Annotated in this window: 46 protein-coding genes; 11 read left to right on the top strand and 35 right to left on the bottom strand. The window is 56.7% G+C overall.

Going from position 1 to position 46,261, the window contains the following annotated elements; all coding sequences use genetic code 11:
- From ACZ3HG_RS19195 to ACZ3HG_RS19150, 10 genes are all read right to left on the bottom strand, one after another.
- A partial coding sequence (locus ACZ3HG_RS19195; protein ID WP_465333914.1) for a hypothetical protein occupies positions 1–710 on the bottom strand: 710 nt, incomplete at its 3' end.
- A gap of 391 nt (positions 711–1,101) precedes the next feature.
- Positions 1,102–1,635, bottom strand: coding sequence for a fimbrial protein (locus ACZ3HG_RS19190; RefSeq protein ID WP_465333912.1), 534 nt, complete (start codon positions 1,633–1,635; stop codon positions 1,102–1,104).
- 1,363 nt (positions 1,636–2,998) lie between these two features.
- Positions 2,999–3,523, bottom strand: coding sequence for a fimbrial protein (locus ACZ3HG_RS19185; protein WP_465333910.1), 525 nt, complete (start codon positions 3,521–3,523; stop codon positions 2,999–3,001).
- Positions 3,520–4,008 (bottom strand): fimbrial protein, encoded by a 489-nt coding sequence (locus ACZ3HG_RS19180; protein ID WP_465333908.1) that lies wholly within the window; start codon positions 4,006–4,008, stop codon positions 3,520–3,522. Before ACZ3HG_RS19180 ends, ACZ3HG_RS19185 begins: the two co-directional genes overlap by 4 nt.
- Positions 4,005–4,520: a fimbrial protein gene (locus ACZ3HG_RS19175; RefSeq protein WP_465333906.1), complete on the bottom strand. Its 516-nt coding sequence runs from the start codon at positions 4,518–4,520 to the stop codon at positions 4,005–4,007. The genes ACZ3HG_RS19180 and ACZ3HG_RS19175 overlap by 4 nt, the downstream gene beginning before the upstream one ends.
- A 10-nt stretch (positions 4,521–4,530) precedes the next feature.
- Positions 4,531–5,157 (bottom strand): fimbrial protein, encoded by a 627-nt coding sequence (locus ACZ3HG_RS19170; protein WP_465333904.1) that lies wholly within the window; start codon positions 5,155–5,157, stop codon positions 4,531–4,533.
- 27 nt (positions 5,158–5,184) lie between these two features.
- Positions 5,185–5,928, bottom strand: a complete 744-nt coding sequence (locus ACZ3HG_RS19165) for a fimbria/pilus periplasmic chaperone (RefSeq protein WP_465333902.1) — start codon at positions 5,926–5,928, stop codon at positions 5,185–5,187.
- Between the two features lie 124 nt (positions 5,929–6,052).
- On the bottom strand, positions 6,053–8,587 hold the full coding sequence (locus ACZ3HG_RS19160; protein ID WP_465333900.1) for an outer membrane usher protein: 2,535 nt from the start codon (positions 8,585–8,587) through the stop codon (positions 6,053–6,055).
- A 123-nt stretch (positions 8,588–8,710) separates the two neighbouring features.
- Positions 8,711–9,244 (bottom strand): fimbrial protein, encoded by a 534-nt coding sequence (locus ACZ3HG_RS19155; protein WP_465333898.1) that lies wholly within the window; start codon positions 9,242–9,244, stop codon positions 8,711–8,713.
- Between the two features lie 86 nt (positions 9,245–9,330).
- A complete protein-coding gene (locus ACZ3HG_RS19150; protein WP_465333896.1) occupies positions 9,331–9,858 on the bottom strand; it encodes a fimbrial protein in 528 nt (175 codons plus the stop codon).
- A 452-nt stretch (positions 9,859–10,310) separates the two neighbouring features.
- On the opposite strand from ACZ3HG_RS19150, the gene ACZ3HG_RS19145 reads away from it, so the two are divergent.
- The 3 genes from ACZ3HG_RS19145 (at position 10,311) to ACZ3HG_RS19135 (ending at position 14,046) form a co-directional block, all read left to right on the top strand.
- Positions 10,311–11,111 (top strand): winged helix-turn-helix domain-containing protein, encoded by an 801-nt coding sequence (locus tag ACZ3HG_RS19145; RefSeq protein WP_465333894.1) that lies wholly within the window; start codon positions 10,311–10,313, stop codon positions 11,109–11,111.
- 6 nt (positions 11,112–11,117) lie between these two features.
- The gene (locus tag ACZ3HG_RS19140; RefSeq protein ID WP_465333892.1) at positions 11,118–11,603 is read left to right on the top strand and encodes a hypothetical protein; all 486 of its coding nucleotides are present in this window, start codon (positions 11,118–11,120) and stop codon (positions 11,601–11,603) included.
- Between the two features lie 664 nt (positions 11,604–12,267).
- The gene (locus ACZ3HG_RS19135) at positions 12,268–14,046 is read left to right on the top strand and encodes a sensor domain-containing diguanylate cyclase (protein ID WP_465333890.1); all 1,779 of its coding nucleotides are present in this window, start codon (positions 12,268–12,270) and stop codon (positions 14,044–14,046) included.
- Between the two features lie 3 nt (positions 14,047–14,049).
- Here ACZ3HG_RS19135 and ACZ3HG_RS19130 read toward each other — a convergent pair whose 3' ends face one another.
- Positions 14,050–15,435 (bottom strand): NAD-dependent succinate-semialdehyde dehydrogenase, encoded by a 1,386-nt coding sequence (locus tag ACZ3HG_RS19130; RefSeq protein WP_465333888.1) that lies wholly within the window; start codon positions 15,433–15,435, stop codon positions 14,050–14,052.
- 102 nt (positions 15,436–15,537) lie between these two features.
- On the opposite strand from ACZ3HG_RS19130, the gene ptrR reads away from it, so the two are divergent.
- Complete coding sequence (gene ptrR / locus ACZ3HG_RS19125) at positions 15,538–16,398, top strand: putrescine utilization regulator PtrR (protein ID WP_191935411.1); 861 nt, start codon at positions 15,538–15,540, stop codon at positions 16,396–16,398.
- Positions 16,399–16,402: 4 nt separating this feature from the next.
- Here ptrR and hpaC read toward each other — a convergent pair whose 3' ends face one another.
- On the bottom strand, positions 16,403–16,909 hold the full coding sequence (gene hpaC, locus ACZ3HG_RS19120; RefSeq protein WP_465333885.1) for a 4-hydroxyphenylacetate 3-monooxygenase, reductase component: 507 nt from the start codon (positions 16,907–16,909) through the stop codon (positions 16,403–16,405).
- Positions 16,902–18,482 carry a 4-hydroxyphenylacetate 3-monooxygenase, oxygenase component gene (gene hpaB / locus ACZ3HG_RS19115; protein WP_191937166.1) on the bottom strand — a complete coding sequence of 527 codons (1,581 nt, stop codon included), beginning with the start codon at positions 18,480–18,482 and terminating at the stop codon, positions 16,902–16,904. Before hpaB ends, hpaC begins: the two co-directional genes overlap by 8 nt.
- Before the next feature lie 218 nt (positions 18,483–18,700).
- Here hpaB and ACZ3HG_RS19110 point away from each other — a divergent pair, with 218 nt between their 5' ends.
- A complete protein-coding gene (locus ACZ3HG_RS19110; protein ID WP_191937165.1) occupies positions 18,701–19,465 on the top strand; it encodes a hypothetical protein in 765 nt (254 codons plus the stop codon).
- On the opposite strand, the gene hpaA is transcribed toward ACZ3HG_RS19110, so the two are convergent.
- The 7 genes from hpaA to ACZ3HG_RS19075 all read right to left on the bottom strand — a co-directional run bounded on the left by hpaA (position 19,462) and on the right by ACZ3HG_RS19075 (position 26,025).
- Entirely contained in the window at positions 19,462–20,331 is an 870-nt protein-coding gene (hpaA, locus tag ACZ3HG_RS19105; protein ID WP_191935415.1) for a 4-hydroxyphenylacetate catabolism regulatory protein HpaA, read from the bottom strand. The genes ACZ3HG_RS19110 and hpaA overlap by 4 nt on opposite strands.
- 78 nt (positions 20,332–20,409) lie before the next feature.
- Positions 20,410–21,204 (bottom strand): 4-hydroxy-2-oxoheptanedioate aldolase, encoded by a 795-nt coding sequence (gene hpaI, locus ACZ3HG_RS19100; protein ID WP_191935416.1) that lies wholly within the window; start codon positions 21,202–21,204, stop codon positions 20,410–20,412.
- A 9-nt stretch (positions 21,205–21,213) separates the two neighbouring features.
- Positions 21,214–22,017, bottom strand: coding sequence for a 2-oxo-hept-4-ene-1,7-dioate hydratase (gene hpaH / locus ACZ3HG_RS19095; RefSeq protein ID WP_191935417.1), 804 nt, complete (start codon positions 22,015–22,017; stop codon positions 21,214–21,216).
- 13 nt (positions 22,018–22,030) lie between these two features.
- Positions 22,031–22,414, bottom strand: a complete 384-nt coding sequence (locus ACZ3HG_RS19090; protein WP_191935418.1) for a 5-carboxymethyl-2-hydroxymuconate Delta-isomerase — start codon at positions 22,412–22,414, stop codon at positions 22,031–22,033.
- A gap of 15 nt (positions 22,415–22,429) precedes the next feature.
- The gene (hpaD, locus tag ACZ3HG_RS19085) at positions 22,430–23,281 is read right to left on the bottom strand and encodes a 3,4-dihydroxyphenylacetate 2,3-dioxygenase (RefSeq protein WP_191937163.1); all 852 of its coding nucleotides are present in this window, start codon (positions 23,279–23,281) and stop codon (positions 22,430–22,432) included.
- 9 nt (positions 23,282–23,290) lie between these two features.
- Complete coding sequence (gene hpaE / locus ACZ3HG_RS19080) at positions 23,291–24,745, bottom strand: 5-carboxymethyl-2-hydroxymuconate semialdehyde dehydrogenase (protein WP_465333881.1); 1,455 nt, start codon at positions 24,743–24,745, stop codon at positions 23,291–23,293.
- Positions 24,742–26,025: a fumarylacetoacetate hydrolase family protein gene (locus ACZ3HG_RS19075; protein WP_465333879.1), complete on the bottom strand. Its 1,284-nt coding sequence runs from the start codon at positions 26,023–26,025 to the stop codon at positions 24,742–24,744. The genes hpaE and ACZ3HG_RS19075 overlap by 4 nt, the downstream gene beginning before the upstream one ends.
- Positions 26,026–26,274: 249 nt before the next feature.
- On the opposite strand from ACZ3HG_RS19075, the gene hpaR reads away from it, so the two are divergent.
- A complete protein-coding gene (hpaR, locus tag ACZ3HG_RS19070; protein WP_191935422.1) occupies positions 26,275–26,685 on the top strand; it encodes a homoprotocatechuate degradation operon regulator HpaR in 411 nt (136 codons plus the stop codon).
- 6 nt (positions 26,686–26,691) lie between these two features.
- Here the strand turns inward: hpaR and ACZ3HG_RS19065 are convergent, their stop codons facing one another.
- Both ACZ3HG_RS19065 and ACZ3HG_RS19060 read right to left on the bottom strand, forming a co-directional pair.
- The gene (locus ACZ3HG_RS19065) at positions 26,692–27,237 is read right to left on the bottom strand and encodes a DUF3156 family protein (protein WP_465333876.1); all 546 of its coding nucleotides are present in this window, start codon (positions 27,235–27,237) and stop codon (positions 26,692–26,694) included.
- Positions 27,215–28,705 (bottom strand): APC family permease, encoded by a 1,491-nt coding sequence (locus ACZ3HG_RS19060; RefSeq protein WP_465333874.1) that lies wholly within the window; start codon positions 28,703–28,705, stop codon positions 27,215–27,217. The genes ACZ3HG_RS19065 and ACZ3HG_RS19060 overlap by 23 nt, the downstream gene beginning before the upstream one ends.
- 199 nt (positions 28,706–28,904) lie before the next feature.
- Here ACZ3HG_RS19060 and ACZ3HG_RS19055 point away from each other — a divergent pair, with 199 nt between their 5' ends.
- A complete protein-coding gene (locus ACZ3HG_RS19055) occupies positions 28,905–29,573 on the top strand; it encodes a helix-turn-helix transcriptional regulator (RefSeq protein ID WP_191935424.1) in 669 nt (222 codons plus the stop codon).
- Between the two features lie 36 nt (positions 29,574–29,609).
- Here ACZ3HG_RS19055 and ACZ3HG_RS19050 read toward each other — a convergent pair whose 3' ends face one another.
- From ACZ3HG_RS19050 to bhsA, 4 genes are all read right to left on the bottom strand, one after another.
- The gene (locus ACZ3HG_RS19050; protein WP_465333872.1) at positions 29,610–31,097 is read right to left on the bottom strand and encodes an aldehyde dehydrogenase family protein; all 1,488 of its coding nucleotides are present in this window, start codon (positions 31,095–31,097) and stop codon (positions 29,610–29,612) included.
- Positions 31,098–31,187: 90 nt separating this feature from the next.
- Positions 31,188–32,492, bottom strand: coding sequence for an NAD(P)/FAD-dependent oxidoreductase (locus ACZ3HG_RS19045; RefSeq protein WP_191935426.1), 1,305 nt, complete (start codon positions 32,490–32,492; stop codon positions 31,188–31,190).
- 152 nt (positions 32,493–32,644) lie between these two features.
- Complete coding sequence (locus ACZ3HG_RS19040; RefSeq protein WP_191935427.1) at positions 32,645–32,902, bottom strand: hypothetical protein; 258 nt, start codon at positions 32,900–32,902, stop codon at positions 32,645–32,647.
- Between the two features lie 34 nt (positions 32,903–32,936).
- Positions 32,937–33,194 (bottom strand): multiple stress resistance protein BhsA, encoded by a 258-nt coding sequence (gene bhsA, locus ACZ3HG_RS19035; RefSeq protein ID WP_062748813.1) that lies wholly within the window; start codon positions 33,192–33,194, stop codon positions 32,937–32,939.
- A 282-nt stretch (positions 33,195–33,476) separates the two neighbouring features.
- Here bhsA and ACZ3HG_RS19030 point away from each other — a divergent pair, with 282 nt between their 5' ends.
- Positions 33,477–34,118, top strand: coding sequence for a TetR/AcrR family transcriptional regulator (locus ACZ3HG_RS19030; RefSeq protein WP_191935428.1), 642 nt, complete (start codon positions 33,477–33,479; stop codon positions 34,116–34,118).
- Between the two features lie 134 nt (positions 34,119–34,252).
- On the opposite strand, the gene ACZ3HG_RS19025 is transcribed toward ACZ3HG_RS19030, so the two are convergent.
- From ACZ3HG_RS19025 to ACZ3HG_RS19015, 3 genes are read right to left on the bottom strand one after another with little or no spacing between them, the layout of a single operon-like run.
- Entirely contained in the window at positions 34,253–35,065 is an 813-nt protein-coding gene (locus ACZ3HG_RS19025) for a MetQ/NlpA family ABC transporter substrate-binding protein (protein ID WP_062748809.1), read from the bottom strand.
- A gap of 16 nt (positions 35,066–35,081) precedes the next feature.
- Positions 35,082–35,750 carry a methionine ABC transporter permease gene (locus ACZ3HG_RS19020; protein ID WP_191935429.1) on the bottom strand — a complete coding sequence of 223 codons (669 nt, stop codon included), beginning with the start codon at positions 35,748–35,750 and terminating at the stop codon, positions 35,082–35,084.
- Positions 35,743–36,768 carry a methionine ABC transporter ATP-binding protein gene (locus ACZ3HG_RS19015; RefSeq protein ID WP_191935430.1) on the bottom strand — a complete coding sequence of 342 codons (1,026 nt, stop codon included), beginning with the start codon at positions 36,766–36,768 and terminating at the stop codon, positions 35,743–35,745. The genes ACZ3HG_RS19020 and ACZ3HG_RS19015 overlap by 8 nt, the downstream gene beginning before the upstream one ends.
- A gap of 229 nt (positions 36,769–36,997) precedes the next feature.
- Here ACZ3HG_RS19015 and ACZ3HG_RS19010 point away from each other — a divergent pair, with 229 nt between their 5' ends.
- Complete coding sequence (locus ACZ3HG_RS19010) at positions 36,998–37,660, top strand: DUF1345 domain-containing protein (protein WP_465333867.1); 663 nt, start codon at positions 36,998–37,000, stop codon at positions 37,658–37,660.
- Positions 37,661–37,717: 57 nt separating this feature from the next.
- Here the strand turns inward: ACZ3HG_RS19010 and ACZ3HG_RS19005 are convergent, their stop codons facing one another.
- The 5 genes from ACZ3HG_RS19005 to ACZ3HG_RS18985 are packed head-to-tail and all read right to left on the bottom strand — an operon-like array spanning position 37,718 to position 42,962.
- Positions 37,718–38,479: an amino acid ABC transporter ATP-binding protein gene (locus ACZ3HG_RS19005; RefSeq protein WP_062748801.1), complete on the bottom strand. Its 762-nt coding sequence runs from the start codon at positions 38,477–38,479 to the stop codon at positions 37,718–37,720.
- A complete protein-coding gene (locus tag ACZ3HG_RS19000; protein ID WP_191937154.1) occupies positions 38,476–39,378 on the bottom strand; it encodes an amino acid ABC transporter permease in 903 nt (300 codons plus the stop codon). Before ACZ3HG_RS19000 ends, ACZ3HG_RS19005 begins: the two co-directional genes overlap by 4 nt.
- A complete protein-coding gene (locus ACZ3HG_RS18995; protein ID WP_465333864.1) occupies positions 39,375–40,271 on the bottom strand; it encodes an ABC transporter substrate-binding protein in 897 nt (298 codons plus the stop codon). Before ACZ3HG_RS18995 ends, ACZ3HG_RS19000 begins: the two co-directional genes overlap by 4 nt.
- Positions 40,272–40,274: 3 nt before the next feature.
- Positions 40,275–41,624: an LLM class flavin-dependent oxidoreductase gene (locus tag ACZ3HG_RS18990; RefSeq protein ID WP_465333862.1), complete on the bottom strand. Its 1,350-nt coding sequence runs from the start codon at positions 41,622–41,624 to the stop codon at positions 40,275–40,277.
- A 15-nt stretch (positions 41,625–41,639) separates the two neighbouring features.
- On the bottom strand, positions 41,640–42,962 hold the full coding sequence (locus ACZ3HG_RS18985) for an MmgE/PrpD family protein (protein ID WP_465333860.1): 1,323 nt from the start codon (positions 42,960–42,962) through the stop codon (positions 41,640–41,642).
- A 288-nt stretch (positions 42,963–43,250) separates the two neighbouring features.
- Between ACZ3HG_RS18985 and msrA the strand changes: the two genes are divergently transcribed.
- Positions 43,251–43,787: a peptide-methionine (S)-S-oxide reductase MsrA gene (gene msrA / locus ACZ3HG_RS18980; RefSeq protein ID WP_191937151.1), complete on the top strand. Its 537-nt coding sequence runs from the start codon at positions 43,251–43,253 to the stop codon at positions 43,785–43,787.
- On the opposite strand, the gene ACZ3HG_RS18975 is transcribed toward msrA, so the two are convergent.
- Positions 43,784–45,157: an MFS transporter gene (locus ACZ3HG_RS18975; protein WP_465333857.1), complete on the bottom strand. Its 1,374-nt coding sequence runs from the start codon at positions 45,155–45,157 to the stop codon at positions 43,784–43,786. The genes msrA and ACZ3HG_RS18975 overlap by 4 nt on opposite strands.
- Positions 45,158–45,268: 111 nt before the next feature.
- Here ACZ3HG_RS18975 and ACZ3HG_RS18970 point away from each other — a divergent pair, with 111 nt between their 5' ends.
- Positions 45,269–46,168: a LysR family transcriptional regulator gene (locus ACZ3HG_RS18970; RefSeq protein WP_465333855.1), complete on the top strand. Its 900-nt coding sequence runs from the start codon at positions 45,269–45,271 to the stop codon at positions 46,166–46,168.
- The last annotated feature ends 93 nt before the right edge of the window (positions 46,169–46,261 follow it).

Here is a 46,261-nt window from a genome sequence, read left to right as displayed (position 1 = left end):
TCCGACCCGGAGCGTAGTTTCACATCACTCGTTGTCGATAGAGTAACCGTCGACGTGCCAGAGCAACTCACGGTCCAGATGTCATGCACGGTACTCGATATACCGGTTGTTTGTTGTACCGGATGAGTCAGCACTGAAGGCCCGGTTACACTGCAATGAACGGTCTGAGGAGGAGTGGTGTTGGAGCAATTCGAATCGCGATATCCCCAGCGCCCCCCGCCCTTACCTGTGATTTCCAGGGATGCAAACAGATCGCAGCGGCCCGCAGCAATCACCGATCCGTTGTTATACAATTCCAGTCGGATCGGTGCTCGTTCGATATTAACTTTGACCGCATTGAGTATCGCGGTTTCGGTGGGCGGTGCGACTTCGCCAGAGTCGTTGACCTCGCTGACAAACACACCTCCGCATGTATATTCACGCCTGTCGATACTCCGAATGCAGGGAAAATCCAGGGTACGGTACGCGGCTTCAACTCCCGAATTGATGGCCGACGGCCGGGTCGTTGAAATTACAACCTCTATACGCATTGTGTCCGGATAGGGTTGCCACGCCTTGTACTGCGTGAATACAAAATTGGAGAGCTTGAGGGGAGACCATTCATCAATCGGTCGTGAGAGATCGACCTGTGGCGAATAGGAGAATGCGTGGGAAGGGATGGCAGTAAGTTGGAACAATAGAATTAGTGCGATAGAGTTAACGATGCGCATAGACGCCCTCGGGTATTGGTTGTTTTTCCAGAGAAGCGAATTAGCGCCGCAGCATCCCTTTCGCCCATATGTTCCACCGTGCCTCATACGCCTGCACCCGTTCGTCGATGGCTGTCTGTGATAGCCCCCGCCTTCGGGCTTGCTCGTGAAGCCGCATGCGTTGTGCACGATGATTTTCTAACGCGCGTGGCGCGATGGAGGTCCCCGTGGGGGTGAACCACAGGCCCAGCCAGTCAAATCCATGTTCAATCCTTCCCAATTGGGTTTTATCCGGGTGCGTTGCAAAACCACTCAGATTAAAAAATTCATGCCTACGCTTTACACTGCGCCGCAGTTGCCAACGCGTACGGGCAAGCAACACAAATAAGCTTTTAACCCGTCGCTTTCAGTCTTATTCATATTCCAGACTAAAGGTGGCAATGGCGCTGAACGGTCCGTGTTCAATGCTGCGTTTGGCAATCGCCTCCGGTTCACCCTGCACATAGGCCTGTACCGTCAGCGTGTTGCTGCCCCCGTCCAGCCGGTAGCCTGGCCCGATTTTATTGAGCGGCAGTTTCTGCCCCTCCGGAGTTTCCATACCGATGGCAATACCGGAAGCCTGGCTGCCGCCGTCAATCGCCAGCAGCCCCTTCAGGCGTGGGTTTTCCGTGCCGCTGAAGGTCACCTTTACCGTTTTTCCCAGGCTCAGATCGCACGCCGTCAACCGGATAGCAAACGCCTGGCCACGAGTGCGTTGGTTGGTGTACAGGTATTTGTCGATCATCGTGCCAAATTCCAACTTCACACTCTCATCACCCGGCGCAATCACACAGGGTTCCGCCACCAGTGCACCATGAAGGCGTATATTGTCGGCCTGCACCGTGCCACTAAATGCCATCAGCAAAGCGATCGGTGCCACATAAATCAGTCCGTTGCGCCCGTTCATTGATAGACCGCCTTTAAAGTTGCCGTGGCTTCAAACGGCCCCTCGGTTAACGTTGCACCCGTTCGTTGATGGCTGTCTGTAACTGCCCCAGCCTTCGGGCTTACTTATAAAGCCGGCGTTGTGCACGGTGATTTTCTTACGCGCGTGGCGCGATGAAGAACCGTGAGAGACTATGCATTTTCCCCACTGGAGATCCGATATATTCACTGGGATCGGCCGGGCCTGGGCTCATAATCCTGTCGAGGGTCAAACTTCCTGTAAGACCCAATCTGGTTAAGGCCATGAGATGGTTATGATGCCCGCCCCCTGGTAGCTCCCGGGTTGAGCTGTGGAGGATTTGAGTTTGGACAGGATCGCCACTGGGTGAGCGTAGTTACCGGTGGTGAAGTCCATCGCCGTTAACCCCTCCGCCTCTATATATAATCCGGAATCGATTTCATCCGACCCGGAGCGTAGTTTCACATCACTCGTTGTCGATAGAGTAACCGTCGACGTGCCAGAGCAACTCACGGTCCAGATGTCATGCACGGTACTCGACATACCGGTTGTTTTTTGTACCGAATGAGTCAGCTCTGAAGGCCCGGTTACACTGCAATGAACGGGCTCGGGCGGGCCTACGTTCCAGGTGGTGCTCGTCCACGCCATGATGGCACGCGACGGCGTTATACTCGCATGTACGGTACAAAATAGTCCGTTGTTCGTCTGGATCCTCCATCCAGTGGCTCCGATGACATACGCGACGGGGATATGCGCTCCAATAAGGGTAGCTATTATACGGCTTGGGTCGGTTCTGGTAGCAGTAGCGCTAGGGACCCTACAAGTGCTCGATTCAGTAGAGCATGAGTAGGATCTGGGCCCAATAATTGTTAAACCGCTGTGAACGGTGCTGCCGAAGCAGGATGCGCCCGGTTGGTAATAAGTCGAACTGATCCCACTTACGTCGATCCCGGTAACGATGTAATAATTTCCGGTAGGATCTATTTGTAGATCGAGGGAAGCACCGTAAGCAGCTATGGTAGAAAAGAATAAAAAAACAAGTAGAGTCAAACGCATAGTGACCTCAAAATGAAATGAAGCAGGAAGTGGTAAACGGGCGAGCACATACAAGACCCGGTGTCGTTAATCTGTTCCACCAGTAGTCCTCACTCATCGTTGCATCACCCAAATCTTTCACCGTTCTTCATACGCCTGCCCGCCGCTCATCGATAGCCGCCTGTAATAGACTTCGTCGTCGGGGCGTGCTCGTAAAGCCACCGGCGTTTTAGATGGCGATTTTCTAACGCACATGGTGCAATGGTGGTTCCAGTAGAAGTAAACCACCGGCCCAAGCCAGGCCTAAGCATTTAACCCGTCACTGGCCGCCTTATTCATATTCCAGATTAAAGGTGGCAATGGCGCTGAACGGTCCATGTTCAATGCTGCGTTTAGCAATCGCCTCCGGTTCACCCTGCACATAGGTCTGTACCGTCAGCGTGTTGCTGCCCTCGTCCAGCCGGTAGCCTGGGCCGATTTTATTGAGCGGCAATTTCTGCCCCTCCGGAGTTTCCATACCGATGGCAATACCGGAAGCCTGACTTCCACTGTCAATCGCCAGCAATCCCGTAAGGCTTGGGTTTTCCGTGCCGCTGAAGGTCACCTTTACCGTTTTTCCCAGGCTCAGATCGCACGCCGTCAACCGGATAGCAAACGCCTGGCCACGAGTGCGTTGGTTGGTGTACAGGTATTTGTCGATCATCGTGCCAAATTCCAACTTCACACTCTCATCACCCGGCGCGATCACACAGGGTTCCGCCACCAGTGCACCATGCAGGCGGACATTGTCGGCCTGCACCGCGCCGCTAACTGCCATCAGCAAGCCGATCGGTACCGCATAAATCAGTACTTTCATTGATAGACCGCCTTTAAGGTCGCGGTGGCTTCAAACGGCCCCTCGGTTAACGTTGCACCCGGCCGCTTTACCGGCACGGCCTCAAGCTGCGGTGGGTTGGTCAGGCTGATGGGGATCGGTTTATTCAGTTCAAAGGGCACGCCATTTTGCTTAATCTGGATAGCCAGATCGTTAACGCCGGTCACGACTACCGCCGCCCGGTCGTAATCCGCCGGGGTGCCGACGATTTCCAGCGTCATCGCGAAAGCATTGGCGTCAGGATCGCAGGTGATCCGGTAATTCATTGGCCGCAGGTATTGCACTCCATCCACTTTTTTCACCCCCACACGGTTGCCAAAATCGACATCGACCTCGCTGCCGTTGTTGATGGTGCAGGCGGGCGGCTCAACCAGGGTACCGTAGAGCCGCATATTTTCCGCAGCCAGCCCTGCCGGGCTCAGCACGCTGCCAATCAGCAGCAGGAGAGTGCATGAATAGCGCTTCATCGATATTCCACTTTCATCGTGGCTCCGGCAGAAAATGGCCCGCCGGTCAGGCTGGCGCCTGGGCGTTTAACCGGCACCGCCTCAAGCTTTGGCAAATCCGGATAGGTAAAATTCAGCCAGGTGTTGATCGGCATACGGTTACCGTTATTAAGCAAGGCAATGCCAAAGTCGGTTTTTGCCGTACCCAGGACGTCACCATCAAACGCCGCGCCATTGCCGTCTATCAACATCCTCACCGCATTTGACGTACCGCCCTGGCACTGCACCGAGTAGACGATCGGCATCTTTTTATAATCTCCCCCTACGCGGGTCGTCATCACGTCGTTACCGAACTTCACTTCGATCAGATCGTTGTGGTTGATCTCGCACGGCGTTGCCACCACCGTCACGTTGACCGTTACCGTAGCCGAGGAGGAATTCTCCATCGCCTGGGATCCCGCTCCCCAACAGGCCAGTGCCAGGCCTAGCGCATACAGCGCCGCTCTCTGCCCGCATAACATTCCCGTATCCATGTCACCCGCCTTAGTCATAGTTAAGCCTGAAGTCTACATGGGCCGAATACGCACCCGCCTGTAGCGGTGCACGCGTGCGTTCCGGTGTCACAACGTAGTCCAGCGAGTCTTGGCCTGCGGCCAGCAGCAAAGGTGCCCCACGGCTACCCAGGCGAATATCCCGGCCGAGCGAGTCTTGCATACGTAACGCCACCCCGGAGGCCCCACGCACGCTTATCAGCTGTGGGTTGTTCGCATCCGCCGGGGCAACAAAACTGACAGACACGGCAGGCTGTTGGAGGCTCCACAACAGATTTGCGTTACGGTCATCACGGTTGTTCGCCGTGCTGCGCAGGCAGTCCCGCAGGCGCAGCCTGACGGTTACCGGTGTGCCCTGTGCGCCAATTTTCGCCATGCGCCCAGTACCGGTTTCCCCCAGCCACACATCCTGGTAAGCCGAGGCCATTTCCAACCGGCACGCGCTCTCGGTCAGCGCACCGTGCACACGCAACACGCCATTGGCACCCTCAACATTCCCGTTATCCGCGGCGCGGGCTTCCGCCAGCAGTGCCATCATGCTGCCTAATACCATCAACACCGCTGCAGCCTGCTGTGCAGGGCAAGACCAGCCCCCCTTCCCTTGTCTTCGTTGTTGCATGTTCCGCTCCCTGTGTTACACCAGTCATCAGCTTTGTTTGACCGGCCTGGCCTTGCAGTCGGCCCCGCCACAACTGAACTGCAACCGCGGGCGGCCGCCGTAGTCGTTAACGTAAGTCAACACCGGCGCATTACCCAAAATGGATACGCCAAGATTCAACATCGCTTTATCTTGTGGCGGCACCATCAGCGGTTCAAACCCCTTAGCGCCAGCTCCGCCTTGCTTGCCGCTGGCCTCGACAATCGTCACGTAATATGGCGTCGGGTTATTGACCTGATACTTGTCACCCTGCCTGGTCAGCGTCAGCTGTTCCTGCCACGGGGCCGCACCTTCGGTATTGCTCAGCGCTTTGGGCCGGTAAAACAGCTTGATGCGCGTTTGCAACGCCAGTTGCAGCGTGTTGGGCTTTTCGCTCTTTGGCGGGATCTCGCGCAGGTTGAAATAAAACAGCGTCTCGCGATCCTGGGCCAAAAGGTTAGCGGCAGGTAAGGCCTGCACCTTGATCTGGCTTTTTGCACCTGGCTCCAGGCGCTGCAAAGGCGGCAACACCGTCAGCGGCGTGGTAATTTTATTGCCCTGCGCATCTTCCACCCAGCCCTGAGCCAGATAGGGCAGTTGTTTGTTCTCGTTGCTGATACTCAGGCTGACCGATTTGTCAGCACCGTTAAACACTACGCGAGTGCGATCCAGCGCAATCGCCGCCTGTGCCTGCTGCATGCACAACACACTTATCAGCAGACCGCCCGTTAGGGATAAGAAAGGTTTATTCATAGAGTTCATCGTTAATTACTCGCTATCTGATTTCTTTAAATTCAGTAAAAATTGGCCGGAGAAAGATGAAGCTATTTCACCCTGCCACAATGGCTAAAAATTCTTTTACTGTCGTATACATCACTCACTCTGCCTCTGCAGTTACCGGCAGTAGCCGACATGGCAACAGGAGGTCTGTGGTATCGGAGTGCGGTATTTGCGCCGGCAGCTTAAGCGCACATCGCGCCTGCCCGTTCCAGTGCACGGTCATTGCTTCTCCCGGATTAATCCCGCTCAGGTAAACGCTGCCACCGTCGTTAACGATACCCACGTCCTGCTTTTTGTGGTTTTGCACTGTGGCACCAAACGGTGGCGTAGAACCATCAGCCAGGCGGAGCACCGCCATGGCTTTCTCACCGGCTATCACCTCAAACCTGCGGTAGCCAATGGCCCCTTCGGTCAAGGTCGCCTGCACCACGGATCGCGTCGCCTCGGCGTTTTCAGGCAGTTTATTCAGATCGATGCTGACCTTGTTGCGGTAGTAACTGTTCACGTCGGTGATTACCGCTTTACCGAAGCCGTTGGTACGTGTCACGGCACCATAACCGCCGATCGGAATATCCGCTACGCCGTCGGTATCCAGCAGTATGCGCGTGCCGCCAATCATCCCGGCTCTGTGCAGCGCGGCGCCTTGAAGGGTGGCCGTTGCCCCCCCCTGTAACGATAACCCCGCCGATGAGTAACGCCCTTCCTGGTAACTGGCGTTGGCGTTCACCTGCGCCATATCGCCCTGATGGGTGTAATAACCGCTCGCCGTACCGCCGCTGCGGGTGATACCGCTGCTCAGTTGATAACTGTCACCATTTTCAAGTCGGTCGTAATAACCCACCTGATGAGTGTTGTCGCTGCGATCATAGCTACTGCTGTAGCTGAACGATTTGCTGCCACCCCAAGGTACCGACAGCGAGAGGTACATGCCGTCATCGTTGGTGCCGTTATACTTATTGCGGTACCCCGTCAACGACAGGCTCAGGTTTCTGTACTGACCGATGTCGAAATTGCGCGACAATGTCAGGGTATAGCGATCGTTGGCAGCACTGTTCCAGTAAGTCTGGTGGTTATAGTTCAGGTAGGCGCTTAATCCGAGATCGCGGAAGTGCTGGCTGAAACTGATGGTGTACATCTCTTTGCTGCTCTGGTTGCGGGTGCCATAGGTCAGCGCATCCAGGTACTCACTCATCGACATGTAGTCACGCTCAGAGAAGCGGTAACCGGCAAAAGTCACCTGACTGTCATACTCGTCGAAGTTTTTCGAATAGCTCAACCGGTAAGAGCCGCCGGTCAAGGTGCTATCCTCCCACTGTGGCAAGCTCACACGCGACTGGGTCACATCAAACGACAGCGCGCCGAACATCATCAGGTCACGCCCCACACCCACTGCCAGCGCGTTATAATCCCCGCCCGCCAAGCCGCCGCCGTACAGCGACCACCCGTTGCTAACCCCCCAGGAAAACTCCCCGGTGGCAAACAGCGCTCCGTTAATGTTGTGCTTCCAGTCAGAAGGTCGACCACTCGCGACTTTGTAACGCACGGTCCCCGGCCGTGTAAGGTACGGAATGCTGGCGGTATCGATGCGGAATTCTTGTACGCTACCGTCCTGCTCTTCGATCCGCACATCCAGTTGCCCGGAGACAGCGTCATTGATGTCCTGTATGCGAAACGGGCCCGAGGCGACCTGAGTCTCATACAGCACACGCCCCTGCTGGCTGATCACTACCTTGGCATTAGTACGCGCCACCCCGGTCACCTCTGGCGCGTAGCCACGCAGGTTCGGCGGCAGCATGCTGTCATCACTGACCAGGCTGGCACCGGTGAAGCGGAAGCTATCAAAGATGTCGGAATACAGGTAATCCTCTCCGACCGACAGCTTCGCCCCCAGACGGGAAATAGCCCGGTAAGCGTAAAAGCGGCTCCAGTCCCAGTTCTGACGCGTCCCTTCAGCGCTGCCGTTTTGATGATCCAGGCGAGTTTGCCAGTCCGCACGCAGCCGCCACGAACTCAGATTGGCGCCAACCGTGCCATTGCCACTGACGTTGTAGCTCTGCTGGCCACGTTGCTGCTGGCGCTGGGTCTGTGCATTCACGTAATAATCCATCAGTAGGCCCGGAACACCCTCATCCCAGCGTGAAGGCGGATCCCAGTTGTCTGCCGCATATTCCAGATAGGCCTGCGGCAGGTTTACGGTGAGGCTGGCGCTGCCCAGATCGGCACGCGCCGACATTCCCTGCAGACTATCCAGAGTCAGGCACTCACCCTGATGCCACCAGGTCAGTTTTTCTTTCATATCCGGCTTTAAGCCGAACTGTTCGACCATTGCAGGGCTGATACAGGCTGCACTGTCTTTGGCATCGCTCTCTGCGGGATAAAAAATTACGGATTGCTCAGGCAACTCCTGCCTGTTAATTCGTACCAGCATCATGTAACTGCCCGGCATGATATAGCCGCCGCGAGAGAACTGTCCCAAATCAATATTCTCTCGATCTTTTAAATCAAGCACATTGGTATTAAACTGCACCTCTTCCGCACTGGCATCCCACACGAAGAACCCCAGTGCACAGGCAATATAAAAACCCAAAGCACGGGGGCGAAAGGGTAATAAATTCCATTTAGGCATTATCATGCTAATAAATCCATTTTTATTCTTGTGCCAGCGATATCAATGAAAAACCCATGCACCGGAAAAATAGCATACACACCGATTCAATCAGTCTCCGCTCTTAAAGTCCGAGCCAGCAAGAACCGATCAGTAATAATCCATTTTAAATCTGATCGTTGAGGTATATTCCCCACTCCGTAACTTCTGTTGATTACTGACCAATCGCAGAAAGTAATTAAGCTCTCTATCGCTCACGACAACATCAGGCAAAAGTGTTGGATTCCCGGGCATGATTATATTGCCGTGACGGTCAGTAAGCTGCAGGGCTATACCTTCAGCCTGCCCATCGACACCGAATAGTCCATTATCCACCCGGCCATCAAATGTCACCTGAAAACGTTGCCATTGTGTTAAATTATCGTCAACTCTATTTAAAACACAGTTAACTAACCGAATAGTAAATGGATGAGTCAGCCCTTGTCCGTCACGTATTATTTTGGTTAATGGCATCACGGAAATATCAATAGTTTGATCGCGGCTGTCTGTATCAATAGCGCAGGCTGTTTCTATAACAGCGCCTTGCATGTTGACCCGCCCCCAACTCGCCACCGCCTGACTAGTTGGCAAAGGTAAAAGTATCAACAGGCAAAGCGTCGAATAAGGAATCATTAGATGTTTCATTGCTGACAAACCTTCCGTAGACAATACTCAAAAGAATGCATGCGGGATACACCCGCATGCATAATTAACTATGTCATTGGACCGGATTATTTGTAGTTCAGAATGAAATTTGCCACGCTCTGGAATTTACCAGGAATGATAGTCTCAGCCTCGCCACCATCACCTTTCAGATAAGCACTGAAGGAAAGTGTGGTTTCAGTAGAGCCGGCACTAATAGTATTTTCAGAAGTTGGCTGGCCCAGCTTTATCACATTGTTGCTGCCGTCGGTAATAGCAATACTGGCACCTTTAGCGTCGCCGGTCATACCCAGCAAGCCATCTTTACCTGGGGCACCATCAAAGGTCGTTGTTACCAACTTGGCCGTTTCCAGGCTGCATTTTTCCAGATGGATGTCAAAAGGTTTAGGCGCGGAATTACCACCTTTCAGCAGGGAAACGTTAGAAACTGCACCAAGATCTACCGTCTGGTCCACAGAATTCGGATCAATTGAACAAGGAGCATCGATAATAGAACCCGTAAATGTTACTTTACCGTGGCCCTGATCGGCAGCCTGTGCGCCAGAAATAGTACCGAAAGCGAATACTGCTGCCATCATGATTTTATTCAATTTCATTTTTTGCTTCGTCCTTAATAAAAAAGTTTATCCTATTTTCTTTTCGTCGCGGCAAGTTAATGCGATATCACACCCTGAGAGGCATAGCGGGTCGTCACCTATTTGCAACGTACCCACTGCCTAACTCCATGAACAGGGCTTCGGCGACTGAATAAATGCTACATAAAAAAATAAAAAAAAGACAAATAATCCAATTAATCGATCAAAATTAGCATTTAAAACCAGATTAACAAAAATCATGGCAAGCAAAGAGCATTAATACCCAGGTTCTTCTAAAGCATCTACAAGTTATATAGCGATAATTTTTATAAGTTTTTTGCTAAAAAATAATTACCAACTTTAGGGTTGACGAGGAGCGTCTAAAACCTCTAAATTCCGGGCAGCAAAAAAACAAGACTATTCTTATTGCGCAGTAAACAAAAAATTCGAGTTAAGGGACAAGTGAGATACCCATGAAATACATTATAAATTTAACAATAATTTTCGATCCCAAAGGCAGAGAGTTGGTACTGAAAAACGACAGTCAGTTATCATTGGGTTTATCGAAGCCCGCAACTCGCCTGTTAAATGAACTGGTTAACAACAGCAACATTGATTTATCCCGCGATCAGTTGATCAAGCGTGTATGGGAGGATTATGGGTTTTCGCCCTCTAATGCCACTCTGAATAATCACATTAGTGAATTAAGAAAAGCCTTCGAGAGTTTAGGGGCCAACAAGGACATTATCGTCACCCTGCCGCGTCTTGGGTTCAGGCTGCAAGCAGAAATCTATCCTATTGTTTTAACAGCATCTAACGTTAACAATCCGGTAGTACAGACAGAAAACACGCCTCTGTTAACAGAAGATGCAGCCATGGTGATAGACGCCAGTCCTGTAGAATCGTCAACAGATAACGGAATGAAAATCAGGGGAAAAAACGCTCTTTTGATAGTCGGTTTGATAGCAGTCGTTACCGTTGCAGGCCTGACACTAGCTAACTTTTTCAAGAAGGAGGCAAGACCCTCCAGCGCCATACAGAACAAATGCAACATTTATAATGTTGATGGTAGTCTTCCATCGTCCGGGTTGGCCCTAAAAGCAAGGAAAATGATAATTGCTGAAGGTATAGATTGCTCCCAGGAGGAGACTGATGTTTACTATGCGGAGACTCGCCCTAACAATGAATTCCTTAGGGTTTTCTTTATGGCAGTTTGTGTTAAAATTGACGATGACAGCTATAATAATTGCATCAACTATAAAATAATTAAGTGATACTTCATGAAAAGAACAATTTTTATAATGTCATTTTCCATTGTGATTATCACTTTAATAATCCTGACATTCCATAGCTATCTAACCAGGGGGAACTTTCGTTGTGATACTCAAGTGAAATCCAGGATCGCTATCGAGGGACAAGACGAATTACACCTCAACCTGCATATAGACATCGTTTTTACCACGCCTGAAAAAGGCGCAATGAAGTTAATAGGGACACTTAAAGGAAGTAATCATGATTATAAAATATCCAGAAGCTTGTCACTTAAAGTGAACGAGTCAAAATTAAGCTCTATGAATAGGGTGACTATAGTAAAACAAACCATTCACCCCATAGATAACGTCCCTGAGGAATTCTGGCAACGTTACATTACACCAGAAAAAAACGGTGTCGAATTTTATGTTGAAATAAAGGAAACTAAAAAAAACACATTTATTTTTAAAGGATTATCCAACCCATATTTTCTTTGTAACCGATACGGTGATTAGCAATAAAAACCCGCTAAAAAAACAAACAACAGCCTGGCAAAAAAACAGCGAATGTAAATAAATGCAATTGCGTTGATTTGTTTTAATCAATCAAACGACATCAGCCGGGCTATTTACTCTGCTTAAGACCGGATTTTTATGTATCAGAGAGCGGAGCCAGAATCATATCAAACAGAAGAAGGCGTGTTCAGCCATCCACTGACCTCCGGCTTCAGCAGAACAGACAAAATGCGTCCCTCACATTGATATTGAACGCAAATAAAAAACACCTACCGAGATCACCATTCTCAACAAACCTCATGATATCCCTAATCAATGATAACAATCCTTGCACATAAGGTTTAATTTTCATCTTAACTACTTTTTCGTCTGGCATGGAATATTATTCTTAACCATAAAAGTCCCCTGCCTGTCATAAAGATAAACAATCATCAGCTGGCACCACAACCACTCACTCTCCATGAACATGAAGTGTTGGTTTACCTCCTATACGATAAGTGCGCTCAGGCGTTCCGTGATGAGAAAGTTAAATTACGCACGTATTAGTGAATTGTTCTGCTGGATGTTGCAAGGTTGTTTATCTAAAGTTTGGCGGTGCGCGGCCGATACCGATCCTAGCCTGGCCCCGCTTTACGGCCGTTGAATCTGGAATGTGAAACTGAATATGAGCGGGACTTTCTGTAGCGACGAAGCAAAACGCCTGGCGGCGCTTGAGATGCTCAAAGCCGATGATGCGGATCGCGATGACATTCTTCAAAAATTTACCCTGCTGGCCAGCGAACTGCTGGGCATTCCCGGCAGCTTTGTCTCGGTTCTTGATGATGAAAACCAGTTTATTAAAGCTTCCTGTAATTTTGACCTGAAACAAACGTCGCTGCAGCATGCTTTTTGCCGTCATACGCTGGAGCTGGGCAAAGTACTGGTGTGCCACGACACCCATCTTGATAGCCGGTTCAGCCAGCATCCGCTGACCCTGGGTGAACCCTTTATCCGCTTTTACGTGGGTGCCCCGCTGCGCAACCGCGACGGCATCACCATCGGCACCCTGTGCGTCACCGATATTAAGCCGCAGGCGTTTTCTGCAGAGCAGATCCGCCTGCTGGAGCTGCTGGCCAGCCTGGTCATTGGTTATCTGGATGCCTGGTATATTGCCGGCTATCAGGATGTGGTGACCCGTCTGCCAAACCGTCAACGCCTGATGAAAGATATTGAACTGCTGCGGCAGGCCGGCAACAACGAACCTCATCATCTGACGCTGATCGACTGCATTGATATGCCGCGTGCCTATGAGATTGCCCGATCGGTCGGTATGAACGCCGTGGAAACCCTGCTGAGGGAGCTGACCGCTATTCTGCGCACCCGCCTCGGGCTGGAGAGTGATGACGTTCTGTATACCGTTGCGGTCGGGCGCTTTGCCCTCCTGAGCAACAGCCAGCAACGTGCGGGCGGGCGCGAAATGAGTCAGCAACTGGGAGAGATACGCGCCCATCTGTTCGACAACATTACCATTGATGCGAAACCGCATGTTGGTGAGGTGAACTTTGTACCCACCGGGTCGGAGGTACCTGAGGTACTGCGCCGTGCGGTCAGCGCACTGCACGAAGCCATCAGCCTGAAACAGAGTTATATGGCTTATAATGCCGACAGCGATGGCCGCAGAAGTCAGCATTTCCGGCTGCTGCACGACCTGGCCGCGGCGGTTCGCGGCGCACCGGGCCTGTATCTGGTTTATCAGCCACAGATGTCTCTGCGCCTGGGCAAGCCGGTCGGGCTGGAAACACTGCTGCGCTGGGATCATCCCGTGTACGGTAACATTCCCCCCGATGAATTTATCCCGCTGGCGGCACAAACCAGCCTGATGGAGGAACTGACGGAATGGGTGATTGACCATACCATCGCTCAGCTTCGCCTGTGGCGCAGCAAGGGGCTGGATCTACCGGTCTCGGTCAATATGTGCATCAGTGATTTTTCGCGTGTGGACTTTGCCGATAAGCTGGAAGCCAGAATGCTCAATGCCGGATTAAAACCGGGCGATTTGTGCATAGAGTGTCTGGAGAACGAGCAGGTGCTGGAAAATGCCGATGCCAGGCGGGGACTGAATAAGCTGAAGCAGCGCGGATTCCGCATTGCGCTGGATGATTTTGGCTCCGGGTACAGCAATATTAATACCCTGTGCCGCATTCCGGTGGATGTGATCAAGCTGGACCGTTCGCTGATCCAGCCGCTGTCCCACGACCCGGCCAGCGAAGTGATCGCCCGCCATATCATCACCATGCTGAAAGAGCTGCACTATGTGGTGCTGGCTGAAGGCGTGGAAGATCAAAAAACCCTGGCCTCACTGCAGCGTCTGGGCTGCGATGAAATCCAGGGTTTTTATTACTCCCGGCCGCTCATTCCTGAGGGCGTGGAGCGCTGGCTGCGTTCACATTATCCCCAGGCCTGACGGTCAGGACGCCACCCATACCGTCTGCGCATTGGTAAACTCACGCAGGCCGAAGTGTGACAGTTCGCGGCCAAAGCCGCTTTTTTTCACGCCGCCGATCGGTACGCGCGGATCGGAGAAGCTCGGGGAGTTGATAAACACACCGCCAGTTTCAATCTGTGACGCCAGCGTCTGCGCCCGGGCCAGATCCCGGCTCCACAGGCTGCCGCCGAGGCCAAACTCGGAGTCATTGGCCATTGCCACCGCGTGAGCGGCATCATCAGCCACAATCAGCGAGGCCACCGGGCCAAACAGCTCCTGATCGAAGCTGGTCATACCGGGTTTAACGTCACTCAGCACCGTGGGCGCATAGTAGTTACCCTCACCCGGCAGGGCATGACCGCCCACCAGCAGCGTGGCCCCCTCTTTCAGGGTGGCCTGCACCTGCGCGTCCAGTTCGTCACGCAGATCGTAGCGGGCCATCGGGCCAATCCAGGTACCCGGCTCGCGCGGGTCGCCGATCTTCATCGCCTTCACCGCGCTGACAAACTTCTCGCTGAACTGTTCAAAAACGGCGGCTTCCACAATGATACGTTTGGCAGAGATGCAAAGCTGGCCGTTATTCATAAACCGTCCGGCGATCGCCCCCTTCACCGCAGCATCAATATCCGCATCGGCCAGCACGATAAAGGCATCAGAACCACCCAGTTCCAGCACGCATTTCTTAATGGCGGCACCGGCCAGGGCAGCAATGGCTCCACCGGCACGTACGCTGCCGGTGACGGTGACGGCTGCAATACGTTTATCATTAATCGCCTGCGCCACGCCGTCGTTATCGGCATTGACCACCATAAACAGCCCCTCAGGCACGCCCGCTGCCGTCAGGATCTCCTGCAACAACAGCGCACAGCCCATCACGTTCGGCGCAGGCTTCAACAGATAGCTGTTCCCCGCCAGCATGATGGGAACAGCACCGCGCAGCACCTGCCACACTGGAAAATTCCATGGCATCACCGACAGTACCGGCCCCAGCGGCAGATAATCGACAAAGGCCTTATCGCCCTCTACCTGCGTCGGTTCACGCTCGAGGAAAGCCGGGCCGTGCTCGCCGTACCATTCGCACAGTCTGGCGCTTTTCTCGACTTCTGCCAGCCCCTGATCCACGGGTTTACCCATCTCACGGGTCATCATCTCCGCCAGGGGCTGCGCCTGCTGACGCAGGCCACCGGCGATGTTTTGCAGCAACCTGACACGATCAGTGATGGCGCTGTGCCGCCATGTACGAAAGGCCGTGTGGGTTAAGGCCAGCGCCTCATCCACCTCTGCTCCGCTGGCGAAAGGATATCGGGCAACGACCTCACCTGTGGTGGGGTTGCGTGAAATGGCTACCGCTGAAGAAATATGCGTCATGATGGCTCCCTTAGGTGATTCACAATGGCTCCATCCTAGTCTTGATGTATATTCTTTAATAATGAATAATAAAGAAAATAATTTACTCAATAAGAGAATGATGTGGATCTGACCCAGCTGGAAGTCTTTCGCGCCATTGCGGAAGAGGGCAGCGTGACGGCGGCGGCCGAGAGATTGCATCGAGTCCCCTCTAATATCTCCACCCGGCTGAAACAGCTGGAAGAGGAACTGGGCTGCTCGCTGTTTCGCCGCGAAAAGCTGCGCCTGCACATCACCGACAGCGGCAGGACCTTTCTCGATTATACCCGGCGCCTTCTGGCACTCGCTGCCGAAGCGAAACACAGCGTTTCCGGACAGCAGCCGGGGGGCATCTTCACCTTGGGCGCAATAGAGAGTTTTGCCGCTGTGCGCCTGCCTCCGCTGATTGCGCGCTACCACCAGAGCTGGCCGCAGGTTGAGCTCGACCTGAGCACCGGTCCGTCCGGGGATATGATCGACGGTGTCCTCGCCGGTCAGTACAGCGCTGCGTTTACCGACGGCCCGCCGAAGCATCCACAGCTGGAAGGTATGCCGGTCGTTAACGAAGAAATGGTGCTGATCTCAGCGCTGAATCACCCGCCCGTTCCTGACGCCACCAGCATCTCCGGCTCGACCGTCTATGCGTTTCGCGCTAACTGCTCTTATCGCCGGCTGTTTGAAGACTGGTTCTCACGCGAGAATGCGGCCCCGGGCAAAATTTTTGAGATGGAGTCGTATCACGGCATCCTCGCCTGCGTCAGCGCTGGTGCCGGGTTAGCGCTGATCCCGCGTAGCATGCTGGACAATATGCCGGGACGCGACAACGTTCACGCCTGGCCGCTGAGTGGGGGCATGGGGCAGATTGCTATCTGGCTGGTGTGGCGCAAGGGGATACAGTCAAATAATTTGCAGGCGATGGCACGCCTGCTGAAAGAAACGGCCTGAAACCTCAGCTTACGGGGCAAGGCAAAGAATGAAAACGCCGTTTAAAATAGATCAGCCCGTCGCCCTCCTCTTCCCACCAAATTGCCCGCACCGCCAGCAGGTAGACCTGATGCGTACCCAGACTCTGCACCTGGCTGATCTCCCCCTCCAGGCTGGCCAGCGCCCCGCCCAGCAGCGGCTGACCGTATTCGCCCTGCCGCCAGCCGTCCAGCAAAAAGCGATCCGCCATGGCCAGGTCAGTCATACCGGCAAAATGGCGCGCCATCGCCTCCTGCCGGTGGTTGAGCACATTGATACACATTCGTCCGTTCTGCTCAAAAACCGGATTCATGGCACTGCTGCGGTTAATGCAGACCAGTACGGTCGGCGGCGTATCGGTGACCGGGCACACGGCAGTCGCAGTGAGGCCACCGCGCCCTGCCGTCCCCTGTGTAGTGACGATACAGACCGCCGCAGGAAGACGGGCCATGGCATCGCGAAATGGCATACGGTGTGCACAGTCATCAGTCATGACCGTCCCCTCCGCTCAGCAGACGATCCAGCTGACTGATATCGTCATTGTTGTGCAGGTGCGATTTTTTCCAGCCGTGGCGGTCATAGTCGGCCAGACAGCGGTCAACCATCGCCATCATGTCGTCCATCGCCCCGGAGTGGTGCGCATCACGCAGGCACTGCATGCGCACTTCGTCCTGGCTGCCGGCATAGTTGATCTCATACAGCTCGTGGCGTCCCCCGAACTCACTGCCAGTGGCATCCCACATCAGCTTCAGAATTTTAATGCGCTGCTCGTGGTCCATTCCGTTGGAACCCCGTACGAACCGCGCCAGGTAGCGGTCGATTTCCGGATTCTGCAGATCACGTACGCTGGAAGGCAGATAAATCAGCCCGCTGGCCACGTTGCATTCGATAATATTCTTAATCTTTGTCCAGGCTATTGGGGCCATCACGCGGTAGGTGTTCATTGCCCGGGCATCGGGCAGATACGCTCCGTTGACCCAGGGGCTGGCCTCCGATGCCATCGCATCACTCAGCGACCAGAACAGGTTACGCCAGGCCACCACTTCCCCCAGCGCCGCCTGTACGCCCCGAAACTCAAGGGTACCGGTACACTCCAGGCTTTTATGCAGCAGGGCGGTAATAAAATCCAGCTTCACCGCCAGCCTGACGCAGGCCTGCATAGGATAGAGCCGGACGAATCCGCCCTCCGCATACCAGCGGCGGCAGCGCTCAAAATCGCGATAGATCAGCACGTTTTCCCAGGGGATCAGCACCTTATCCATCACCAGTATCGCGTCATTTTCATCAAAGCGGCTGGAGAGCGGATAGTCAAATGCGGACCCCACGGCACCCGCCGTCAGCTCATAGGAGGCACGGGAAATCAGCTTCACCCCGCGCGCATCCATCGGGGCGATAAACATCAGCGCAAAGTCCGGGTCGTTGCCCATCACCTGCGCGGAGCCAAACCCGATAAAATTGAAGTGCGTCAGCGCCGAGTTGGTGGCCACGACTTTCGCCCCGCTGACGATAATCCCGGCGTCCGTCTCCTTCTCTACCCGGATGTAGACATCTTTCACTTCATCGACGGGCTTGTGGCGGTCAACCGGCGGGTTGACGATGGCATGGTTGAAATAGAGCCCCGCCTCCTGAATACGGGTGTACCAGCGGCGCGCATTGTCTGCGTAAGGCCCGTAAAAATCGGGGTTGGCTCCCAGCGAGCTGGCAAAGGCGGCCTTATAATCCGGCGTACGGCCCATCCAGCCGTAGCTGAGTCGTGACCAGCCAGCTATCGCGTCGCGCTGCTGGCGGATCTCCTGCGCCGAGCGGGCATAGCGGAAAAAGCGGTGCGTATAGCCACCGCTGCCGGTATCCGTGTCGCGGCACAGAAGGTTGTGCTGCTGCGGATCGTGCAGGGCATCGTACAGCGCGGAAACGCTTCCGGCCGCATTGCGGAAGGCCGGATGGCGCGTGACATCCTCCACCCGCTGGCCATAGATATAGATTTCACGCCCGTCGCACAGGCTTTGCAGATATTCACTGCCGGTAAACGGACGCGTGGGCGAGGCTCGGTGATCTTCAGGTTTCATCGTATTTTCTCGGATTCAGAGTAGAGGAATGCGCGACCCGTGCGCAGGTTGTTATAATTTTGTTGTTATTTAAGCGTGGGAAACCGGACGCAGGAAGAGACGTTTCTGGCTATCTCAGGCACTTTTCAGTAGCCTGCCCGCTGGCGTCAACAGGCAGCATGAAAAAGCCGCCGGACGGAATCCGCTGGCCTCGCTGCCCTCTCCGGGGATCCACAGAAATGATGAAAGTAAAAACGCTTCTGGCATTCAGTGCCTTCTTTACCACCGCCGGCGCACACGCAGGATGGTACGTGGTGGATAACTATACCGGGACGCTCGGCGCCTGGCCGATACACCTGTCTGTGCAGCAGTACGACAGCTATGGCAGCGGGCTGAATATCAAGGGCAGCTACTACTACGATAAGCATCGCGCACCGATCCCGCTCTATGGCAGGCAAACCGCCACCACGTTCGAACTGTGCGAAATCCACAGCCCTGCGGAATTTGACAGGGTAATGAATCAGGGAACAGCGGAGGCGGTGGACACCCGCGACTGTCCTTTCCGCCTCACGCGCGAAGGCGATCGCCTGCAGGGTGAATGGCAACAGGGCACGCGGCGCTATCCGGTGACGCTGCAGCACACTGCATCGCTGGACAACACCGCAGCAGGCAGCATTACCGGGGACGGGATCGATATCCCCTTCTGGGGGCAGACCGCCAGCCACAGCTTCATCGGCCACTATCAGACTGGTCCCGACGGTATCGTCATCAACCGCGTCAGTGTGCTGAATAAAAAAACCGGGCGGGTCGATCAGATCCTCGACCCGCAGCAACACCAGTGTGACTTCGGTTTTTATATGACGGCCATCTATCAGAATATTGAGTCCCTTAATCAGGGGAAACGTGTGACGCTTAACTGCTACAGTCAGAAAGCCGATATCTCAGTAGATTATCGTTTCGATCCGACGCTGCAGCGCTACCGCACGGATGACACATCACCTTAGCGACGGCGGAACTCACTGGGTGAACACCCGGTCAGTCGGTGGAAAAAGCGGGCAAAATAGGCCGGATCTTTGTAGCCCAGCTGCCAGGCAATCTGGTGGACGCTGCCCGCACTAAACAGCAGCAGCCTTTTTGCCTCGCGCAGCATCCGTTCAAACACCAGACGCTTCGGCGGCTGGTTGGCCAGGCGGCGGCACAACTCATTCAGACGCGACTCGCTGATCCCCAGCTCCCGTGCGTAGTCCGGTACCGTCAGGTGCTCACGGTATTTTTCATCCACCATCCGCGTAAAGCGTTGAAACATGGTCATCTCTCCCCGCACGCTGACGTGCCCGGTTCCCCCTTCTTCCGGCGAAACCTCGCGCAGCAGCAGTAAAAACAGCGTCTGGGAAAGCAGACGCAGCTGCGTGTCCCGCCCCGGGCCCTGCTGAGAAAACTCCTGTGCCACCAGGGGCCAGAGGTGCGCCAGCGCCCCACGCGTCTGCACGCTGCCCGCCAGCGACAGGCAGAATCCGGGAATGGCCAGCGCATCACGACTGCCAGGCCACAGCGCCTGCAGCAGCGGCCAGATCAGCTCCTGCCTGACGGTTAATACATGACCGTCACTGTCCTCTTCCGTCATAAACGCATGGGGGACTGAGGGCGGTGTCAGAACGAACAGCGGAGCGCGGACGGAATAGTGGTGGTCGTCCAGCTGCAGCTCAATTTTACCGGTAGTCAGACAGTGAAGCTGAAAATAGCGGTCATGCCAGTGCGGACGCATATCGCGGCCAAAAAATGCCGCCATACGGGAAAAGACGGCATAGTGCACGTCATCGCTGCCGCTGTGTGCCTCACCGAACGCCTGGCTGATATTAATATTTTCCATTGCCCTCTCCCGTCCATCCTGTTCAGGGTTACCGGCCGTCCTTATGGAAGATGGTGGCATCGCTCTCTCCCCCGACCGTCACCGTGACGACACGTCAATGACCGGCGTCGGTCGGGTGGTAAAGCGTGCCGCCAGCGCCTCGGCCGATCTCGCCAGCAGGGTCGTATCAACACCCGGGGCAACAAACAGCGCCCCCAGATCCAGGTAGCGCTGCGCCAGCGTTTCATCGGCGGTCAGGATCCCCGGGGCCTTTCCGGCGGTGCGGATACTGGCGATAGCCAGCTCAATGATGGCCTGAACTTCGGGATGGCCAGGACGGCCGGGAAACCCCATATCGGCACTCAGATCTGCCGGGCCTATAAATACTCCGTCAACCCCGTCGACAGCGAGGATCTCCGCCAGATTCTCCACGGCCTGGCGGGTTTCGATCTGCACCAGAATACAGAGCTGCTCCCCGGCCCGTTGCAGATAGTCTGCGATGCGGTTCCAGCGGGAGGCGCGGGCCAGTGCGCTGCCCACGCCGCGAATGCCCTGCGGTGGATAGTGACAGGCCCTGACCGCCGCGCGGGCTTCATCACCATTCTGCACCATCGGGATCAGCAGCGTCTGCGCCCCGATATCAAGCAGCTGTTTGATTAGCACCGGGTCATTCCACGCCGGGCGTACCACCGGATGGCAGCGGTAAGGGGCGATTGCCTGCAGCTGCCCCAGTACCGAACGTACGTCATTAGGGGCGTGCTCACCGTCAATCAGCAGCCAATCAAACCCGGCCCCGGCCAGCAGCTCGGCGCTGTAAGGATCGGCCAGCCCCAGCCACAGGCCAATCTGCGGATCTTTATGCTGTAATGCCTGCTTAAATTCATTGATAAACATACACTTTCCTCAGATAAAACGGCAGCCAATGGCACCCATTGTGCCGTAGTCAACGTGGAACGTGTCCCCCTTACGCGCCGCTACCGGCCGGGTAAAGGAGCCGCTCAGGATCACCTGCCCGCCCTCAAGCTGAACGTCATGTCGCGCGAGCTTATTCGCCAGCCAGGCCACGCCGTTGGCCGGATGATTCAGCACCGCCGCTGCCACGCCGGACTCTTCGATCACCCCGTTGCGATACATCAGGGCGCTGATGCGGCGCAGGTCGAGCGCATCGGGCCTGACCGGCCGTCCCCCCATTACCACCCCGGCGCTGGCGGCGTTATCGGCAATGGTGTCGAAGACTTTGCGCGGCCGCTGGGTCTTAGGGTCAATGCCGTGGCAGCGGGCATCGATGATCTCCAGCGCCGGGATCACGTAGTCCGTGGCGTTCAGCACATCAAAGAGCGTGCACTGCGGACCGCGCAGCGAGGTGCCCAGCACAAAGGCCAGCTCTACCTCCACCCGGGGCACAATGAAGCGCGCTACCGGAATATCACCGCCTTCAACAAAAAACATGTCGTCCAGCAGGGCGCCGTAGTCAGGTTCGTTGATCTGAGAAGTCACCTGCATCGCCTTAGAGGTCAGGCCAATTTTGTGTCCTTTCAGCACGCGCCCTGCCGCGATTTTTTGGTCAATGCCGCGTCGCTGTATGGCATACGCATCGTCCAGGGTGATCTCCGGATGCCGCAGTGAGAGCTGGCGGACCTGTTCCCGGTTTTTTTCTGCCTGATTCAGTTCGGCCGCCAGCCGGTCCAGCGTAAGATCGTCTAACATAGGATCCCTTCCTTCACGCCTGAAACAGGGCATGAACATTGTTTTGTTTAAAATTGAACTGCGCATGCAGCTCTTCCAGCACCAGCGACAGCGCCAGATAGCGCCGGGCCATTAACGCCGCAAAGTGGCTTTTTATCAGCGCAAACAGCCCTGACATCACCGGCCGGAGCTGTTCCTCGCTGCGCCCGTGGCCTATTTTCAGCGTCATATGCACAAAGGCGTAATCCCGCTTACCGTCAGCCATCTGCCAGGTGTCCACCCAGTGAACGCGGCTGCGGATGCCCGCCAGGGGGAAAAGCCCGCTGTCGGCAAGGTAGGCATTGACCCGGGAAAAAAGCACCGGAAACTGCGCCTGTTCGCGGATATTTTCACTGCATTCGACAATAAAGTGCGGCATCGCGGACCTCCTTATTTACGCCGTCAGGGGAAAGATCGCGTTGACCTGCCCGGTACCCGAGCTGGGGAACAGGTCGGTGATCACCTCCACTTTCTGGTGATAGCGATCCCAGCCCAGCAGGCCCATCAGCATCACGGTGTCGTGCATATTGCCCTCGCCGTAACAGTAATCTGCGTACTCCGGCAGCATGCGGCAGAACTCGGTAAAGCGTCCTTCCCGCCAGAGTTTCATCACCCGCCGGTCCATCTGCTCGTCAAACTCCCGGGTCCAGGCATTCATCCCTTCTTCTGCCCGCCGGTCGTCAATAAAGCGGTGCGAGAGGGAGCCGCTGGCGAGCACCGCTACGGTACCGGGGTATTTGCCGACCGCCCGCCGCACCGCCTCGCCCAGACGGCGGCTGTCGGCAAAGTCGTGGACGGTACAGAAAGCAGAAATCGACACCACCCTGAAGCGGCGGTCGCTGTTCATATAACGCATCGGCACCAGCGTGCCGTACTCCAGCGTCAGGCTTTCGATGGCATGCGCCTGCGCGCGGACGCCTTCTGCCCTTGCCTCCTCGGCGATCAGATAACCCAGCGCCGGGTTGCCTTCATAGTCATAGGCCATATCACGGATAAAATGCGGCAGTTCGTGGCTGGTGTAGATGCCGCTGAAGTGGGCATTGCAGTTGATGTGATAGGCGCTGTTCACCAGCCAGTGGGTATCAAAGACCACCAGCGTATCTACGCCCAACGCCCGGCAGCGGCGGCTGATTTCATGATGTCCCTCTATCGCCGCCTGGCGGCAGCCGTGATGTTTTCCCGGCATTTCAGACAGATACATTGACGGCACGTGTGTGATTTTGGCCGCCAGCGCTAACGTTCCCATGCTCCCTCCTTACAGACCCCATTGTGGAATCGGATGATCGCCAAAAGAGATACAGACGTTTTTCATTTCAGCGAAGACTTCAAAACTGTATTCCCCCCCTTCACGGCCGGTGCCCGAGGCTTTCACACCGCCGAAAGGCTGACGCAAATCGCGAACATTCTGGGTATTCACAAACACCATCCCCGCCTCAATGCGCCGTGCCAGCCGCATCACCTTGCTGACATCCTGCGTCCAGAGGTAGGAGGCGAGGCCGTACTCCACGTCATTGGCCAGCCGCAGTCCCTCCGCTTCATCTTTAAACGGCAGCAGACAGGCGACAGGGCCGAAGATCTCCTCCTGCGCCACGCGCATGCGGTTGTCCACGTCGGCCAGCACCGTCGGCCGCAGGAAATGCCCGCGATCCAGCCCTTCCGGTTTTTCCGGCCCCCCGGCCAGCAGCCTCGCCCCCTCTTCCATCCCCAGGCGGATATACCCCGACACTTTGTCCCAGTGCTGGCGGCTGATCAGCGAACCGACCTGTGTCGCCGGGTCGGTCGGATCGCCAACGCGCAGCCGGTTAGCCCGTTCGGCAAAGCGCCGCACAAACTCGGGGTAAATACTCTGCTGAATAAAAATGCGGGACCCGGCGGTGCAGCGTTCGCCATTGATCGAAAAGATGGTGAAGAGCGCCGCATCCAGGGCCCGGTCGATATAGGCATCGTCAAAGATCAGCACCGGGGATTTGCCACCAAGCTCCATTGAGTATTTTTTCAGACCGGCATTTTTCATGATGTTACGCCCGGTGGTGGTGCCCCCGGTGAACGACACGGCACGTACGTCCTGATGCCGCACCAGCGCGTCACCTGCCGTGGCTCCGTAGCCCTGCACCACGTTTAACACCCCTGCGGGAATGCCGGCCTCACGGGCCAGCGCGCCCAGCCGGTCGGCCGTCAGCGGCGAAAGCTCAGACATTTTCAGGACAGCGGTGTTGCCCAGAGCCAGGCAGGGTGCCACCTTCCAGGTGGCGGTCATAAACGGCACGTTCCAGGGTGACACCAGCGCACAGACGCCGACCGGCTGTACCAGCGTGTAGTTAAGCATCCGGTCATCGACCGGGTAGGTCCGGCCGTTCATCTGCTGGCAGATCTCAGCGAAAAATTCAAAGTTGTGGGAGGCCCGGGGGATCAGCACATTTTTTGTCTGGTGGATAGGCAGACCAGTATCGGCCGTTTCCAGTGCGGCAATATGCGGTACGTCGCGATCGATCAGCTCCCCGAGACGGCGCATCAGCCGCGCACGCTCTTTCATCGGGGTGTTAGCCCATTTCGGAAAGGCAGTGCGCGCCGCGTCTACTGCCAGAGCCACCTCCCGCTCACCGCCCGAAGCGACCTCCGCCAGCACCTCGCCGGTGGCCGGGTTGATGGTGGTAAAATAGTCACTGCTGCTGATGTTTTTGCCGTTGATCCAGTGATTGATCTTTTTCATCGTGCACCTTCCTCATACTGTTGTTCACTGACGATCCGGTTGGTTAGCCGGCCGACGCCCTCCACGTCCACCACCACCTCATCGCCGGGGCGCACGTCAGACAGTCCTTTAGGGGTGCCGGTAGCGATCATGTCCCCCGGCTGTAAGGTGATAAATTCACTCAGCCAGGCAATAAGAAACGGAATATCAAACACCATGTCACGCGTGCTGCCGCTCTGACGCAGCTCACCGTTGACGAAGGTTTTCACCTGCAGGTTATGGGGGTCAGGCAACGCGGCGGGATCAACGATGGCCGCGCGCAGCGGCGTCAGCGTGTCGCGACTTTTTACCCGCAGGTTAGGACGGTAGTAGTTTTCCAGATAGTCGCGCACCGCGTAGTCATTACACAGGGTGTATCCGCCGACGTACTCCATGGCCCGATCGCGACTGACGCGGCGGGCTGTTTTGCCGATCACCACCACCAGCTCGGCCTCATAGTGCATGTAATCGACCCGGTCAGGCCGGACCGATACGCAGCCGTCTCCGGTCAGACTATTCGCTGCCTTAATAAACACCAGCGGGGCCTTCGGCGGGGTAAAGTTCAGCTCGCTGGCGTGGTCGGCATAATTTAATCCCAGCGCAAACAGCGTGGGTGTCGCCCCGGGCTGTGCGATGTGCGGTGCCTGCTGGCTGAAGCGATTGGTCAGCGAGGGGAAACCGGCGGCCTTTATCGTGACACTGTCACCTTCCTGCAGCGCCACTCGCTGCTGCGGCGTTCCCAACAGGATCATGTCGCCGGGCTGCAGGGTGACAAACTCACTCAGTGCCGCAATCAGTTCAGCCGCATGACGGTGCAGACCGCCGGTGTCCCACACGTCCCTCACTTCACCGTTGATTTCGGTGATGATATGCAGCGCGCTGACATCACGCAGCGGCACCACCTCGCCCACTGGACAGAAACCATCACGACACTTAGCCCTGATAGCCGGACGGTAAAAATCGTCCTCTGCCAGGCTGACCTCATTCGCCAGCGCGTAGCCTTCGATACACGTTTCCGCCGCCGACACCGGGATCCTGCGCGCGGTTTTTGCCATGATGACGGCCAGCGTCGCCCCGCTGAAGACGGTCTCCCCGACCGGTAAACCAATGGTGTCACCGTGATGTCGCCAGGTGTTACGCGGCTTGATAAACCAGACCGGCGTCTGTGGCGGGGTGTTATAAGGTGGCTGATGGAATTTTTTTGCCCAAGCCGCGGTTTGCGACTGATGGTTCAACGCCACACCAAAAATGGTTTTTTTCATGATTACCCTCAACTCAGCCATTTCATTAATATATTAATGAAGTCAGGATTACGCGTAATCACAAAGAGGATCAACTCAGTTTTATTGAGTTGTGACCTTGAAGGCAAAAAAATAAAACTTACAATAAACTCATGTTTTTCATAGTGTTGATAAGTACACGCAACAAAATGAAAAGTACCTGAAGTGGGGGTATGCCGGAGATAAGCAGATTATGTTAGTATTAACAAAATATTTAATCACAGCGAAAAAATGCACGAATCACTGACCATTGCTCTTTTACAGGCGCGGGAAGCCGCCATGGGCTATTTTCGCCCAATCCTTAATCGTTACGGGCTGACCGAGCAGCAGTGGCGCATCCTGCGTATTCTGGCCGGAGTGAACATGCTGGACTTCCATCAGCTGGCGCAGCAGGCGTGCATCCTGCGTCCCAGTCTGACTGGCATCCTGACCCGCCTTGAGCGTGACGGACTGGTATCACGCCTTAAACCCGTTAATGATCAGCGCAAGCTGGTGGCCGCCCTGACGCCTGCCGGACAGGCTCTGTACCAGCAGGCCAGCCGTGAAGTGGATGCGGGTTATCTGCAAATCGAACGGCAGTTCGGTAAGGAGAAACTGCGCCAGTTAACGCAGCTGCTGGAAGCGTTCACTCAGCTGGCATAGGCCGGGCTACGTCTCCTGTATCGCCATCATCTGCGCCAGCAGTTGAAACAGGCTTAACAGCAGAACCCGCTGGCTGGCACTCAGCCGAAGATAACGCTGCATGGGCGGGATGCGCAGGCGCGCTTCACAGGCCGCGAAGAGTTCAATTTCACAGCACCAGCGCCCGCACGCGAGGTCAACGCGAAAACGCCGGTAGTCCAGTTCGCCCAGCGTCTGCGCAATCACCGGATAGCGCTTCAGCACGTGCAGCAGTTGCTCCGCTGCGGCACCGGACTCACGGGTATAAAACGCTACCGGACGGCGCTTCAGCCAGCCGGGCTGCCGGGCACGCAGCGTCAGCGGACCCTGCAGCGTGCACGACCCCTCCATACGAAACACCGCATGATCAATCCGCCCCAGAAAGAGACGCTCTCTGCGACGGATCACGGTCACCTGCCGCTGCGCATCGAGCGCGATCGCCATCATGCCGGGAACGGGTTGGCTGATCCGCCAGCCGGCCAGATCCTGACTCAGACGCGTCAGCAGGGGGTCATTCCAGTGAACGCAGGACATCGTGACCTGTCACCGCCGCGTTACGGTCGGAAAACGCCCGCTCCAGTACGGCTTCAACCGCAACGGGCTTAAAGGGATTCACCCGCATCACGAACAGGCACCAGCACAGGGCATAACAGGAGGTGAGGGCCAGAATCGTCCAGAAGGGCACCAGGATAGCATGGGGACTGACGCCGGGAGGGGTGATGTTCCACATCGCCATCAGGATCCCCGCGCTGGAAAGGATTTGCGGTAACGGAAACAGCGGAGCGCGCCAGGCACGCGGCAGATCGGGCCGCCGCAGCCGCAGCAGCACCACCGACAGCGTGACCAGCAGATAGGAGACGCCCCAGGCACAGACGGCCGCCAGCACCATCGGGAGGATGCGGTCCAGATTACCCCGCAGGATAAACGCATGGAGGCAGGGGATCAGCACGGCCAGCGCGATAGCCACCACTGGCGTTTTGAAGCGGGGATGCAGCCAGGTGAGGCATCTGGGCAGGGCTCCGTCCAGCGCCATACCATAAAGAATACGTGGGACGGCGGCCATCAGGGTATTGATGGTGGCTGCCCCCGCCAGTAGCATGCCGATCCCCAGCCACAGCTTTCCGGGCTCCCCCATCACCCGCCCGGCAAACGCCGGGATCACCCACGGTGTATCGAAGAGGTGGAGCCCGTTTGCCGCATCCAGCAGCACGTTCGGCACCTGCCGGTTGAGCGCCGCACCAAAAAGCAGCATACAGCCGGCCACGCCGCACAGGCCCAGCGCCATCGCCCGGGGAATGGTTTTATCCGCGCGGCGGATCTCCGGTGCCATCGGCGTTACCAGTTCGCAGCCGACAAACATGAACATCGCCATCCCCGTCATGCTGATCAGCGTCTGAGGATGGTGGAAGTCCGGCGACAGGCCAAACCATCCCACCGACGCGGGAACTGGTGCAGCCAGTAGCCCGGAGAGGCTGAAGATCAGCAGCGTACTCCACATAATGAAAGTCAGCACCACCTCCACCTTGCCAAAAATCTCAATGCCGGTGGCGTTCAGCAGACCAAACAGCAGCACCATGCCAACCCCGACCAGCCAGCTGTCAGGATGGGGGCCAGAATGCAGACCGGCGTCGCCGAAGTTGACCATCGCCATCACCCCCGACAGGATGGTTTCCGCCGTACCAGCAAACACATGCACGATCAGATAGGCGCACAGTGCGCCGGTAATAGCAAAAAAACGGCCCATCCCGCAGGAGATATAGTCGTAGACCGAGCCGGTCGTCGGCATCAGGATGGCGGCCTCTGAGAAGCTCATCAGCTGGGCCTGCATCATAATAAAACCGATCAGAATAGCCAGGGCAAAGGTGTCTCCTCCGCGGCCAAATCCACTGGTCACCGTCAGGATCACCGGACTGGCCATGATCAGCCCCACCGAACTGGCCAGCGTGGTGGGAAAACCGACGGCTCCCTGTTTAAGGTGCGCCGCAAGCCTGTGTTTTAACATTTCAATCTTCCGGGAAAGGACGGGTAATAAAGAGTGTAAACAGGCATTGAGAGCGCTCAGTATCGTCCGAAGGAACGATACTGAGCGTTTCCTGCCGCAGCTCACGTTATTGAGATGTTTATAATGTGTTAATTAAGTCAGTTCGTTCAGAAGCAAACACCCCTGCGGGAACAGACAGACGCACTGACAAGGAGAAGGCATGCGCACGCTCACACCCTCCGTTCAGCCGGGGGCATTTATCCATGAATGCCTGCACACAATAACGCATCTGATCCCCGGTGCATCGGCGGTGTTTTACCTGGTGGACAGCAATCTGGTGCCGGGTCAGCACCTGCTGTCCGGTATCTCTGCAGAAACCCATCAGGCTTATCTGCAGGATTTTCTGCCGCTGGATCCGCTTCACCCCCGGCGTTTTAATCATCAGGCCGTGACCCTTGCCGGGCTGAATGAGGCGATGCAGACCACCCCATATTACCGGCAGTTTATGGTGCCCAATCATATGGGAGATATGACGGAGATCTTTGTCCGCCGGCATAAACGCATCGTGGCGGGCCTGTCGATCATGCGTGACCTTCCTTTCAGCGCGGCTGAGCGACTCCGCCTGCGTGCATCGCTGCCGCTGATTGAACTGGCCACGGAAGAGCTGCTCCCCGCGACGGCACACTGCCGGTTAACGCCGAAAGAGCAGCAAATTGTCGGTATGGTGCGTGAGGGGGCCTGTAACAAACGTATTGCGCGGCAACTTGACGTCTCGCTGTCCACCGTCAAGACCCACCTGCGCAATATCTTCGCGAAAACTCACGTCAACAGCCGCACCGAGCTGGCCGCCGGTCTGGGGCTGACTGACCATCGCGACGCTCAGTACTGAACCGGGCAATACCCTTTCCACGGCATCGCCCGCCGTTCAGTAACGCATCATGACGGACTTCAGCCGGGTGTAGTCCGCAATAAAGGCGCTGCCAAACTCTCGCCCGTTACCGGAGCCTTTCACCCCGCCGAACGGCAGCGCCGGATCGAGCAGGGTGTGCATATTCACCCAGACCGTCCCTGCGCTAATCCGCTCGCTGTAGCGCAGCGCCTGACTCAGATCGTGGGTCCACACGCTGGCCGCCAGCCCGAAGGGGGAGGCATTCACCCACGCCAGCGCCTGTTCCTCATCGTGATAAGCCAGGAAGGCCCCGACCGGACCAAAGGTCTCCTGCTGCATCAGCGTGGCATCGGCGCTGCGTACTTTCAGCACCGTGGGTAAGAAGTAGTAACCCGGCAGGTCAGGGGAACGCCCACCGCAGAGCAGCTCATCCCCCTCTTTTTGCGCCTGAGCCACCAGCGCCTGCACCTTTTCAAGGTGGGCGCTGTTGGCCAGCGGGCCCAGCTGACATGCCTCATCCAGCGGCGATCCCGCCGTCAGCTGATCCAGCCGTCGGCAGAGCGCCTCCAGCACGCTATCGCACTGCTCCGCCGGAAGATAAAAACGCTCGGCAGCCGCACAGATCTGACCCTGATTGAGGTAGCCGGCTTCAATAATGCCGTCGACCATTTCGTCGACGGACATATCCTTCAGAAAAAGAGCCGCATTTTTGCCCCCCAGTTCCAGCGTGAAGGGGATCGCCCGGGCGCAGGCGGCACTGCCCACCGCCCTGCCGGTCGGTACAGAGCCGGTAAAGGTGACTTTTGCACAGTCAGGATGACCGGTCAGCAACGGGCCGAGCAGCGTGCCATCACCGTTAACGATATTGATTGCTCCGCGCGGAAATCCCACCTCCCCTGCCAGCTGCGCCACCCGCAGCATAGTCAGCGGCGTAAACTCGCTCGGCTTCAGCACCAGGGTACAGCCACAGATCAGCGCCGCCGCCATTTTCCAGACGGCAATCATGATGGAAAAATTCCATGGGAGGATCGCCACAACGACGCCCAGCGGTTCACGCAGGGTAAACCCCCGGTACTTTTCACCGTGAAAGGAAGGTAACGACAACTCTGGCGTTTCACCGGTTATTTTTCCAGCCCATCCGGCAAAATAGCGCAGGAAAGCCACGGACTGATCCAGCTCAAGCCCGCGTGACAGGGTGATCAACTTGCCGGAACACAGCGTTTCCAGCTGTGCCAGCTCCTCCCGATGCTGCTCCAGCGCATCGGCCAGCTTCAGCAGCAGCGTTCCTCTCGCCAGCGCGGGCAGAGTGCCCCATCCTCCGCTGAACGCCTGCCGCGCGGCAGCCATGGCGGCCTGCACCTCACCCGCCCCGCCATCCCGCACCTGAGCAATAGTCTGCGCCGTCGCCGGGTTAATGACCGGGCGCAACGGGCCCTGACCGGGCAGACTGTTGCCGTTAATATAGTGGCCGTGTTCACGCTGTAAAAATGCGTTCACTGCCGGAAGCACTGCAACGTCACTCATAATCACTCCTGTTGATAAAAGGGGGCAGGCTGTTCCACCACGCTGACAATTTGCACCCGCGCGGGCAGGACGGTTTACGCTTTAATGCGGTCACGTCTGACGTCCACTGAAGAAACCCGCAGCCTGATGGAATAACTTTCCGGCGGTCATCAGCACCGGACGAAGGGCGTCACGACCATAAATCGTGGCATGGGGTATACGGCTCATCAGGTCATAACGCGCAGAGCCCTCGGTCATTCCTTCGGCTAACACTTTGCAGATGATGTGCGAGGGCGTGACGCCGAACCCCGAGTACCCCTGAACATAGAAGACGTTGTTATGCTGACGCAGGGTGCCAATCTGCGGAAAGAGGTTAGCGCTGCAGGCCATCGGTCCACCCCAGACAAAATCTGTTCTGACATCGTGGAGATAGGGAAAAATCTGCAGCAGCAGCGTGCGGTTCCAGGCGGCAAAATCACGGGGAGTATATTCAACAAAACGCGTGGCGCTGCCGAACAGCAGGCGGTTTTCTGCCGTGATACGGTAATAGTTGATGACCGGGCGGATATCGCTAAAGGCACCGCGCATCGGGCTGATGCGTTCAATCAGCGCCTCTGACAGGGGGGCGGTGGCCATCTGATAGGAGTAAGTCACCAGCGTTTTACGGTCCAGCTCAGGCTCAAGCTGGTTGAGAAAACTGTCGCATGCCCACAAAAGTTTGTGAGCACTGACCGTCCCGGTGGCGGTGCGAACCCTGACGCGCGGACCGTAGGCGACCTCCACGGCCGGTGAGTTTTCGTAGATCTGCACGCCAAGCCCGGCGGCGGCAGAGGCCGACCCCAGCAGCATGTTCAGCGCATGGATCTGGCCTCCCCCCATATGCTTCAGTGCGCAGGTGTAACATGAGGAGCCCACCACGTTATGCACGTCAGCCCCGGTAAAGAGTTCAGTCTCAACCTCTGGCGTCACGCGTTTAAACGCCTTTTGCCACAGTCGGAGCGCCTTTTCCTGGCGGGCGTTATAGGCCAGATAGGCATAGCCCGGGATAAAGTCGGCATCAATCTGGTAGCGGGCTATGCGCTCACGGATAATGTCAGCGCCGAGGTTCGCCATGCTGAACAGCGTAGCCATGCCTTCCCGGCCCACGTACTTTTGCACCGCGCCGATGTCATGCCCTATGCCGGGCATGACCTGCCCACCGTTGCGGCCGGATCCCCCGTAGCCGAGATGGCGGGCTTCCAGTACCGCAACACGGGTGATCCCTTTCTCGGCCAGTTCCAGTGCCGTATTTATCCCCGAAAAGCCCCCGCCGATAATCACCACATCAACGTCAAGATCGTCCCTGAGCGGCGCAAAGTGCAGGTCATACTTTTTTGTCGCCGTGTAATAGTTCAGCGCATCGATTCTGATATCCATCCCCGCCCCTGCTGTCCTGCCTGTCGTTTGATGACATCACACCATCAGACAGCAGGCAGGTGTATCGTTCGAAAGGACGACTGGAGGGAAAAGCCCGGCGGATGAGAGGTAAAAAAAACCGCCGGATCAGCGGCGGTTTTTTTATAAGGTGATCAGTGATAGCTGATGGTCGTACCATACAGGCTGGCACCGCCTGACACACGGGCCAGGGCTATCGGTCTGGACGCCGTTGCGGCAGGGGTTCCCGAGAGCTGGACGTCCAGCGAAACCAGCGTGGTGCTGCCGGTAACATAGCTGGTGGCCACTGACGGTTGAACCGTATTCGTATGCCCTTCGGGAAGTGCTGCCAGGCTGGCACCCGACAGGGTGCCCAGGATGACGGCAACAAGGGCGGTGTGGATCACATTCATTGCTCCCCCCTGATGCAGATGTTTGTCATCGCTATTACTGGTAAATCACTGCGGTGCCGTTCAGTTTATTGTCACCCACGGCAGAGGTGATACGGAAAGATTTAGCACCCGCCTGATCGGCTTTGGCAGACAGTTTGGATTCCAGTGCAGAAAGGTTCGAAGCCCCGCTAACTGAAATCACCCCTACCTGCTGCTGTTGCGCAGGCTCTGCGCTGACCAGGTCAGCCGCAAAACCGGCGAAAGAAACAGAAGTCAGAGCGATAGCGGCCAGGGTCATTTTGATGGTTTTCATGATGTTTACTCTCAGTTGAATTCGGTGGTTTAATGTTGCCGTCGTTATTAATTAACGATCGATAGGTAAATGTTAATCCTGTTATTGATTCGCGTCAACAATGATTTATTAATGATCGATAATTTATTAATTAACACCTTGAATTTGTTTCAAATAAAGTTATATTTTTTTCTTCACAGCCCAGGTTAACAACGCCTCAAATCGCCGCTCGACAGCGCGGGTTATTGTTTTTATACTGATTGATAACTTAATAACCGGGCGGGATTGCGTAAGTGAGGAAAGATGAATACTGAGCAGGACGCAGGTACACGTAAAGGCCGGGGCCGGCCTAAAACTTTTGACCGGGATGCCGCGCTGGATAAAGCGCTGGAGCTGTTCTGGCGTCATGGCTATGAAGGCACTTCGCTGTCAGATCTGGTGGAAGCGACCGGGGCCAAAGCACCGACGCTATACGCAGAATTTACCAATAAAGAAGGGATGTTCCGCGCGGCTGTCGATCGCTACACCGAAAAATTCGCCAGCCGAAGTGAAGCCGCACTGGCGTGCCCGGAAACCGGCGTCGCGGGCGGAATAGAGAAGTACTTCCGCTCAACCGCCGCCTGTTTCACCGACGGAAAAAAACCGGGGGGGTGCTTCTTTATCTGTACTTCCAGCACGCTGTCCGCCGACTCTGCGGAAGTCGCCGAAATGCTGCGTAATCGTCACAGCAATCAGGAACAGCATCTGCTGACGTTTCTGCAGACCCGGCAGGCCGCCGGGGAACTTGACGCCCGTACTGACGTTGCAGGCCTGGCGGCCTATCTCTGCTGCCTGCTGCAGGGCATGTCCGTGCGCGCCCGGGAAGGGGCCACACATGCCGAACTGGATGCGTTGATTGATACGCTGATGTTGCAGTGGCCGGTGCTCAGCAAGCTGGGCATCTGAACAGCGGAAGGAATATTCGCGGGCAACGCTGACTGACGAACACCGGCCCGCCCGTCAGGCGCTGGGGTGCCAGGATCTGCCAGCAATGCGTCATACGCGGAGGTAAAAAAGGCCGGTTTCCCGGCCTGCGATGGTCAGTTATTGACCGGGATCACCGCGCCTTTGTATTTGGTGCGGATCCAGTCCTGAATCGCTTTGGAATGCAGCACCGTAACCAGCGCTTTCACATCCGGTTTGTTTTCGTCTCCCCGGTGAACGGTGATAATATTGGCATACGGATTATTCTCACCGCTCTCGACGGCAATCGGACCTTTTACCGGGTCAAGACCTGCATCAATCGCATAGTTCGCGTTGATCACCACGGCATCACCTTCATCATTGTTATACATCTGCGGCAGCAGTGCGCCTTCAACGTTGGCAAGGAATTTCAGATGCTTCGGGTTCTCAACGATGTCGCTGATACGTGCATCCACTTTGCTGACGCCCGGCTTCAGTGTGATCACGCCCTCTTTTTCAAAGATAGACAAAATACGCCCCTCTTCAGCCACCGCGTCACGCATGATCACCTTGCCATTCTGCGGCAGGTCTTTCAGGGATTTATACTTCTTCGAATAAATACCAATCGGCTCAATATGGATCGCCCCTGCACTGACGAAATCGTAAGTTTTATCCCCGGCGTGATCTTTCAGCACGCTGTTAAGGTAAGGAATATGCTGGAAATAGTTGGCATCGATATCCCGACTGGCCAGCGCAGTATTGGGCAGGATATAGTCCTGGAACGGTTTGATTTCCAGATCGATACCCTGCTTCGCCAGGATGGGCTTCGCCTGTTCCAGAATTTCAGCGTGCGGGACGTTGGACGCGCCCACCGTTAGCGTATCCGCCCATGCGCTCAGACTCAGCGCACCCAGAGTAGCCGCAGCCAGCAGCGTCAGTGTTTTTTTCATTTTATTTTCCTAAGAATTAACGTTTGTCGAGCCGTGTCGTGAGCACATCACCTAAGAACTGGATGATAAAAACAATCACCAGAATCATTACCGTCGCCACCAGCGTTACATCCCCGTGGTTACGTTGAAAACCTTCCAGATACGCCAGATTGCCGAGCCCGCCGGCACCGATCACGCCAGCCATCGCGCTGTAGCTGACCAGTGCTATCAGCGTCACTGTGATCCCCGATACCAGCGCCGGAGAGGATTCCGGCAGCAGCACGCGAAAAATCAGGGTGCTGAGGCGGGCCCCCATGGAGCGGGACGCTTCGATGACCCCTTTATCCACTTCGCGCAGGCCAATTTCCACCAGCCGGGCGTAGAACGGCGCGGCCCCGACGATCAGTGCAGGCAGGGCCGCATCCGCCCCGAGAATGGTGCCGATCAGCGTTTTGGTGAACGGGATCAGCAGTACGATTAAAATGATGAACGGAATGGAGCGAAACACGTTTACCAGCACGGAAATCACCGCGTAAATGGCCCGGTTCTGGAACAACCCGCCGCGGGCGGTCAGGAACAGTGCCAGTCCGAGCACGATGCCCAGCACGAAGGTCGCCACGCCCGACAGCGCGGTCATATACAGCGTTTCACCGGTGGCAGCCCAGAGCTGATCCAGTTTCAGGTGCGGGAACAGGTTCTCAAGCATGGCTGACGACCTCGGTGGTAACAGAATGAGCATGTAAATCTTGCAGAATACCGTCCAGCTGGGCCGGCGAAGCCGGAACCTGCAGCCACAGCTCACCAAAGGCCCCCTGAGGGGTCTGATTCATTTTTCCATGCAGGATATTGAACGGTAAAGCGTACTTCAGCGTGAGCTCACCGACGACCGGCTGTCGGGTGCTTTTACCGATAAAGGTCAGCTTCAGCACCACCCCGTCATCCGCGTCGATCAGCGCCAGATTAAACGGCGTCTCTGCGTGACTGTATTCAGTGGTTTGTTTGACAAACGTACGGGTGATCGCCTGCTGTGGATGGGTGAATACCGACAGCACGTCGCCCTCTTCCACGATTTTACCGTCCTCCATGACCGCCACGTGATGGCAGATTTTACGCACCACGTGCATTTCATGAGTGATCAGCACAATCGTCAACCCGAGCTGGCGATTAATATCCAGCAGAAGGTCAAGGATGGCATCGGTAGTCTGTGGGTCGAGCGCTGACGTGGCTTCATCGCAGAGCAGCACATCCGGACTGTTGGCCAGGGCACGCGCAATGCCGACACGCTGTTTCTGCCCACCGCTCAGTTGGGCCGGATAAACCTGCTCCTTTCCGGTCAGCCCCACCAGCGCGATTAAATCCTGTACCCGACGCTGGATTTCCGCTTTCGGGGCGCCGGCAATCTGCAGAGAAAAAGCGATATTCTCACTGACGGTGCGCGACCACAGCAGGTTGAAATGCTGGAATACCATACTGATTTTCAGACGCGCCTGACGCAGGGCTTCTCCGCTGGCCTGGGCAATGTCCTGCCCGGCAACCACCACGCTGCCGGAGGTGGGTTTTTCCAGCCCGTTAAGCAGGCGGATCAGCGTACTCTTTCCCGCCCCGCTGTAACCGATAATGCCGTAAATCTGCCCCTGCTCCACCCGCAGACTGACGTTATCAACGGCGGTCACCGGGCCTGATTTGGCGTTAAAAATTTTAGAAACGTTGCGCAAAACTATCATCTGATGCCTGTTTTCTGCCGGTTTATCAGCCAACGCCGCTGATTAATTAAACTGATTATTTTTCATAGATTATTGGTAGCACTAATTGCCAAACGATAGTAATCAGACCGGGAATTATTGGAAACGACTGAAACGCGATGGTTTATAACCAAATGGAATATCGCGTATTTTCCGACAGCAGCGTCTACAGTTAAGCTATCGAAATTGCTTTCTATAAGCCCCTGCCATCATGCGTATTTTGTACAACGTACACCTTCGTTCCCGTCTGCGTCTGCTGATGTCGGTGTTCGCCGGCATGGTCTGCTTTTTTGCCCTGCCCGAACAGCTGGGTTTGCTGCAGCGGATGCTGATCGGCTGGAACGTGCTGGCCATGCTGTATCTGTTTTTCCTGTGGTTTCTGATGTTGCGCACGGTGCCGAAAGATATCCCTCACCTTGCCCGCTCCCAGGACGAGAGCGCTTCGCTGGTACTGAGCATGGTCTCCCTCGGCTGCCTGGTCAGCGTTATGGCCATTCTGCTGGAGCTTGGCACGCTGAAGCATCTGAGCGGAACCCCGCGTACACTGCATATGCTGCTCACCGCCAGCACGCTGATGGTGTCATGGGCGCTGCTGCCCACCTCGTTTGCCATGCATTATGCGCACCACCACTATCTGCACCGGACCCGGGAGGTGACGCCGATGATGTTCCCGGATAAACCCGACGCGCCCGGTTACTGGGATTTTCTCTATTTTTCTTTCACCGTCGCCGTGGCGGCACAAACGGCCGATGTGGCGACCGGCACCACCGATATGCGTCAGATTGTTCTGCTGCAGTCGGTGATTTCCTTTGTGTTTAATCTGGCGATTCTGGGGCTGTCGGTTAACGTTGGGGCGGGATTATTGAGTGGGTGAGAAGGCATGTCGACGAGTGATATTACTGAGCCTGCCCCGGAGGCAGGCTCAGTTGCCTTAAAGCACGCTGGCCAGAAATTCACGCAGGCGCGGGTGCTGAGGATTGTCCAGCAGCGTGCGGGCATCACCGCTCTCTACCACCTGCCCGTTATCCATAAATACGATGTTGTCGGCCACCTCGCGGGCAAAGCCAATTTCATGCGTCACCACCACCATGGTGATGCCCGAATGCGCCAGCTGTTTCATCACCTGGAGTACCTCTCCCACCAGTTCTGGATCCAGCGCGGAGGTCGGTTCATCAAACAGCATCACTTCCGGCTCCATCGCCAGCGCGCGGGCTATCGCCACACGCTGCTGCTGACCGCCCGATAACTCACGCGGCCAGGCCTGCGCACGATGCGCCAGCCCGACCTGCTCCAGGAGTTTCAGCGCACGCGCCTCCACGACCGCGCGTTTTTCCCGGCGAATACGCAGCGGAGCATCGGTGATATTTTGCAGCACCGTCCGGTGTGGAAACAGGTTGAACTGCTGGAAGACCATGCCAATCCGCTGGCGCTGTTCGGCGACGCTCTTTTCCGGTAGCTCGACCAGATGCTGCCCTTTACGCCGGTAGCCCACCAGCGACTTGCCGACGTGAATGGTTCCGGCATCCAGTTTTTCCAGATGGTTAATGCAGCGCAGCAGCGTGGATTTTCCCGATCCGGAAGGACCGAGGATCACCGTCACAGACCCGGCGGCAATATCCATATTGATATCCTGCAACACCGTGCGGCCAGAGAACTGCTTGTGAATACCGCGCAGGCTGATCGCCTCACTCATGACTGATGCTCCTGTTGTTCAACTGCCCGGCGGAACCAGCGTTTTTTTACCGGCGTATTGCCACGGCTGAACCACACTTCCACATAGTGCTGACCCACTGACAGTACGGAAGTCATCAGCAAATACCAGGCCGTGGCCACCAGCAGCAGCGGGATCACCTCATAGGTGCGCTGATAAATAATCTGTGCGGAATAAAGCACATCCTGCAGGGCGATCACCGAGACAACGGCGGTGGTTTTCAACTGACCGATCACCTCATTCCCGGCGGGCGGCAAGATGGTACGCATTGCCTGTGGCAGCACAGTCTGGCGGAAAATCTGGCCCGGACGATAGCCCAGCGCTTTAGCCGCTTCCAGCTGCCCCGGATTAACACTCTGGATCCCGGCGCGGATGATTTCGGCTGCATACGCCGACTGGTGCATGACCAGCGCAATCACCGCCGCACTGAACGGGCTGATGATTTCATTAGTGCTGGCGCTCCAGATTTCCCCCAGATACGGCAGGGAAAACGATAGCTTAGGATACAGCGCCGCAATGTTGTACCAGAGGAACAGCTGCACCAGCATCGGCACCGCACGGAAGAACCAGGTATAAGCCCAGCTTACCCCCACCAGCACCGGGTTGGCGGACAGGCGCATCAACGCCAGCAGCGTTCCACCGGCAAAGCCCAGCAGAACGGAGATGGCCGTCAATTTAAGGGTCATGATCACGCCATTCAGGATCGAGGCTTCCGTCAGGTTCTGCGCCACCACATCCCACTCGAAGCGCGGATTGCTGACTACAGACGATCCCATCAGTACCACCAGCAGCAGCACAATCAGGGCGCTGAACCAGCGCCCGTAGTGACGGTGTCCGACGATACGCAGCCCGGCGCTGGGGTCGTCAGGTCTGACACTCATTTCGTGATCTCTTCATTCAGACCGGCGGTTTTCACCGCACCAAAGCCGATCTCCCACTTGTCGAGGATCTGCTGGTACGTTCCGTCTTTAATCAGCGAGTTCAGGGCAGCCTGTACCGGTTTTTCCAGCGGCGACCCTTTCGGCAGCGCAAGTGAAACAATGGTATCTTCAATGGTGATTTCGCCAGCCAGCGTCAGCGCTTTGACCTGGCTGGCCTGATAGCGCAGGCCTTCATACGGGCCAAAGAACATTGGTACGCGACCGCTCATGACGGCCTGAACTCCCGCCGGACGATCCGGAAACACCGGGATAGTAATGGCCGGTTTTTTCGCCGCGACACAGGCATCGCTGGCCGTTTGCAGACGGGTGATCTGCGAGGTGCCCGCCCCGGCCCCTACCGTTTTTCCGCAGAGTTCATCAAAAGTGTTATACGGCCCCAGCCCGGCATCCTTTCGGGCAATCAGCGCCAGCTTTGACGCATTGTAATAGCCGACAAAATCCACCTGCTGCAGGCGTTTCTTATTGGCATCGATATTCGACGCGGCCAGATCGTACCGGCCGGATTTCAGGCCAGGAATGATGTTGTCAAAGCCACCGGTATCCCGCCAGTGCACCGCAATACCCAGACGGTCGGCTACGGCGCTGACGATATCAATTTCACGTCCGGCCAGGGTCTTGTTATCCGCCTGATAGAAGGTGGTCGGCGGCGTGTTGGGGTTAGTTCCCGCCACGATATAGCCTTTTTTCAGGATCTCAGCGGGCAGCGTGGCGTGCAGCGTCGCATCCTCTTTGGCTTTAACGCTGCTGGTAAACGCCACGTCCCGATCGGCCGCCAGGGCTGACGACAGCGGTACCAGAGCCAGAAGAACGGCGGTCAGGGCAGAGAATTTCATCGTTTATTCCTTATCAGTCGCCAGTGCAGGGACGGCGGCAAAATTTTCATCAAACGGCGGCAGGCCAAGGTTTTCACGCAGGGTTGAGTACTGGTATTCAGTACGGAACAGGCCGCGACGCTGTAACTCAGGCACCACCAGCTCAACAAACAGTTCCAGCTGATTAGGCAGGACGGCAGGCATGATATTGAAACCATCGGCCCCGTCCTGCTCCAGCCACTGCTGGAAGTCATCGGCAATCTCTTCGGCCGTGCCGACGACCACGCGATGCCCACGAGAACCGGCGGCTACGGCGGCCAGCTGGCGCAGGGTCAGATTCTCGCGAGCTGCCAGTTCGGTCAGCAGCTTGACGCGGCTCTGCCCGCCTTCGGTACCACCAATATCCGGTACCGGGCCATCCAGAGGATACGCGGTCATGTCTACACCAAAGCGCGCTGACAGCTGCTCAATGCCGTTGTCGAGGTCCACCAGCTCGTTCAGCTGGTTCCAGGTTTCCTGTGCCTCTGCGCGGCTGCGCCCCACGATCGGCATCACTCCCGGTAGGATCAGCAGATGGTCGGGATGACGCCCGGCTTCACGGACAAACTGTTTCTGGCTGCGGTAAAATGCCTGCCCTTCTTCCAGCGACGCCGCCGCGGTAAACACCACCTCTGCCGTTTCTGCCGCCAGCTTCTGGCCCGCCGGAGAAGAACCAGCTTCAATAATCACCGGACGCCCCTGCGGGGAGCGGGCAATATTGAGCGGGCCCTGGACCTGGAAGTATTTTCCTTTGTGGTTCGCGGCGTGGATTTTCGCTTCGTCAGAGTACCGGCCCGTCTCTTTTTCACGCACGATGGCTCCCTCTTCCCAGCCATTCCACAGCTTGAAGGTGACATCAAGGAATTCTCTCGCCACGTCATAACGCTCCGCATGTGACGGCAGATCTTCACGACTGAAGTTACGCGCAGCATCGGCAGAGAATGAGGTCACCACATTCCACGCGCCGCGGCCGCGACTGATGTGATCGACGGACGATAGCGCGCGCGCCAGATGGAACGGCTGGTCAAAGGTGGTCGATACCGTCGCGGCCAGACCGATGTGCTGCGTCTGTACGGCCAGCGCCGACAGCAGCGTCAGCGGCTCCAGACGGGACATGGTGGAGGGCAAACGGTGCACGCTGGTGGCCAGCGCATCACCGACGAAGAACATGTCGAACTTCCCCTCCTCGCCTTTTTTGGCGATCCAGGTAAACCAGTCAACGTCGGTTGGCGACCCCTTGGCACCTTCCGCGCGCCAGCCGCCGACATGGTGGCCCAGCGCCTGAACAAACAGACCGAGGCGCAGCTGACGTGACGACGTTTTTTGCACAGACATAAGAGATCCTTTTCGTTATTGGCTAATCAGAAAAATAAGACGGTGCAGTGCGGCTGCGTCGGGCAGACGGGCCTCCGTGAGGAGGGTTTGCGCCTGCGCAGCCGGCAGTGCCGCAAGGCTGCGTTGTAATTTGGCCTGCACATCGGTGAAAGCGGCCGCGGTTTCGCGGCGGGTAACACAGTGGCTCAGGGTTCGGCCATCACTCAGCCACAGCGTGACACAGTGAAAACGGCGATCAGGATCGAGTTCGTCGGCCGGTGCGGTGGGATCCGGCCGGCGGGTGACACGTGACGCCAGCGCCGCAATAGCGGGCTTCACCGGGGCTTCACTGTAATTGTCCAGCGCCACGCCCCCATTGATCAGTGCATCAGCAATGACGTACTCCAGGCTGAAGCGCGCTTCCACTCCATTCTGCGGGGTGACAATATTTGCAGCGGTATCCGCACCCGGCGGGAAACTGACCTCTATGCGTTCGATCACATTCGGGGTTATTTCTTCCCCGGCGGCCAGCAGCTGTTCACGCAGCACGAATGCCGCTTCTGCCGCGCTGTGCGTGCCGCCGCAGGTTGGATAGCGTTTAAACTCCAGGCCGGGCTCCTCAATGCGCCACGGCTGACCCCAGCCGCTCAGCAGCGCCTGCGGCTGAGCGGCGCCAAAGCCCAGCGTCTGCAGAAAGCTGTCCAGTACACCGCTGCGCTGACCACCAAACCCTGCCTGTGCCAGCTGTACGCTGCTGACCGCACTGCGTGCCGCCAGGCCCGCGTGCAGTGGCTTTGCCGCTGAACCAAACTGGCTGCGCAGCCCGGAGGCCTGGGTCGCCGCCAGCCCGAGGGCTACCTGGGTTTCCGCCGTGCTGAGAGCCAGCAGACGACAGGCAGCGCCCGCCGCCGCAACGGTGCCCAGCGTGGCGGTGCTGTGGAAACCGGCAGAATAATGGCGGGTGCCGATGGCTTTCCCCAGCCGGCCTGCCAGCTCGACGCCCACGATGTAAGCATCTAGAAACTGTTCCGGCGTGACTGAGCTCCGATCTTTACTTAACGCCAGCAGTGCGGAGAGCACCACGGTCGTCGGATGACCGCGAAAATCGGTATGATAATCATCAAAATCGAGCGAATGGCTCATATACCCAAGCTGTAAGGCGAGGTTTTCCAGAGAGTGTTCGGCCGGATAAACGCGAAACACCGCATCCAGACCGCTATCGATGACACTGCCGTGCAGCACAGGAAACAGACAGGCGAAATAATCCGTTACGCCGTCACGGGCATAACGCCGCTGTTGCTCGCCGGGATGATGGCTTAAAATATGTTGAGCCAGCTGGGCGGTAAGTGAAATGTTCAAAAGACACCTTTTTTAATAAGGTATTGACAGAAATCAATACGTTATAAATTACCGCCATTTTCTTCCCTAAGAACGCCGACAGCCAATAACCAACGGTTATAGTACATACCGAAATAAACTAAGAAAAAAGGTAGACGCCGATCTCTTTTATCAGCCTGCCGTACCGGACAGACAGGAAGTATGGACGGAGGGTGAAGATGAAAAACGCATTGACCTCGCACCGTAACGCGCTAAGGTTAATCTCACATTCTTAGTCAAACAGCAGACCTACCCCTGAAGGAGTGACAAATGTCGACAGAATACGCAACCCTCGCCGGAGGCTGCTTCTGGTGTACTGAAGCCGTGTTCAAACAGATCAACGGCGTGCAGTCACTGGAAAGTGGTTATATTGGCGGCCATACGGAAAACCCGACCTATAAGCAGGTGTGCAACGGGGATACCGGGCACGCGGAAGCGATCCGCATCGGCTTTGATCCTGACGTTATCAGCTACGGCGATCTGCTGGATATCAGTTTCGCCACGCACGATCCCACTCAGCTTAACCGCCAGGGGAATGATATTGGCACGCAGTACCGTTCTGCTATTTTCCCTGCCAGCCCTGAGCAGGAGGCTGAAGCACAGGCGGCTATTGCACGTGCTCAGGCTGAACATACCGATCCGGTGGTAACCACCATCGAAGCCGATGGCACCTGGTATCCGGCTGAAGATTATCACCAGGACTACTGGGCCGGAGAAGGACAGGAAAACCGTTACTGCCTGGCCGTAATCCCCCCCAAGCTGCAGAAACTGCGTAAGCGCTTTGCCGCGAAGACCGTCACGGGCTAGTTATCCTCCCGCGCCAGCTGTCTCCGGCTGGCGCGGCGTACCGAATAGAGCGCCACCGCCCCTCCCACGCACGAGAGCAACACCAGCAGCCACATCACCCACTGATAACCGTAAACCGCTCCACCGGACTGATACATACGGGTTGCCACCGCCAGCCCCAGTGCGCCCCCGAGGTTGTGCAGCGTCCAGGCTATTCCTATACCCTGCCCGTGCTGAGACTGCGGCAAGGCATCCAACGCCGCCGTCACCGAAGGCCCGAGGATCGCCCCCCATCCTGCCCCCATCATGACCCCGGCCAGCGCGATCCGACTGAGCGAGAGCGTGCTGCCGGACGCGCTCTGTAACAGCGCGGAGCAGGCCAGCAGAAAAAATCCGGCCGTCATCACCCTCCACGGCCCGTACCTGTCACCCAGCCTGCCCGAAAGAGGTGAAATCAGCGCCATCACCAGCGTCACCGGCAGCAGCATCAGTCCCAGCTGCGCATCGCTGAGACCGAAGCGTTCAACCAGACGAAACGGTATCATCATAAAAGCGACACAGTAAAAGATGGCCAGAAGAACCGATAAGGCACAGGCGCGGCAAAAGGCACCAGAACCCAAAACGCTGAAATCAATCAGCGGTTGTACCGTCCGCCGCTCTACGCGCACGAAAACCAGCAGGAACAGGATGGCCGTCCCCAGCGTTGCCAGTGAAACGAAAGCCGACCAGCCCCAGCGCGTTACATAACCCGACCAGACCAGCAGCGGCACCAGACCAGCCACCATCAGCAGCCAGCCGCGATAATCCACGCGCGGGCGGGGTGATGGGGGCGCTGAAGGTATCAGCCCCAGACAGAGCGTAAAACTGAGCAGGATCAGCGGCACGTTGATCAGGAAAATAGATCGCCAGCCGGACACGCTCATCAGCCATCCTCCGGCTACCGGACCAACCGCCAGCCCCAGTCCATTAGCCGCAAAGAGCAGGCCAAGCGCCCTCCCCCGCCGTTCCCGGGGAACGGCTTCAACCAGTATGGCGGCGGTCACAGTGTACAGTACGGCACACCCTGCGCCCTGCAGTAGACGGAAGAGGTTCAGCATCATCAGCCCCGATGACAGCCCGGCACCCAGCGAGGCCAGGCCAAATACCAGCATGCCGGCATACAGCATCTGACGCTGTCCGAAGCGTTCCGCCAGCCGTGCTGTGAGCACCATGCAGCAGCAAAGTGCCATAACAAATAGCGTCATCGCCCACTGCACGCTGCCGGGGCCCACCGTAAACTGCCTTTGTAAGGCCGGCAGTGCGGTGTTCACGATGGTGAAGTCAATACACCCTAAAAAGCTGGCCAGACAAATGCCGGCCTGCAGTCGGTATAGCGATGACGGGTTTGTCATGTTGCAGGGCTCCTTAAATCGGGATGGCTCCAGCCTGACACGAATTTCTGTCTTCTTTTACGCGATAATTTCGTCATACTGGCGAATCGACATCGTCATTCAGGGGCTGAGATGATCAACAGTGACAGACTCCACAGCATTCGTGCTTTTGTACAGGCGGCCCGGGCGGGCGGATTCAGCCGGGCGGCGGAGCAGCTTGGCCAGTCCCGTTCCACGGTTGGGAAAGCCGTTGCGCGTCTCGAAGCCCGTCTGCAGGTAAAACTGTTTCAGCGCACCACACGTTCGCTGTCTCTGACCAGCGAAGGCCGGCGCTTTTACGAAGACTGCCTGCACATCCTCGCCAGCCTGGATGCCGCAGAAAACCGGCTGGCCCAGCATGCCCGTGAGCCCGCGGGTCGTTTGCGGATCAGCGCCCCTCCCCTCTTCGGTGAAAAATGGGTGCTGCCCGTACTGCTGCCGCTCACTCAACAGTGGGATGCGCTGGCGCTCGACATGCAGTTCTCCACGCAGCGCACCGACCTGGCGGCTGAGGGGGTGGATCTGGCCGTTCGTATTGGCGACCCGGGCCAGCATGCCGATCTGACAGCAAGACAGCTGGGCGAGCAGCAGCTCCTGCTCTGTGCCTGTCCTGCCCTGCTGGCCGATCGGCCTTCGCCAGCAGACATCAGCGACCTGGCGGGTTTCCCCCATCTGACGCTGCTGGAACAGGGGCGTACGCAGCCGTGGCTGCTGAAGACAGCGGTGCATACGCTGACTCACTGGCAGCCCGACGACCGGCGGCGTTTCAGCACCATGAGCGCCGTGTATGCCGCCGCTCTTGCAGGGTATGGTATTGCCCAACTGCCCCGCTGGCTGGTCAGTGAAGATCTTCGCACCGGTCACCTGGTCGAGCTGTTGCCGGGATCGCGCGGTCCGGGTCTGCCCGTCTATGTCGTATGGCTGAAAACCCCGGCGATGCCCCGACGGCTTCGCTGCGCTATTGATACCCTGCTTGCTGCCTTTCCCCGCTAAATGAGCCGGGGGATAATGCTATCCGCTTCCCCCCTCCCCTACCGGTAAACCCTACCGATGTCTTTATCCCACACTCACCTCATAATCCTGGGA

The sequence above is a fragment of the Erwinia sp. PME.40.26/001 genome (genome assembly GCF_055556675.1).
This window is presented reverse-complemented; position numbering and strand designations above follow the sequence as displayed.

What these genes read in the sequence shown, in the direction of transcription:
- hpaA (WP_191935415.1), bottom strand. Translation starts at nt 20,331, where the DNA reads ATGGAAAATATTAATATCAGCCAGGCGTTCGGTGAGGCACACAGCGGC.
- ACZ3HG_RS19010 (WP_465333867.1), top strand. Translation starts at nt 36,998, where the DNA reads ATGCGTATTTTGTACAACGTACACCTTCGTTCCCGTCTGCGTCTGCTG.
- ACZ3HG_RS19075 (WP_465333879.1), bottom strand. Translation starts at nt 26,025, where the DNA reads ATGAAAAAAACCATTTTTGGTGTGGCGTTGAACCATCAGTCGCAAACC.
- hpaC (WP_465333885.1), bottom strand. Translation starts at nt 16,909, where the DNA reads ATGACTGATGACTGTGCACACCGTATGCCATTTCGCGATGCCATGGCC.
- ACZ3HG_RS19090 (WP_191935418.1), bottom strand. Translation starts at nt 22,414, where the DNA reads ATGCCGCACTTTATTGTCGAATGCAGTGAAAATATCCGCGAACAGGCG.
- ACZ3HG_RS19185 (WP_465333910.1), bottom strand. Translation starts at nt 3,523, where the DNA reads ATGAAAGTACTGATTTATGCGGTACCGATCGGCTTGCTGATGGCAGTT.
- ACZ3HG_RS19060 (WP_465333874.1), bottom strand. Translation starts at nt 28,705, where the DNA reads ATGTTAAAACACAGGCTTGCGGCGCACCTTAAACAGGGAGCCGTCGGT.
- ACZ3HG_RS18975 (WP_465333857.1), bottom strand. Translation starts at nt 45,157, where the DNA reads ATGACAAACCCGTCATCGCTATACCGACTGCAGGCCGGCATTTGTCTG.
- ACZ3HG_RS19005 (WP_062748801.1), bottom strand. Translation starts at nt 38,479, where the DNA reads ATGAGTGAGGCGATCAGCCTGCGCGGTATTCACAAGCAGTTCTCTGGC.
- ACZ3HG_RS19180 (WP_465333908.1), bottom strand. Translation starts at nt 4,008, where the DNA reads ATGAAGCGCTATTCATGCACTCTCCTGCTGCTGATTGGCAGCGTGCTG.
- ACZ3HG_RS19050 (WP_465333872.1), bottom strand. Translation starts at nt 31,097, where the DNA reads ATGAGTGACGTTGCAGTGCTTCCGGCAGTGAACGCATTTTTACAGCGT.
- ACZ3HG_RS19025 (WP_062748809.1), bottom strand. Translation starts at nt 35,065, where the DNA reads ATGAAAAAAACACTGACGCTGCTGGCTGCGGCTACTCTGGGTGCGCTG.
- msrA (WP_191937151.1), top strand. Translation starts at nt 43,251, where the DNA reads ATGTCGACAGAATACGCAACCCTCGCCGGAGGCTGCTTCTGGTGTACT.
- ACZ3HG_RS19155 (WP_465333898.1), bottom strand. Translation starts at nt 9,244, where the DNA reads ATGAAACATCTAATGATTCCTTATTCGACGCTTTGCCTGTTGATACTT.
- ACZ3HG_RS19175 (WP_465333906.1), bottom strand. Translation starts at nt 4,520, where the DNA reads ATGGATACGGGAATGTTATGCGGGCAGAGAGCGGCGCTGTATGCGCTA.
- ACZ3HG_RS19150 (WP_465333896.1), bottom strand. Translation starts at nt 9,858, where the DNA reads ATGAAATTGAATAAAATCATGATGGCAGCAGTATTCGCTTTCGGTACT.
- ACZ3HG_RS19030 (WP_191935428.1), top strand. Translation starts at nt 33,477, where the DNA reads ATGAATACTGAGCAGGACGCAGGTACACGTAAAGGCCGGGGCCGGCCT.
- ACZ3HG_RS19190 (WP_465333912.1), bottom strand. Translation starts at nt 1,635, where the DNA reads ATGAACGGGCGCAACGGACTGATTTATGTGGCACCGATCGCTTTGCTG.
- bhsA (WP_062748813.1), bottom strand. Translation starts at nt 33,194, where the DNA reads ATGAAAACCATCAAAATGACCCTGGCCGCTATCGCTCTGACTTCTGTT.
- hpaR (WP_191935422.1), top strand. Translation starts at nt 26,275, where the DNA reads ATGCACGAATCACTGACCATTGCTCTTTTACAGGCGCGGGAAGCCGCC.
- hpaH (WP_191935417.1), bottom strand. Translation starts at nt 22,017, where the DNA reads ATGTTAGACGATCTTACGCTGGACCGGCTGGCGGCCGAACTGAATCAG.
- ACZ3HG_RS19055 (WP_191935424.1), top strand. Translation starts at nt 28,905, where the DNA reads ATGCGCACGCTCACACCCTCCGTTCAGCCGGGGGCATTTATCCATGAA.
- hpaD (WP_191937163.1), bottom strand. Translation starts at nt 23,281, where the DNA reads ATGGGAACGTTAGCGCTGGCGGCCAAAATCACACACGTGCCGTCAATG.
- ACZ3HG_RS19015 (WP_191935430.1), bottom strand. Translation starts at nt 36,768, where the DNA reads ATGATAGTTTTGCGCAACGTTTCTAAAATTTTTAACGCCAAATCAGGC.
- ACZ3HG_RS19040 (WP_191935427.1), bottom strand. Translation starts at nt 32,902, where the DNA reads ATGAATGTGATCCACACCGCCCTTGTTGCCGTCATCCTGGGCACCCTG.
- ACZ3HG_RS18970 (WP_465333855.1), top strand. Translation starts at nt 45,269, where the DNA reads ATGATCAACAGTGACAGACTCCACAGCATTCGTGCTTTTGTACAGGCG.
- ACZ3HG_RS19065 (WP_465333876.1), bottom strand. Translation starts at nt 27,237, where the DNA reads ATGTCCTGCGTTCACTGGAATGACCCCCTGCTGACGCGTCTGAGTCAG.
- ACZ3HG_RS19020 (WP_191935429.1), bottom strand. Translation starts at nt 35,750, where the DNA reads ATGCTTGAGAACCTGTTCCCGCACCTGAAACTGGATCAGCTCTGGGCT.
- ACZ3HG_RS19110 (WP_191937165.1), top strand. Translation starts at nt 18,701, where the DNA reads ATGATGAAAGTAAAAACGCTTCTGGCATTCAGTGCCTTCTTTACCACC.
- ACZ3HG_RS19045 (WP_191935426.1), bottom strand. Translation starts at nt 32,492, where the DNA reads ATGGATATCAGAATCGATGCGCTGAACTATTACACGGCGACAAAAAAG.
- hpaB (WP_191937166.1), bottom strand. Translation starts at nt 18,482, where the DNA reads ATGAAACCTGAAGATCACCGAGCCTCGCCCACGCGTCCGTTTACCGGC.
- ACZ3HG_RS19135 (WP_465333890.1), top strand. Translation starts at nt 12,268, where the DNA reads ATGAGCGGGACTTTCTGTAGCGACGAAGCAAAACGCCTGGCGGCGCTT.
- ACZ3HG_RS19140 (WP_465333892.1), top strand. Translation starts at nt 11,118, where the DNA reads ATGAAAAGAACAATTTTTATAATGTCATTTTCCATTGTGATTATCACT.
- ACZ3HG_RS19145 (WP_465333894.1), top strand. Translation starts at nt 10,311, where the DNA reads ATGAAATACATTATAAATTTAACAATAATTTTCGATCCCAAAGGCAGA.
- ACZ3HG_RS19160 (WP_465333900.1), bottom strand. Translation starts at nt 8,587, where the DNA reads ATGATAATGCCTAAATGGAATTTATTACCCTTTCGCCCCCGTGCTTTG.
- ACZ3HG_RS19170 (WP_465333904.1), bottom strand. Translation starts at nt 5,157, where the DNA reads ATGCAACAACGAAGACAAGGGAAGGGGGGCTGGTCTTGCCCTGCACAG.
- ACZ3HG_RS18995 (WP_465333864.1), bottom strand. Translation starts at nt 40,271, where the DNA reads ATGAAATTCTCTGCCCTGACCGCCGTTCTTCTGGCTCTGGTACCGCTG.
- ACZ3HG_RS18990 (WP_465333862.1), bottom strand. Translation starts at nt 41,624, where the DNA reads ATGTCTGTGCAAAAAACGTCGTCACGTCAGCTGCGCCTCGGTCTGTTT.
- hpaE (WP_465333881.1), bottom strand. Translation starts at nt 24,745, where the DNA reads ATGAAAAAGATCAATCACTGGATCAACGGCAAAAACATCAGCAGCAGT.
- hpaI (WP_191935416.1), bottom strand. Translation starts at nt 21,204, where the DNA reads ATGTTTATCAATGAATTTAAGCAGGCATTACAGCATAAAGATCCGCAG.
- ACZ3HG_RS19000 (WP_191937154.1), bottom strand. Translation starts at nt 39,378, where the DNA reads ATGAGTGTCAGACCTGACGACCCCAGCGCCGGGCTGCGTATCGTCGGA.
- ACZ3HG_RS19165 (WP_465333902.1), bottom strand. Translation starts at nt 5,928, where the DNA reads ATGAATAAACCTTTCTTATCCCTAACGGGCGGTCTGCTGATAAGTGTG.
- ACZ3HG_RS19130 (WP_465333888.1), bottom strand. Translation starts at nt 15,435, where the DNA reads ATGACGCATATTTCTTCAGCGGTAGCCATTTCACGCAACCCCACCACA.